Annotated in this window: 54 protein-coding genes (2 of these 54 running past the window's edge); 21 read left to right on the plus strand and 33 right to left on the minus strand. The window is 64.0% G+C overall.

Annotated elements, in window-relative coordinates; translation table 11 throughout:
- Positions 1–146, plus strand: partial view of an alpha/beta hydrolase gene (locus tag AAEO60_RS06040; protein ID WP_341672743.1) — the 3' portion only. 835 nt of this gene lie to the left of the window's left edge; 146 of the gene's 981 nt are visible here — the last part of the coding sequence; the start codon falls outside the window, past its left edge; its stop codon occupies positions 144–146.
- A 2-nt stretch (positions 147–148) separates the two neighbouring features.
- Here the strand turns inward: AAEO60_RS06040 and gyrA are convergent, their stop codons facing one another.
- Complete coding sequence (gene gyrA, locus AAEO60_RS06045; protein WP_341672745.1) at positions 149–2,968, minus strand: DNA gyrase subunit A; 2,820 nt, start codon at positions 2,966–2,968, stop codon at positions 149–151.
- A 283-nt stretch (positions 2,969–3,251) separates the two neighbouring features.
- Here gyrA and AAEO60_RS06050 point away from each other — a divergent pair, with 283 nt between their 5' ends.
- Positions 3,252–4,514: a tetratricopeptide repeat protein gene (locus AAEO60_RS06050; RefSeq protein WP_341672747.1), complete on the plus strand. Its 1,263-nt coding sequence runs from the start codon at positions 3,252–3,254 to the stop codon at positions 4,512–4,514.
- Positions 4,515–4,602: 88 nt separating this feature from the next.
- Here the strand turns inward: AAEO60_RS06050 and ychF are convergent, their stop codons facing one another.
- Positions 4,603–5,703: a redox-regulated ATPase YchF gene (gene ychF, locus AAEO60_RS06055; RefSeq protein ID WP_341672748.1), complete on the minus strand. Its 1,101-nt coding sequence runs from the start codon at positions 5,701–5,703 to the stop codon at positions 4,603–4,605.
- Between the two features lie 129 nt (positions 5,704–5,832).
- Between ychF and AAEO60_RS06060 the strand changes: the two genes are divergently transcribed.
- Positions 5,833–7,350, plus strand: coding sequence for a tetratricopeptide repeat protein (locus AAEO60_RS06060; protein WP_341672750.1), 1,518 nt, complete (start codon positions 5,833–5,835; stop codon positions 7,348–7,350).
- 63 nt (positions 7,351–7,413) lie between these two features.
- On the opposite strand, the gene AAEO60_RS06065 is transcribed toward AAEO60_RS06060, so the two are convergent.
- Complete coding sequence (locus AAEO60_RS06065; protein ID WP_341672751.1) at positions 7,414–8,151, minus strand: cistern family PEP-CTERM protein; 738 nt, start codon at positions 8,149–8,151, stop codon at positions 7,414–7,416.
- Between the two features lie 166 nt (positions 8,152–8,317).
- Between AAEO60_RS06065 and AAEO60_RS06070 the strand changes: the two genes are divergently transcribed.
- Positions 8,318–9,331, plus strand: a complete 1,014-nt coding sequence (locus AAEO60_RS06070) for a tetratricopeptide repeat protein (protein WP_341672753.1) — start codon at positions 8,318–8,320, stop codon at positions 9,329–9,331.
- Positions 9,332–9,388: 57 nt separating this feature from the next.
- Here AAEO60_RS06070 and AAEO60_RS06075 read toward each other — a convergent pair whose 3' ends face one another.
- From AAEO60_RS06075 to AAEO60_RS06115, 9 genes are all read right to left on the minus strand, one after another.
- Positions 9,389–9,697: a PEP-CTERM sorting domain-containing protein gene (locus AAEO60_RS06075; protein ID WP_341672755.1), complete on the minus strand. Its 309-nt coding sequence runs from the start codon at positions 9,695–9,697 to the stop codon at positions 9,389–9,391.
- Between the two features lie 155 nt (positions 9,698–9,852).
- Complete coding sequence (gene pth, locus AAEO60_RS06080; protein WP_341672756.1) at positions 9,853–10,434, minus strand: aminoacyl-tRNA hydrolase; 582 nt, start codon at positions 10,432–10,434, stop codon at positions 9,853–9,855.
- A gap of 13 nt (positions 10,435–10,447) precedes the next feature.
- The gene (locus AAEO60_RS06085; protein WP_341672757.1) at positions 10,448–10,906 is read right to left on the minus strand and encodes a hypothetical protein; all 459 of its coding nucleotides are present in this window, start codon (positions 10,904–10,906) and stop codon (positions 10,448–10,450) included.
- Complete coding sequence (locus AAEO60_RS06090) at positions 10,906–11,580, minus strand: 50S ribosomal protein L25/general stress protein Ctc (protein WP_341672758.1); 675 nt, start codon at positions 11,578–11,580, stop codon at positions 10,906–10,908. Before AAEO60_RS06090 ends, AAEO60_RS06085 begins: the two co-directional genes overlap by 1 nt.
- A gap of 100 nt (positions 11,581–11,680) precedes the next feature.
- Positions 11,681–12,448, minus strand: a complete 768-nt coding sequence (locus AAEO60_RS06095) for a TraB/GumN family protein (RefSeq protein WP_341672760.1) — start codon at positions 12,446–12,448, stop codon at positions 11,681–11,683.
- Between the two features lie 110 nt (positions 12,449–12,558).
- Positions 12,559–13,449, minus strand: a complete 891-nt coding sequence (locus AAEO60_RS06100) for a TraB/GumN family protein (protein WP_341672761.1) — start codon at positions 13,447–13,449, stop codon at positions 12,559–12,561.
- 48 nt (positions 13,450–13,497) lie between these two features.
- Complete coding sequence (locus AAEO60_RS06105) at positions 13,498–13,695, minus strand: helix-turn-helix transcriptional regulator (protein ID WP_341672762.1); 198 nt, start codon at positions 13,693–13,695, stop codon at positions 13,498–13,500.
- Positions 13,692–14,111 carry a hypothetical protein gene (locus AAEO60_RS06110; RefSeq protein WP_341672763.1) on the minus strand — a complete coding sequence of 140 codons (420 nt, stop codon included), beginning with the start codon at positions 14,109–14,111 and terminating at the stop codon, positions 13,692–13,694. The genes AAEO60_RS06105 and AAEO60_RS06110 overlap by 4 nt, the downstream gene beginning before the upstream one ends.
- A gap of 141 nt (positions 14,112–14,252) precedes the next feature.
- Positions 14,253–15,218, minus strand: coding sequence for a TraB/GumN family protein (locus tag AAEO60_RS06115; protein WP_341672764.1), 966 nt, complete (start codon positions 15,216–15,218; stop codon positions 14,253–14,255).
- Between the two features lie 94 nt (positions 15,219–15,312).
- Here AAEO60_RS06115 and AAEO60_RS06120 point away from each other — a divergent pair, with 94 nt between their 5' ends.
- From AAEO60_RS06120 to ppdK, 3 genes are read left to right on the plus strand one after another with little or no spacing between them, the layout of a single operon-like run.
- On the plus strand, positions 15,313–16,212 hold the full coding sequence (locus AAEO60_RS06120; RefSeq protein WP_341672765.1) for a glycine--tRNA ligase subunit alpha: 900 nt from the start codon (positions 15,313–15,315) through the stop codon (positions 16,210–16,212).
- Positions 16,209–18,299, plus strand: coding sequence for a glycine--tRNA ligase subunit beta (gene glyS, locus AAEO60_RS06125; RefSeq protein WP_341672766.1), 2,091 nt, complete (start codon positions 16,209–16,211; stop codon positions 18,297–18,299). Before AAEO60_RS06120 ends, glyS begins: the two co-directional genes overlap by 4 nt.
- A gap of 58 nt (positions 18,300–18,357) precedes the next feature.
- The gene (gene ppdK / locus AAEO60_RS06130; protein ID WP_341672767.1) at positions 18,358–21,030 is read left to right on the plus strand and encodes a pyruvate, phosphate dikinase; all 2,673 of its coding nucleotides are present in this window, start codon (positions 18,358–18,360) and stop codon (positions 21,028–21,030) included.
- Between the two features lie 9 nt (positions 21,031–21,039).
- On the opposite strand, the gene AAEO60_RS06135 is transcribed toward ppdK, so the two are convergent.
- Positions 21,040–21,792, minus strand: a complete 753-nt coding sequence (locus tag AAEO60_RS06135) for a methyltransferase domain-containing protein (RefSeq protein WP_341672768.1) — start codon at positions 21,790–21,792, stop codon at positions 21,040–21,042.
- 42 nt (positions 21,793–21,834) lie between these two features.
- Between AAEO60_RS06135 and AAEO60_RS06140 the strand changes: the two genes are divergently transcribed.
- The 3 genes from AAEO60_RS06140 (at position 21,835) to AAEO60_RS06150 (ending at position 24,914) form a co-directional block, all read left to right on the plus strand.
- The gene (locus tag AAEO60_RS06140) at positions 21,835–22,479 is read left to right on the plus strand and encodes a ComF family protein (RefSeq protein WP_341672769.1); all 645 of its coding nucleotides are present in this window, start codon (positions 21,835–21,837) and stop codon (positions 22,477–22,479) included.
- Positions 22,480–22,794: 315 nt separating this feature from the next.
- On the plus strand, positions 22,795–23,178 hold the full coding sequence (gene hisI / locus AAEO60_RS06145; protein ID WP_423970138.1) for a phosphoribosyl-AMP cyclohydrolase: 384 nt from the start codon (positions 22,795–22,797) through the stop codon (positions 23,176–23,178).
- Positions 23,175–24,914 (plus strand): acyl-CoA dehydrogenase C-terminal domain-containing protein, encoded by a 1,740-nt coding sequence (locus tag AAEO60_RS06150; protein WP_341672771.1) that lies wholly within the window; start codon positions 23,175–23,177, stop codon positions 24,912–24,914. Before hisI ends, AAEO60_RS06150 begins: the two co-directional genes overlap by 4 nt.
- Here AAEO60_RS06150 and AAEO60_RS06155 read toward each other — a convergent pair.
- From AAEO60_RS06155 to tyrS, 6 genes are all read right to left on the minus strand, one after another.
- Entirely contained in the window at positions 24,911–25,558 is a 648-nt protein-coding gene (locus AAEO60_RS06155) for an aspartyl/asparaginyl beta-hydroxylase domain-containing protein (protein ID WP_341672772.1), read from the minus strand. The genes AAEO60_RS06150 and AAEO60_RS06155 overlap by 4 nt on opposite strands.
- A gap of 204 nt (positions 25,559–25,762) precedes the next feature.
- Positions 25,763–26,467 carry a dienelactone hydrolase family protein gene (locus AAEO60_RS06160; protein WP_341672773.1) on the minus strand — a complete coding sequence of 235 codons (705 nt, stop codon included), beginning with the start codon at positions 26,465–26,467 and terminating at the stop codon, positions 25,763–25,765.
- Complete coding sequence (gene cysK, locus AAEO60_RS06165; RefSeq protein ID WP_341672774.1) at positions 26,464–27,384, minus strand: cysteine synthase A; 921 nt, start codon at positions 27,382–27,384, stop codon at positions 26,464–26,466. The genes AAEO60_RS06160 and cysK overlap by 4 nt, the downstream gene beginning before the upstream one ends.
- 3 nt (positions 27,385–27,387) lie before the next feature.
- Positions 27,388–28,686: an MFS transporter gene (locus AAEO60_RS06170; RefSeq protein WP_423970096.1), complete on the minus strand. Its 1,299-nt coding sequence runs from the start codon at positions 28,684–28,686 to the stop codon at positions 27,388–27,390.
- 62 nt (positions 28,687–28,748) lie between these two features.
- The gene (locus AAEO60_RS06175; RefSeq protein ID WP_341672775.1) at positions 28,749–29,087 is read right to left on the minus strand and encodes a PilZ domain-containing protein; all 339 of its coding nucleotides are present in this window, start codon (positions 29,085–29,087) and stop codon (positions 28,749–28,751) included.
- Positions 29,088–29,159: 72 nt separating this feature from the next.
- Positions 29,160–30,392 carry a tyrosine--tRNA ligase gene (gene tyrS / locus AAEO60_RS06180; RefSeq protein WP_341672776.1) on the minus strand — a complete coding sequence of 411 codons (1,233 nt, stop codon included), beginning with the start codon at positions 30,390–30,392 and terminating at the stop codon, positions 29,160–29,162.
- 60 nt (positions 30,393–30,452) lie between these two features.
- Between tyrS and AAEO60_RS06185 the strand changes: the two genes are divergently transcribed.
- The 4 genes from AAEO60_RS06185 (at position 30,453) to AAEO60_RS06200 (ending at position 34,443) form a co-directional block, all read left to right on the plus strand.
- Positions 30,453–30,998, plus strand: a complete 546-nt coding sequence (locus AAEO60_RS06185) for a DOMON-like domain-containing protein (protein ID WP_341672777.1) — start codon at positions 30,453–30,455, stop codon at positions 30,996–30,998.
- Positions 30,995–32,197 (plus strand): exo-beta-N-acetylmuramidase NamZ family protein, encoded by a 1,203-nt coding sequence (locus tag AAEO60_RS06190; protein WP_341672778.1) that lies wholly within the window; start codon positions 30,995–30,997, stop codon positions 32,195–32,197. Before AAEO60_RS06185 ends, AAEO60_RS06190 begins: the two co-directional genes overlap by 4 nt.
- 27 nt (positions 32,198–32,224) lie before the next feature.
- On the plus strand, positions 32,225–32,950 hold the full coding sequence (locus tag AAEO60_RS06195) for a glutathione S-transferase family protein (protein ID WP_341672779.1): 726 nt from the start codon (positions 32,225–32,227) through the stop codon (positions 32,948–32,950).
- A gap of 92 nt (positions 32,951–33,042) precedes the next feature.
- Entirely contained in the window at positions 33,043–34,443 is a 1,401-nt protein-coding gene (locus AAEO60_RS06200) for a methyl-accepting chemotaxis protein (protein ID WP_341672780.1), read from the plus strand.
- Here AAEO60_RS06200 and AAEO60_RS06205 read toward each other — a convergent pair.
- The 3 genes from AAEO60_RS06205 to AAEO60_RS06215 all read right to left on the minus strand — a co-directional run bounded on the left by AAEO60_RS06205 (position 34,440) and on the right by AAEO60_RS06215 (position 39,023).
- The gene (locus tag AAEO60_RS06205) at positions 34,440–35,741 is read right to left on the minus strand and encodes a serine hydrolase (RefSeq protein WP_341672781.1); all 1,302 of its coding nucleotides are present in this window, start codon (positions 35,739–35,741) and stop codon (positions 34,440–34,442) included. The two genes, AAEO60_RS06200 and AAEO60_RS06205, sit on opposite strands and share 4 nt — an antisense overlap.
- Positions 35,742–35,808: 67 nt before the next feature.
- Positions 35,809–37,797: a DNA topoisomerase IV subunit B gene (parE, locus tag AAEO60_RS06210; RefSeq protein ID WP_341672782.1), complete on the minus strand. Its 1,989-nt coding sequence runs from the start codon at positions 37,795–37,797 to the stop codon at positions 35,809–35,811.
- 62 nt (positions 37,798–37,859) lie between these two features.
- Complete coding sequence (locus AAEO60_RS06215; protein WP_341672783.1) at positions 37,860–39,023, minus strand: penicillin-binding protein activator; 1,164 nt, start codon at positions 39,021–39,023, stop codon at positions 37,860–37,862.
- A 20-nt stretch (positions 39,024–39,043) separates the two neighbouring features.
- On the opposite strand from AAEO60_RS06215, the gene rsmI reads away from it, so the two are divergent.
- From rsmI to gshB, 3 genes are read left to right on the plus strand one after another with little or no spacing between them, the layout of a single operon-like run.
- Positions 39,044–39,919: a 16S rRNA (cytidine(1402)-2'-O)-methyltransferase gene (gene rsmI, locus AAEO60_RS06220; RefSeq protein ID WP_423970098.1), complete on the plus strand. Its 876-nt coding sequence runs from the start codon at positions 39,044–39,046 to the stop codon at positions 39,917–39,919.
- On the plus strand, positions 39,916–40,266 hold the full coding sequence (locus AAEO60_RS06225; protein WP_341672785.1) for a YraN family protein: 351 nt from the start codon (positions 39,916–39,918) through the stop codon (positions 40,264–40,266). The genes rsmI and AAEO60_RS06225 overlap by 4 nt, the downstream gene beginning before the upstream one ends.
- Before the next feature lie 12 nt (positions 40,267–40,278).
- Positions 40,279–41,232: a glutathione synthase gene (gshB, locus tag AAEO60_RS06230; protein WP_341672786.1), complete on the plus strand. Its 954-nt coding sequence runs from the start codon at positions 40,279–40,281 to the stop codon at positions 41,230–41,232.
- Between the two features lie 38 nt (positions 41,233–41,270).
- Here the strand turns inward: gshB and AAEO60_RS06235 are convergent, their stop codons facing one another.
- Genes AAEO60_RS06235 through rph form a run of 4 tightly spaced genes read right to left on the minus strand, consistent with a single transcriptional unit; the run spans position 41,271 to position 44,662 of the window.
- On the minus strand, positions 41,271–42,164 hold the full coding sequence (locus AAEO60_RS06235) for a tyrosine recombinase XerC (RefSeq protein WP_341672787.1): 894 nt from the start codon (positions 42,162–42,164) through the stop codon (positions 41,271–41,273).
- Positions 42,161–43,312: a radical SAM family heme chaperone HemW gene (gene hemW, locus AAEO60_RS06240; protein ID WP_341672788.1), complete on the minus strand. Its 1,152-nt coding sequence runs from the start codon at positions 43,310–43,312 to the stop codon at positions 42,161–42,163. The genes AAEO60_RS06235 and hemW overlap by 4 nt, the downstream gene beginning before the upstream one ends.
- Before the next feature lie 10 nt (positions 43,313–43,322).
- A complete protein-coding gene (gene rdgB, locus AAEO60_RS06245) occupies positions 43,323–43,952 on the minus strand; it encodes an RdgB/HAM1 family non-canonical purine NTP pyrophosphatase (protein WP_341672789.1) in 630 nt (209 codons plus the stop codon).
- Complete coding sequence (gene rph / locus AAEO60_RS06250; protein WP_341672790.1) at positions 43,949–44,662, minus strand: ribonuclease PH; 714 nt, start codon at positions 44,660–44,662, stop codon at positions 43,949–43,951. The genes rdgB and rph overlap by 4 nt, the downstream gene beginning before the upstream one ends.
- A 59-nt stretch (positions 44,663–44,721) precedes the next feature.
- Between rph and hrcA the strand changes: the two genes are divergently transcribed.
- Positions 44,722–45,765: a heat-inducible transcriptional repressor HrcA gene (hrcA, locus tag AAEO60_RS06255; RefSeq protein ID WP_341672791.1), complete on the plus strand. Its 1,044-nt coding sequence runs from the start codon at positions 44,722–44,724 to the stop codon at positions 45,763–45,765.
- Between the two features lie 8 nt (positions 45,766–45,773).
- A complete protein-coding gene (gene grpE, locus AAEO60_RS06260; protein ID WP_341672792.1) occupies positions 45,774–46,352 on the plus strand; it encodes a nucleotide exchange factor GrpE in 579 nt (192 codons plus the stop codon).
- 13 nt (positions 46,353–46,365) lie between these two features.
- Here grpE and AAEO60_RS06265 read toward each other — a convergent pair whose 3' ends face one another.
- The 6 genes from AAEO60_RS06265 to AAEO60_RS06290 all read right to left on the minus strand — a co-directional run bounded on the left by AAEO60_RS06265 (position 46,366) and on the right by AAEO60_RS06290 (position 50,438).
- Positions 46,366–46,839, minus strand: coding sequence for an SseB family protein (locus AAEO60_RS06265; RefSeq protein ID WP_341672793.1), 474 nt, complete (start codon positions 46,837–46,839; stop codon positions 46,366–46,368).
- Positions 46,840–46,998: 159 nt separating this feature from the next.
- Complete coding sequence (locus AAEO60_RS06270; protein ID WP_341672794.1) at positions 46,999–47,463, minus strand: hypothetical protein; 465 nt, start codon at positions 47,461–47,463, stop codon at positions 46,999–47,001.
- Positions 47,464–47,620: 157 nt separating this feature from the next.
- Positions 47,621–48,787, minus strand: a complete 1,167-nt coding sequence (locus AAEO60_RS06275; protein WP_341672795.1) for a PrnB family protein — start codon at positions 48,785–48,787, stop codon at positions 47,621–47,623.
- Between the two features lie 89 nt (positions 48,788–48,876).
- Entirely contained in the window at positions 48,877–49,401 is a 525-nt protein-coding gene (locus AAEO60_RS06280) for a PH domain-containing protein (RefSeq protein WP_341672796.1), read from the minus strand.
- A 25-nt stretch (positions 49,402–49,426) separates the two neighbouring features.
- A complete protein-coding gene (locus tag AAEO60_RS06285; RefSeq protein WP_341672797.1) occupies positions 49,427–49,927 on the minus strand; it encodes a vgr related protein in 501 nt (166 codons plus the stop codon).
- 13 nt (positions 49,928–49,940) lie between these two features.
- Complete coding sequence (locus AAEO60_RS06290; RefSeq protein ID WP_341672798.1) at positions 49,941–50,438, minus strand: copper chaperone PCu(A)C; 498 nt, start codon at positions 50,436–50,438, stop codon at positions 49,941–49,943.
- 174 nt (positions 50,439–50,612) lie between these two features.
- Between AAEO60_RS06290 and dnaK the strand changes: the two genes are divergently transcribed.
- Both dnaK and dnaJ read left to right on the plus strand, forming a co-directional pair.
- Complete coding sequence (dnaK, locus tag AAEO60_RS06295; protein ID WP_341672799.1) at positions 50,613–52,550, plus strand: molecular chaperone DnaK; 1,938 nt, start codon at positions 50,613–50,615, stop codon at positions 52,548–52,550.
- 71 nt (positions 52,551–52,621) lie between these two features.
- Positions 52,622–53,755 (plus strand): molecular chaperone DnaJ, encoded by a 1,134-nt coding sequence (dnaJ, locus tag AAEO60_RS06300; RefSeq protein WP_341672800.1) that lies wholly within the window; start codon positions 52,622–52,624, stop codon positions 53,753–53,755.
- Here dnaJ and AAEO60_RS06305 read toward each other — a convergent pair.
- Positions 53,752–55,462 carry the 3' portion of a patatin-like protein gene (locus AAEO60_RS06305; RefSeq protein ID WP_341672801.1) on the minus strand. 614 nt of this gene lie beyond the right edge of the window, so the window shows 1,711 of its 2,325 coding nt (coding positions 615–2,325); its start codon lies beyond the right edge, outside the window; its stop codon occupies positions 53,752–53,754. The two genes, dnaJ and AAEO60_RS06305, sit on opposite strands and share 4 nt — an antisense overlap.

The raw sequence follows: 55,462 nt of genomic DNA on the forward strand, positions 1-55,462 counted from the left end.
AGGCGCGGCTGGATACCGAGTGTACCCTCGAAAACAGCCGCCCGACCACGCCCGAAGCAGCGTCAGAAGGGCGCGAGCGGCTGTACTACGAATGCCTGCTGTTCGACCTCGGCCCGCGTCCCCGCGAAGGGACGCTGGGTCAGTAGGCCTACTCCTCAGCGTCACCTTCTTCGGTAGGCGTTTCGCTGACGTCCCCGCCGCCGCGGCGATCGAGCATTTCCTCGACCACCAGTTCCTCGGCTTCGTTCTCGGGGCCTTCTTCCTCGTCGATCAGCGCTGCGCCGACGATGGTTTCGCCCTTTGCAACGTCGAAGATGCGTACGCCCGAAGAGCCGCGACCGTAGACCGAGAAGCCCTTGTGCTCCTCGAACCCGCCTTCCAGCAAGTGACGGAATTCGATCGGCAGGCGGATCAGCTTGGCCTTGTCGGTCACCAGCATCAGCTGCGAGCCGTGCTTGACCGGGAAGCTGCCCACCACCGGGCCGTTGCGTTCGGGGTTGCTGTCAGGCGTGCCGATGTTGGTCAGGCCCTGGCCGCCGCGACCGATGGTGCGGTATTCATAAGCCGAGCTGATCTTGCCGTAGCCATTGGCGGTCAGCGTCAGGATGAACTCCTCCGCCTCTTCCATCGCCGCAGCCTTCTCTGCCGGCAGGGTGTGCTCGGCGTCGTTGTTCTTCCACACGGCGGCGCGCAGGTAGGCCTCGCGCGTTTCCATGTCGGTATCGAGTGCGTCGAGCACGGCGAGCGAGACGACCTTGGCATCGTTCTTCAAGGCCATACCGCGCACACCGATGCCGGTGCGGCTCTTGGTCTCGCGCGCGTCGGTGGCGGAGAAACGGATCGCCTTGCCCGCATCGGAAGCGAGGAAGATTTCCTGCTCTTCTGTCAGCAACTTGACGCCGATCAGCCGGTCGCCACTGCCTTCGACGAAGCCCATGGCGTACTTGCCCGCCGTCGGCACGTTGGTGAAGGCGTCCATCGAATTGCGGCGGACCATGCCCTGTTCGGTTGCGAAGACGATATTGAGCGCGGCCCAGTCGTTCTCGTCCTCGGGCAGGGGCAGCACGTTGGTGACGCGTTCCTCGTTGCCCAGCGGCAGCAGGTTCACCATCGGACGGCCCTTGGTCTGCGGTCCACCTTCGGGCAGCTTCCACACCTTCAGGCGATAGACCCGGCCAGTATTGGTGAAGAAAAGCACAGGGTTGTGCGTCGAAGTTACGAACATTTCGACGACGGCATCCTCGTCCTTCGTCGCCATGCCGCTGCGGCCCTTGCCGCCGCGCGCCTGGGCCCGGAAGGTCGCCAGCGGGGTGCGCTTGATATAGCCCGAGTGGGTGACGGTAACGACCATCTCCTCACGCTCGATCAGGTCTTCGTCCTCGATGCCGTCCCATGCAGGCGCGATTTCGGAGACGCGCGGGGTGGCGAACTGGTCGCGCACTTCCTGCAGTTCCTCGCGCATGACGCCGTACAGCTGTGCGCGGTCGGCCAGCAGCGAAAGGTAATACTCGATCCGGTCGGCCAGTTCCTTCAGCTCGTCGCCGATCTCGTCGCGACCCAGCGCGGTGAGGCGGTGCAAGCGCAGTTCGAGGATGGCTTTCACCTGCCGCTCGGAAAGCTGGTAGGTGCCCTCGCTCTCGTCGGCCGTGGGCTCGATCGCTTCGACAAGCCGGATATACTGGGCGATCGCGCCAATCGGCCATTCCCTTGCCAGCAGCTTTGCGCGCGCAATCTGCGGGTTTGAAGACCCGCGGATCATCGCCACCACTTCATCGAGGTTGGAAACGGCGACCACCAGGCCGAGCAAGATGTGCGCCCGGTCCCGCGCCTTGTTCAGCTCATACTTGGTGCGACGGGTAATGACCTGTTCGCGGAAGGCGATGAAGCTGGAAATGAACTCGCGCAGCTCCAGCGTCTCCGGCCTGCCGCCGCGGATCGCCAGCATGTTGGCGGGGAAGCTGGATTGCGCCGGGGTATGCCGCCACAACTGGTTCAGCACCACGTCGGGCGTGGCATCGCGCTTCAGCTCGATCACCACGCGTACGCCGGCGCGAGAACTCTCGTCGCGAATGTCGGAAATGCCCTCGATCCGCTTTTCCTTGGCGGCATCGGCGATCTTCTCGACCAGGCCCGCCTTGCCGACCTGGAAGGGGATGGAGGTGAGGACAATGCTTTGGCGGTCGCCCTTGCCGGTCTCGATCTCGTGCCGGCTGCGCATCAACACGCTGCCGCGCCCGGTGGTGTAGGCCGACCGCGCACCGGCCTTGCCAAGGATCAGCGGGCCGGTGGGGAAATCGGGGCCGGGAATGATCTCGTGCAATTGCTCCGAAGTGATGCCCGGATCGTCCATGTAGGCAAAGCAGCCGTCGATCACTTCGCCCAGGTTGTGCGGCGGGATATTGGTGGCCATGCCCACCGCGATGCCGCCCGCGCCGTTGACCAGCAGGTTGGGGAAGCGTGCCGGCAGGACCGAAGGTTCTTTTTCCGACCCGTCGTAGTTGTCGACGAAATCGACCGTATCCTTGTCCAGATCGCTCAGCAGCGGGTCGGCTGCCTTGGCCAGGCGGCTTTCGGTGTAACGCATGGCCGCCGGGGGATCCGGGTCCATGGAGCCGAAGTTGCCCTGGCCGTCGATCAGCGGCAGCCGCATCGACCACGGCTGCACCATGCGTGCCAGTGCATCGTAGATCGCGCTGTCGCCGTGCGGGTGGTAGGAACCCATCACTTCACCGACGATCTTGGCCGATTTGCGATAGGGCTTGGTGGACGTGTAGCCGCCAACCTGGGCGGCATAGAGGATACGCCGGTGCACCGGCTTCAGGCCGTCGCGCACGTCAGGCAGCGCGCGGCTGACGATCACGCTCATGGCGTAATCGAGGTAGCTGGTCTTCATCTCCTCGACGATGTCGATCCGGGAGTATTCGCCGGGGACGTCCTCAGGGGGCTGGTTGTCGGATTCTTCGCTCACGAAAAATGTGATCCAATGTCGTTATCGCAGGCTTGAAATGTAGGGATTGGGGGGCTGTTTCACCATAGAAGCCCCCCTAAAACGCCCATAAATCTGCGCTTTTTCCACACTTGCGCGGCAGTTTTCTGAATTTGCGGTCCAGCTGGCGTTAAATCGCCATTCAGCGCGCTTTGGCTAGGACATATTTGCAATTCCGGACGCCTCTGTGCAAGGAGCCGTCCACCGGAAAAGACGGGCAGCCACAAGGCCGCCTGACCAGGGTCTACCAGGAGAGAATACCACAATGTTCCGTTCCACTCGCCGCAAGACCGTGCGCAGCGCGGTTGCCAGTTTCGCCCTTGCCGTCGCCCTCGCGGGCGGTGCTGCCGTGGGCTCGGCCGCTTTCACCTCGGAAGCAGCCTATGCGCAGAACTCCCGCGGATTTGCCGAAGTCTACCAGCCGCTGGCTGAAATGGTGAACGCCACGCCGCCGAACTTCGAAGGCGCGCGTACCGCCATCCCCACGCTGATCGCGGCGATCGAGAACCCGAACGACCGCCAGTTGGCGGGCAACCTGATTCTCAACATTGGCAACAACACCTCGGACCCGGCACTGCAGCGCCAGGGCCTGGAAATGATGCTGGAAAGCGGCCTCGTGCCGGTCGAGCAGCAGGGCCAGTTCAACTGGTTCGTCGGTAGCCTGGCATTCCAGGCCGACGACTATGCCGCCGCGCGTGAATCCTTCGAGGTGACCAAGTCGCTAGGCTACGCGCCCGAAGGCACCGATCTCGACGTGTTGATTGCGGAAACCCATTTCCAGCAAGACAATGTCAATGCCGGCGTGCAGCACCTGGTTGGAGCCATCACCGCAGCCGAAGCTGCCGGAACCGCGGTCAACCAGAGCTGGATTACCAACGCCCTGCAGGCGGCCTATGACTACGACCTGACCGACCAGGCTCTGGTGCTGTCGGAAAAGCTGATCCAGCACCATCCGTCGCAGCGTAACTGGGAGAACGCCCTGCGTATCCTCAACCAGCTGTACGAGCTGCCCGAGGACGCCCGTGTCGACCTGTCTCGCCTGATGCGCCTCAACAATGCCATCATCGATCGCCAGGAATACATCCGGTACATCGAGGATCTCGATCCGCGCGTGATGTCGAACGAAGTGCAGTTGGTCCTGGCCATGGGCCTCGACAATGGCGTGTTCGAAGCTGACGATCCCTATTACGTCGAAGTGAAGGGCATTGCTGACCAGCGCGCTCCGCAGGATCGCAACGGCATCGACGACATCATTTCGGAAGGCCAGAATGGCGACGCGCTTGACGCACTGAGTGCCGGCGACGTGCTCTACTCGCTGAGCGACTTTGCCCAGGCAGAAACCATGTACAAGCTGGCGCTGGAGCGCGGCTACGATGCCGGCACGGCGAACACCCGCATCGGCATTACCCAGGCAGAGCAGGGCAACTACGCCGCCGCGATCGAGACCTTCGGGCTCGTCACCGGCCAGCGTGCCCCGGTTGCCCGCATGTGGGTTGCCTACGCACAGCAGCAGATGGCCGGCAACTAGGAGCCAGCCTTACAACCTGACGCAAGAGGCGGCGCGGGAACTCCGGTTTCCGCGCCGCTTTGCTGTGTAACTCAGATATCGAAGTGCGTCAGACGTTGAACTTGAACAGCAGGACGTCGCCGTCCTGGACGACGTACTGCTTGCCCTCCTGGCGCAGCTTGCCCGCCTCGCGCGCACCGCTTTCACCACCCAGCGTGACGTAGTCGTCAAAGGCGATCGTCTCGGCGCGGATAAAGCCTTTCTCGAAATCGGTATGGATTTCGCCTGCGGCTTGCGGCGCCTTGGCGGCTGCTGGCGTCGTCCAGGCACGCGCTTCCTTGGGGCCGCAGGTGAAGAAGGTCTTCAGCCCCAGCAGCTTGTAACCGGCGCGGATCACCCGGCTCAGGCCGCTTTCTTCCAAGCCGAGCTCGTTGAGGAACTCGACCCGATCCTCTGGGGGCATGGCCACCAGCTCGCTCTCGATAGCGGCAGAGACGACGACGGCCTCCGCACCTTCTGCTGCGGCCTTGGCGAAAACCTTTTCCGACAGGGCATTGCCGGTGGCAGCCTCGTCCTCACCCACGTTGCAGACGTAGAGCACCGGCTTGGCCGTCAGCAGCTGCGCCTGCTCGAGGACACGAGCTTCCTCGTCATCCTTGGGTTCGGTGAGACGCGCAGGCTTGCCTTCGCGCAGCAGGTCCAGCGCCTGGCCCAGCACACTGGCCATCACCTTGGCTTCCTTGTCGTTCGCCGTGGCGCGGCGCTTGGCATTCTCGACCCGCTTTTCGAGGCTTTCGAGGTCCGACAGCATCAGCTCGGTTTCCACCACTTCGGCGTCCGCGATGGGATCGACCTTGTTGGCCACGTGCTGGATATCGTCGTCCTCGAAGCAGCGCAGCACGTGGACGATGGCGTCGACTTCGCGGATGTTGCCGAGGAACTGGTTACCCAGGCCTTCGCCCGCACTGGCGCCCTTCACCAGGCCGGCGATGTCCACGAAGCTGAGCTGGGTGTGGACGATCTTGGCGCTGCCGGCGATCTTGGCGATCTGGTCGAGCCGTGGATCGGGCACGGAGACCTGCCCGACATTGGGTTCGATCGTGCAGAACGGATAGTTCGCGGCCTCGGCGGCCTGCGTTTCGGTGAGAGCGTTGAACAAGGTCGACTTGCCGACATTGGGCAGGCCGACGATCCCGCAGCGGAATCCCATGGGTTAAGTGCCTTCGCGTGAGTGGACAGATGTTGCGCGCGCCTTAGCCGCCGTCTGCGCGAAATGCCAGCTTGGCAGCGTATGGTTCGGTAAACGGCTTCTCAACCTTGAGGTGCTAGCTCCGCGCGCATGAAGAAACACATCGCTCTTGTCACCATTGGCGCCATGGCGCTGGCCCTCAGTGCATGCGGCGTCTCGCCCGAAGAACAGTTCGACCGTGCCGAGCAGGCCTTCGCGGAACATCGCTTCAACGATGCCCGGCTCGACCTTGGCACGCTGTTGCAGGCCGACAGCGACAATCCCGAACTGCTGGAGCTGATGGCCCGCACACAATTGCAGCTGGGCGACGGGGAGGGCGCACGCTCCATGCTCGAGCGGCTGGCGGCGCAGAATGTCCGCCCGGACGATTACGACACGCTGCTGGCCGAAGCCATGTTGCTGCAAGGCGAGTTCGAAAGCGCGCTGGCGGCGGGAACGGCGCTTGGCACGGCCGAAGGCTATCGCATTGCTGCGCTCTCGCACGTGGCACTTGGCGGCGCTGACGCGGCCCTGGAGAGTTTCCAGCAGGGGATGCAGGCGGCGGGTGACCGCTCGCGCCTCTACGCCGATTTCGCCCGCTTCGCGCATATGGCCGGTGAGACCGGACGCGCCGTCGAACTGGCGCGCATGGCGCGCGAGGCCGATCCGCAAGGGCTCGATCCGCTGCTCGCCAGTGCGCTGATCGCGCAGGACAGTGGCCGCTACGAACAGGCGCTGGAATACTACGAACAGGCGCAAGCGGCATGGCCCGAATCGCGCGTTGCCTTGCTGGGCCGTATCGGCGTGCTTGGCGACAGTGGCCGGCTCGACGACGCGCGGACGCTGATCGAGGAGGCCGCCCGCCAGCAGCCGGATGATCCCGATGTCATCTACCTCCAGGCCCGTTTGGCTGCCGAGGAGGGCGACTGGAGCGACGTTCGCACTATCCTGCAACCGATCGAGGACAACAGTGATCCGCGCCAGCAGCTGCTCTATGCCCGCGCGCTGGTGGAACTGGACCTGGTCGAACAGGCCCTGCCACGCCTGACCACGCTGGTGCGCCGCAATCCCGCGGTTGCCGAACCGCGTCGGGTACTGGCCCGGGCACAGCTGGCTGCGGGCAATGCGGCTGCTGCCTTCGATACGATCCAGCCGCTGGCCGTCAGCCCGGAAAGTTCTCCCAGCGATCTGGCGCTCTATGCCGAAGCTGCACGGGCATCGGGACGCACCGGCCAGATCGACCGGGCGCTGGCCGAAGCCCCGCCGGAAGAGCGGGTCGCGACCCTGATGGCCGAAGCCGACAGCCACATGCGCAACGAACGCTGGCGCGCGGCTATCGATACCTACGAGGACCTGCGCGGCTGGACGGGCGATTCCAACGCCATGGTCCTCAACAACCTCGCCTTCGCCAAGAGCCGCATCGGTGCCGAAGACGAAGCGCTGGACCTCGCCGTGCGCGCGCTTGCTCTGGCCCCCGAACAGCCCAACGTGATGGACACGGCAGGCTGGCTGATGGTGCAGACCGGGCGTGACCGGGCGCGCGGCATCGAGCTGCTCGAACGGGCTGCCGAACTCGCTCCCGGCAACGAAGCCATTGCCGAACACCTCGCCGCCGCACGCCGCGGTTGATCCATAAAAGAAGGGCGCCGCCTCCTGCGAGGCGACGCCCTTTCTTGTTTCAGGCTGACGCGATCAGGCGAAGGCCGGCTGCATTCCGTAGTCTTCTGCAGGCGCCTTGCGACGACGGCGACCGCGCATTGCGGCGAGGCCGAAGAGTGCCAGTCCCAGCAAGCCGAGCATGCCCGGGGCAGGAACCTGCGTGCCGCTGGTGCTGCCGCTGGTTGTGGTGCCCTGGCCGCTGGCCGAGGTAACATTGCCGGCACCGGTGATGCCCTGGTAGCGCACGAAGAAGTCGCTCAGCGTGATCTCGCTGGCATCCGGGCTGAAGTACAGGTCCAGCGTGCCGCTGCCCGACTGGCCTTCGGAAACACCGCCGCTGTTCGAGCAGGAGCCGCTGTTGGCAGCCTTGAAGCAGACGTCCACGGCGCCGATCTGGTTCGGATAGCTCGGGTCACTCGCCTGTCCGTCGGTCACGAAGGCGAAGCTGTAGGCTCCGTCCACGTTGGCACCGGAAATGTCCGGGTCGACGTTGAAGGCAAAGCTGGACAGGTTCGAGGTGAGCCCGCCGCTGGTGGTGTTGTCCACCTGGTAGCTGAACGAATAGGTGTCGCCGGTCACTTCCTCGAGCGTGAAGGTGATCGAGCTGCTCAGGTTTTCCACCGTGTTGCCGGCGTCATCGGCGAAGCCGTCGAAGTCGATGGTGAAGCTCGTACCAATATCGCTGCTGTCCAGCGTGATCGGATCGGCCAGTGCTGGCGTTGCCACCGCCGAAGCGGCAAGGGCTGCGACCCCGAGTACAGTCTTCTTCATCGTCCAACCTTCCGAATAAGTGTGGTTGCCGATCTAAACGCAATTCCCGTGCCAAGCCTGCATTTCTGCGGCTGACGAAGGTTAACAGCCGTCCGGAAAGTGTTAACATGTCAATTAATCCGACGTTTCACGGATTCTTGGTGGTTTGCCGTTACGTCGCTGCGTGATGAGAATGCGTGCCGCCCTGCTTGCCGTTTCGATGCTCGCCAGCCTTGGCGCTTGCTCGCTGCTGGGCGACGACGCGCTGGAGGCCGCACAGCAAGCCTTCGAGGCCGAGGACTATATCGTCGCGCGCGACCTTGCACTGGCAGCACTGGAAGACGACGCCGAGAACGTCGCTGCGCTGGAATTGCTGGCGCGCGCGCAACTGGCCATGGGGCAGGGCGGCGAAGTTGCTGCCGTACTCGAACGGATCGAACGCGCTGGCGGCGAGGCGGAGGACGAGGCCCTGCTCGCCGCCGAGGGGCAATTGCAGGCCGGCAATCCGGCCGCCGCACGTGAACTCGTGGGCGACCAGCAGACGGCCGAGGCCTGGCGGCTGCTGGCGCTGGCTGCCGTGCAGGAAGACGACGAGGCCGCAGCGCTGGAGGCCTTTAATAACGGCCGGTCGGCCGAAGGCGACAAGACCAAGCTCTATGCCGCCGAAGCGAGCTTCCACCTCTCGCGCGGCGATCTCGCGGCGGCTGCGGCGGCTGCGTCACTGGCGCGGGCCCTGGCGCCGGACCGGGTGGAGACACTCTATGTCAGCGCCCGCGTGGCGGAAGCGAGCGGCAATCACCTGCAGGCGCTGTCGAACTACCTGCGGATCATCGAAAAGGTGCCGATGGATCGTCCGGCACTATTGGCGGCGATCACGGCTTCGGAACGGGCCGGGCAGGGCGCCATCACGCGCCACCTGATCGCCTACGGGGCGCAAACGCGACCGCTGGATCCCGAATTCGTCTACCAGCAAGCGCGGGTCGAGGCCTGGGATGGCCGCTGGGCCGCCGTTCGCGAACGCTTGCAGGCGCACGAGCCGGAACTGGTCGATCATCCCGCCGCGCGCGTGCTCTATGCGGAAGCGCTGTTGCAGCTGGGGCAGGTGGAAACCGCCCGGGCCATCGTGGCACCGATCGTGGCGCGTTACCCCGGCGATGGCGAAGCCCAACGCGTAAAGGCCGCCATCGAGGCGGCCAGCTAGATGGCAAACGACCTGCGGAGCGCGAGGCCCCGCAGGTGTATCAGCTTGATGGGAAGGTCAGTCTTCGCCGCGACGACGGCGACGGGCAATACCAAGGCCAAGCGCGGCAGCTGCCAGCAGGCCGAGTGCACCGGGTTCCGGAACTTCAGTGCCACTGCTGCTGCCGCCGCTGGTCGTGCCACCCGTGGTGGTGCCGCCAGACGAGCTGCCGGTGCAGGTGGTGTGGCCACAGCCGCAGTAGTGCGAGTGGCTCCAGCCACCCCAGCCACCCGACGAGCCGCCCCAGAAACCCCAGGTCGCCTGCGCCGGCGTGGTCATTGCGAGTGCCGCCAGTCCGATGACGACCGTTGTAATCTTGCGCTTCATGTGCGTTGCTCCCCTGTTGAACGGTTAAGCCCGACCTAGGCAAGGCGCGTGCCAATCGCAGTTTCTCGGGGGAGACTATGGTTAACGGCATTCATTGCCGCGCTGTTATGTAAAAAATCTCGACTCTTCAGAGGCTTGCATCGCCCCGACCGGGATCAGGATTGCATCGACAGGGCGTATTCGCTCATGAACCGCGGATCGTCGCCTGCCGCCAGCCATTCGGCCGCGCTGCCGATGGCGCCCAGCATCTGCACCAGGTCGTCCATTTCCGCCTTGGCGAAGTTGCCGAGCACATGGCCGTGGACGCGGTCCTTGTGGCCGGGATGGCCGATACCGATGCGAACGCGGCGGAAATCGGGGCCGAGGTGCTGGTCGATAGAACGCAGGCCGTTGTGGCCTGCCGTACCGCCACCGGTCTTCACCTTCACCTTGAACGGGGCGAGATCGAGCTCGTCGTGGAAGACAGTCAGCGCCTCGATCGGCAGCTTGTAGAAGCGCAGGGCCTCTGCGACACTCCGGCCGCTTTCGTTCATGTAGGTGGCGGGCTTCAGCAGCAGGATCTTCTCGCTGCCCCCGGGAGTCGGGATGCGGCCTTCCTGCAACCAGCCCTGGAACTTCTTCTGTACCGGGCCGAACTCGTACATGTCAGCCAACAGGTCGCAGGCCATGAAGCCGACATTATGCCGGTGCAAGGCGTATTTCGGGCCGGGATTACCCAGGCCTACCCAGAGCTGCATGGGGCTGCCCCCTTTAACGCGGTGACGGGCCTTGCTGCGGAATGCCGGTCTGCGGCGTCTGCTGGACCGTGTTGGCCTGCGCATCGGTGTTGGCAAGGATCTGCATCACCGAGAGGTAGAAGTTCGCGCAGGTGTTGGCGAAGTTGTCCAGCTGGGCAGGTGAAGCGCCGCGCAGTGCAGCGTTGGCCGCCTGGAACTGGGATACGGCTTCAGCCGAGCTGTAGTGGCTGATCCGGCCAGCGTAGAATGCGGCGATAATCGTCAGGTTGTTGAGGATATCGACGCGCTGCGCGGCAGGCAGCGAAGTATCGGCCGTCAACAGGGTGCGACGTTGCTGCATCAGCACGAAGCACTGGAAGTCCTGCGGGTTGGACGGCAGTACGCCCTGGCCCTGCTGGGCGAGGGTTGGGGCTGGCGCGACGGCCAGCCCCATGCTCATTGCAGCGATGGCAGCAAGAGAGCGGCGAAGCATTATTCGCCGCCTTCTTCCTGCTCCTCGGAAGCAGCTTCTTCTGCACCTTCCTCGGTTTCGCCTTCTTCACCTTCTTCTTCGCCGGCAGCACCTTCGGCACGCTTCAGCGCCGACGGAGCCACGACGGTGGCAATGGTGAAGTCGCGATCGGTGATCTGGCTTTCCGAACCTTCGGGCAGCGTCACGGCGCTGAAGTGAATCGAATCGCCCACTTCAAGGCCGGTAACGTCGATTTCGATTTCGCTCGGGATCTTCTCGCCGTCGCAAACCAGTTCCAGTTCGTGACGCACGACGTTGAGCACGCCGCCCTTCTTCAGGCCCGGGCTGGCTTCTTCGTTGATGAAGACAACCGGGACGTTGACTTCGATCTTCGAACCCTTGGCCAGGCGCAGGAAGTCGACGTGGACGGGACGATCGGAAACGGGGTGCAGGGCCACATCCTTCGGCAGGGTGCGGATCTTCTTGCCGTCAGCTTCGATCATCACGATGGAATTCATGAAGTGACCCGTGCCAAGCTGCTGCACAAGCAGCTTTTCTTCCACGTGAATGGGAGTGGGTTCTTCCTTGCCGCCATAAATGACGGCGGGTACGCGGCCTTCGCGTCGCAACGCACGGGAGGCTCCCTTGCCAGCCCGTTCGCGCAACTCGGCCGGCAGGTTCAGAGCGTCGCTCATCAGTATTGCCTTTCGATTGCGGTTTTTTCTCTCCGCCGCGCCTCCAGGGATGACATCGGCAAAGGAGGCGCGCGTTTAGCAGGAATGCCTGCTTTTGCAACTACTGGATGCGGCGCGTCTCGTACCCGCGCGCCTGCAGCATCTGTACCACGCTTTCCTCGCCCGAGAGGTGGCCTGCCCCGACGGCCACGAAGGGCGCACGGCCGGCGTCGACCAGGCGCATGATCTGGAGGGTCCAGTCGCGGTTGCGATCGACCAGCAAGACCCGGCGCAGTTCGGGTGACCCGGCGAGCGAGGCGTTGACCTGTTCGCCCATCTCATCGGCATCACCCGTTACCCATGCCACCAGCATTCCGCCTTCCGACTGGCGGGCATGGGCCTCTGCCACGCCATTGAGCAGGTCGCTCTGCGCCGCTTCGGACAGGGTATCGAACAGCGACAGCTGGGCGCCGTAGGTTTCCAGCCCGATCACCTCGAGGCCTGCGCTGCCCGCTACCGAAATCAGCGTGCGGTCCACACCGTTTCGCGGGTCGCCCACGCGGGTGGCGCCGGAGAGGGTGAGCGCAGCAGCCCAGGTCTCCACATCGGCAAAGTCGTCGCTGTCCATCCCGGCGTCGTCCATCAGGGCCAGCAGGGCGGGGCGTTCATCGTCGTCAACGCGGTCGGGCAAGGGCGGTTGGCCGGGCGTAGTGGAAAGGTCCGCGATCAGGCGCCGGCCGTAGCTCGCATCGAGATCGGCAATTTCCACCACGAGCACCCCGGCCTGGTCGAAGGTCTCATCGAGCAGCGGCGTGCCCCAGTCCATGTCGGACGGCAGGGCGTGCACCGTTCCGAACAGCCAGCCCATCTCGCCGGAAGGGCTCGTCACTTCCCAGACTGCTGGAGAAGGATCCGGCCACGGGTCGTCAGACTCGTTGGGAGCGCAACTGGCTAACCAGAGCGCTCCCAGAAGTGTGGCGTGCCGGAACAGGTTTCTGATCAATGGCCAACACGCTCCACTTCGAGCCCGCGTTCGGCCAGCAGGTCCTGCACGCTGCCTTCACCGGCAAGGTGGCCTGCACCCACGGCGATGAAGACGGTGCCGGGTTCTTCGAGGCGGTTCTGGATCCAGCCGACCCAGTTGCGGTTGCGGTTCACCAGCAGGCGCTCGTGGACCTCGGGGTTTTCCATGCCCTCGTTCATCAGTTCACCCAGGGCAACGTCGTCACCTTCAAGCCACTCGGCCTTCAGGTCCTCCAGGCTGGAGACGACCTCGGGCATGTTCTCGACGGTGGAGTCGAGGTATTCGAGCTGGGCTTCCATCGGCAGCGTATCGAACAGGGCGATCTGTTCCTCGACGGTCTCCAGCGCGCCGCGTTCCTTGTCCTCGCCCATGGCGCGAAGCTGCATTTCGACGCCCTGTTCCGGGGACCAGCCAGCCAGTTGCAAGGGGAGCAGCGACAGGGTCATGGCGGCGGCCCAGGGCTCGATCGGGTCCAGTGCGGCAGCGGGAATGCCGAAGCCCTCCAGAGCGGCTTCGTATTCGGAGAGGTTTTCCTCGGTCATCAGGCTGCGCAGGGTCTGGCCCTCGGGCAGCATGGCCATGCCGGCCACCTCCGCCTGCATCCCGGCGACATCGTCCATGGCGATCTCGAACACCAGCTGGTCAGCCGAACTGAAGGCGGTGGAGATGCGGTCATCGAACCAGGTCTCGCCTTCCGGGAGGACATGGATCGTGCCGAACAGGTAGATCGTCGTGTCCTCGTCGCTCACCTGCCACAGTGCGGGGCCGCTGGCGGCTTCGCCGTGATGGTCGGCCAGGGCGGTGCCGGGGAAGGCGACTGCCGACAGGGCGAGGGCGGAGGCGGAGAGGGCAATCTTGCGGAACATACTGGTTTCCTTTCGGGAGAGAGGGGGGATTTGCAACGGAAACCTGAACTAGGCGTTGCGGTCGTCGAATATTGCTTCGATCGGCATGTCGAACAGCCGCGCGATGCGGAAGGCGAGGGGCAGCGAAGGGTCGTGCTTGCCGGTCTCGATGGCGTTGACGGCCTGGCGCGAAACCTCGAGCCGCTTGGCCAATTCGGCTTGGCTCCAGTCACGCTCGGCGCGCAGGACCTTGAGGCGGTTGTTCATGCCGTCGTTCCGCGCAGGCGGGTGTAGAGGTATCCGAGCGACCACGACGCCATGGTGCAGGCGAGCATGGACACGGCGCCGAGGTCGCCGAATGTGTCAGCGAACCACGCGATCCAGAGCAGACCGATGCACAGCATGGCGAGCACGGCAATGAAAGCTGACTTGGTAAGGGTCGCGAACATGTAGTCGTCTGCCCGCTTCTGGTCGATGCGGCTGGACAGGCTCGCGACGACGGCGGCGACCAGGACGAGGCCGGCGAGGCTTGCGGCCTTGACTAGGGGATCGGCGGCAGTCTCGGGCACTGTGGAAACCTGTCCGGTCCGCAGCGCAATCATGGCGAAACCGATTGCCCCCTGGATGGTGAACAACAGGTCGAATGTGCGCGGTGCAAAGGCGAGATAGCGAAACTTTGACATGCATTGCTCCATCAGGAGAGCCTGACATTATGTCAGGTATGTATTACATATGGAGATCGGCGGACGCCATGTCAAGATAACCTGACACAAAGTCACATATACGCGACATGAGACTGCCGCACATCCATTTAAATCAGGGAGTTAGTTGATCCGTTCCGCTTCGAGGCCGTGGGTGCGCAGCTTCTCAAGCACCGAATCGGGGCCCTCGAAATGCCCCGCGCCCACCGCCAGCAACACCGTGCCGGGCTGGTCGAGTCGGGTGTCCAGCCATTCGGCCCATGCCGAATTGCGCCGGTTGAGCAGGACTTCGCTGAAAGCCTCGCCGATCGCGCCTTCGCCGAAGCCGAGGTCGAAATCCTCTGCCACCTCGCCGCGCGCCCAAGCGTGTTCCATCGCCCAGTAGGCATCGCCGGTCAGCTCGTCGGCTTGCTCGTCGTAGAGGCCATCAACGCTCTTGCCGCCCCAGCCACGCAGCTGCATGTCCAGCTCGCGCACGGCCTCGGCATCGTTGACGCGGAACAGGCCGTACATCACCTGGCCGAAGTCCTCGATCGACTCGATCGGGCGGCCGGTCTCGCTGAACTCCGCCTCCAGCACGGTTTCCACGCCGTAGTCATAGCTCGACGGATCGCCCTCGATGCTCGCCTGACCGAAGCCGAGCAGGGCCACCATCAGCGGCATGGAATCGACCACTTCGAAAGGCATGCCCGACATGGCCACCAGCTCCCGCCAGAGCGGGCGGGACTGGGCGGAGAGCTGGCGCGAGGTCGGTGTGCGGTTGGCCAGCAGGTGCTGGAACTTGGGACTCATCGCCTCCAGCGCGCCTTCGCTGTCCGCGTCGCTGGTTTCCACCACCAGCACCTCTGCCTCGTCGATGATCGCGTCCAGCTGCGGGTTACGCCAGCGGAACCCCTCGGGCAGCAGGTGGATCGTGCCCAGCATGTAGATCGTGGTGTCCTCGTCCGCGAGACGCCAGATCGCCGGGGCCGGGTCGTAATCCTGCGTGAAGGCGTAACGATCCTCCTCCTGCGCGGCAGCGGGGAGGGCAAGGGCAGCGGCCAGCAGGGCTACCGCAGGTGGCAAGGCCTTCAACAAGCGCGAAATCATGGGTGCAGATGACACCGGCGAGGGGCGCGATGTCAAGCGTTCTGCGCGCGTGCAGCATTGACGCGAAAGGGGCCTTGGGTCATGGGCCGCGCCCATGGACCGCAATCCGCAAAAAAGCTTCCAGGACATGATCCTTGCCCTCCACGATTTCTGGAGCGCGCAGGGCTGCCTGATCCTGCAACCATATGACATGCGCATGGGAGCCGGCACCTTCCACACGGCGACCACCCTGCGCGCGCTTGGCCCGGAGCCGTGGAACGCCGCCTTCGTGCAGCCGTGCCGCCGCCCGACCGATGGTCGCTATGGCGAAAACCCCAACCGGTTGCAGCACTATTACCAGTACCAGGTGATCCTGAAGCCGAGCCCGGCGGACATCCAGGACCTCTACCTCGAAAGCCTGCGCGTGATCGGGATCGACCCGCTCAAGCACGATATCCGCTTTGTCGAGGACGACTGGGAAAGCCCGACGCTGGGCGCCTGGGGCCTTGGCTGGGAAGTCTGGTGCGACGGCATGGAAGTCACCCAGTTCACCTATTTCCAGCAGATGGGCGGCTTCGACTGCAAGCCCGTCAGCGGCGAGCTGACCTACGGCCTCGAACGCCTTGCCATGTACATCCAAGGGGTCGACAACGTCTATGACCTCGATTTCAACGGGCAGGGCGTCTCCTACGGCGAAGTCTTCCTCGAAAACGAGAAGCAGATGTCGAAGTGGAACTTCGAGGTCGCCGACACCGATGCCCTGTTCGACCTGTTCAACAAGGCCGAGGCCGAGTGCCGCAACTCGCTGGACGCCGATGTTCCCATCGCCGCCTACGAACAGGCGGTGGAAGCCAGCCACGTGTTCAACCTGCTGCAGGCCCGCGGCGTGATTTCCGTGCAGGAGCGCGCCAGCTACATGGGCCGCGTGCGCGACCTGGCGCGCGGGTCCTGCGAGAAATACGCTGAGAAACTCGCCCCCGCGTGGCAGGCCAAGTATCCGGAGTGGAGCCTGTGAGCGACTTCCTCCTCGAACTGCGCTGCGAAGAAATCCCCGCGCGCATGCAGGCCGGCGCCCGCGTTGAACTGGAAAAGCTGTTCCGCCGCGAGATGGACGCTGCCGGTGTCGCTGCGGGCGCGATCACCGTCTGGTCGACCCCGCGCCGCCTTGCGCTGATCGCACGTGACCTGCCGCAAGCGACCGAAGCCGTCAGCACCGAAGAGAAGGGTCCGCCCGTCGGAGCTCCCGATCAGGCCGTCGATGGCTTCTGCCGCAAGAACGGCGTCGAGCGCGGCGACCTCGAAGTGCGCGACGTGAAGGGCCGCGAGACGTACTTCGCGGTGAAGAACGTACCGGGTCGCGCGACCAAGGACCTGCTGGCTGAAGCCATCCCCGCTATCGTGCGCGATTTCTCCTGGCCGAAGTCGATGCGCTGGGGCGCTGCCTCGCTGTCGACCGAAAGCCAGCGCTGGGTGCGTCCACTGTCGGGCATTGTCGCGATCCTGGGTGAAGACCTGGTCGAATGTGACGTTGCGGGGCTTGCCTCGGGCTATGCCACCAGGGGCCACCGCTTCCACTGCCCCGGCGAAATCACCATCGGTTCGGCAGACGACTACGCCGAGAAGCTGCGCGCCTGCCATGTCATCGTAAACCACGAGGAACGGCAGGACCTGATCCGTGAAGCTGCCGCCAAGGCCGCTGCCGACGCAGGGCTGACGCTGGTGGAAGACGAAGGGCTGGTGATCGAGAACGCCGGCCTCACCGAATGGCCCGTGCCGCTGCTCGGCCGTTTCGACGAGGCGTTCCTCGACGTGCCGCCCGAAGTCATCCAGCTGACCGCGCGGGTGAACCAGAAGTATTTCGTCTGCGAGAGCGCCGACGGAAAGCTCGCCAATGCCTTCGTCTGCACCGCCAACATCGCTGCCGAAGACGGCGGCGCGGCGATTGTCGACGGCAACCGCAAGGTGTTGGCCGCGCGCCTGAGCGATGCGCGCTTCTTCTGGGAGCTGGACCAGAAGACGCCGTTGGCCGAGCAGGCGAAGAAGCTGGAGCGCATCACCTTCCACGAGAAGCTGGGCACGGTAGCCGACAAGGTCGAGCGCGTGGCCAAGCTGGCCCGCTGGCTGGCCGAAGAAGGCATTGTCCCGAACGCCGATCCGGACCTGACCGAACAGGCCGCGCGTCTCGCCAAGGCTGACCTCGTCACGGAGATGGTCGGCGAATTCCCCGAACTGCAGGGCCTGATGGGTGGTTACTACGCCGAGAAGGAAGGGCTGCCGCAGGCGGTCTCCATCGCGGTGCGCGATCACTATAAGCCGGTGGGGCAGGGCGATGACGTCCCGACTGCGCCGGTGACGGTGGCCGTGTCGCTGGCGGACAAGCTGGATACCTTGCGGAGCTTCTTCTCCATCGACGAAAAGCCGACTGGCTCCAAGGACCCGTTTGCTCTGCGCCGCGCGGCGCTAGGTGTGATCCGCTTACTTACCGACAATGGTCTGCGAATGAGCGCAGGCGAGGGCGACCTCCTCGACTTCTTCGCCGACCGGCTCAAGGTCCAGCAGCGCGAAGCTGGCGTCCGTCACGACCTGATCGACGCGGTCTTTGCACTCGGCGGGGAGGACGACCTCGTCCGCCTGCTCGCCCGCGTCCACGCTTTGCAGGCCTTCGTGCAGACCGAAGACGGCACCAACCTGCTGGCCGGGTACAAGCGCGCTGCGAACATCCTCAAGAAGGAAGACTGGGGCAGCGGCGAACCCGTCCACACCGGCGATGAAGACCCGATGGAGAACGTCGACGATCCCGAAATGCGCGAAGTCTACGCGGCGCAGGTCAAGGAACTTTCCTACACGCCCGACCCGGCCGAAAAGGCGCTGATCGACGCGCTCGACGCAGCCGAACCGTTGGCGGCCAAGGCCATCGCGGAAGAGGACTTCGCCAAGGCCATGTCCGCTCTCGCCAGCCTCCGCGCGCCGATCGATGCCTTCTTTGAAGAGGTCACGGTCAATGACGAAAATCCAGACAAGCGCGCGGCGCGCCTTGACCTGCTTGCACGGTTCCGTGTTGCGGTGCACAATGTCGCCGATTTCTCAAAAATCGAGGGGTGACGGTTTCTCTTCCAGGACACTGTCACACCTGTAACACCTTGCAGGAAACGCAACAGCGATGACCCAGACGGTCTACACCTTCGGCGGTGCCGCCGACCACTCCGATCCCCGCCAGCGGGACAAGACCGTCACCGGCGGCAAGGGCGCAAACCTCGCCGAAATGGCCGAGATCGGCCTGCCGGTGCCTCCGGGCTTCACCATCACCACCGAAGAGTGCGTGCGCTACCTGCAGGAAGGGGCCGCCTTCTCCGACAAGCTGCACGCCGACGTTGCCACCGCTTTGGCGCACATCGAACAGGCCGTGGGCAAGAGCTTCGGCGACGCGGGCGATCCGCTGCTGGTCTCGGTCCGCTCGGGCGCGCGCGTCTCCATGCCGGGCATGATGGACACCGTCCTCAACCTCGGCCTCAACGACGAGACGGTGCAGGGCCTTGCAAAGACGAGCGGCGATGACCGCTTCGCCTGGGACAGCTACCGCCGCTTCATCCAGATGTACTCTGACGTGGTGCTGGGCCTTGACCACGGCGCTTTCGAGGAAGCGCTGGAGATCGCCAAGGAAGACCGCGGCTACTTCACCGACACCGAGCTGAGCGCCGACGACCTGCGCGAGCTGGTCAGCGAGTACAAGTCCATCGCCGAAAGCGAGCTGGGGCAGCCGTTCCCGCAGGACGTCAACGAACAGCTCTGGGGCGCGATCAGGGCCGTATTCGACAGCTGGGACAGCGACCGCGCCAAGGTCTACCGCCGTCTCAACTCGATCCCCGGCGACTGGGGCACTGCCGTCAACGTGCAGGCCATGGTCTTCGGCAACATGGGTGAAACCAGCGCCACCGGCGTGGCCTTCACTCGCGATCCCTCTACCGGCGAACGCGCCTACTACGGCGAATGGCTGGTCAACGCACAGGGCGAGGACGTGGTGGCGGGCATCCGCACGCCGCAGTACCTCACCAAGGCCCGCCGCGAGGCCGCCGGTGCCGAACTGCCGAGCATGGAAGAAGCCATGCCCGCAGCCTACGCCGAGCTCGCCCGCGTGTTCGACCTGCTCGAAGCGCACTACCGCGACATGCAGGACATCGAGTTCACCGTGCAGCAGGGCAAGCTGTGGATGCTGCAGACCCGTTCGGGCAAGCGCACCGCCAAGGCCGCGCTGAAGATGGCGGTGGACATGGTTGGCGAAGGCCTGATCTCCGAGGAAGAAGCCATCCTGCGCGTCGATCCCATGGCACTCGACCAGTTGCTCCACCCGACGCTCGATCCCGATGCGCCGCGTGACGAACTGGGCAAGGGCCTGCCGGCATCGCCGGGCGCGGCATCGGGCAAGATCGTGCTCGACGCCGACACGGCAGAGCTGTGGTCGAACCGCGAGGAGGACGTGATCCTCGTGCGCGTGGAGACCAGCCCCGAGGACATCCACGGCATGCACGCGGCCCGCGGCATCCTGACGGCGCGCGGTGGGATGACGTCACACGCGGCCGTGGTGGCGCGCGGCATGGGCCGCCCCTGCGTTTCGGGTGCCAGCGCCGTGTCGATCAACATGACCGACCGCACGCTGCAGATCGGCTCGCGCTCGCTGAAAGAGGGCGATGTCATCACCCTCGACGGCGCGACCGGGCAGATCATGGGCGGCCGCGTGCCGACCATCGAACCCGAGCTTGCCGGCGACTTCGGCGTGCTGATGGAATGGGCCGACAGGCACCGCCGCATGGGCGTGCGCACCAATGCCGAAACGCCCGAAGACTGCCGCACCGCGCGCGGCTTCGGGGCCGAGGGCATCGGCCTGTGCCGTACGGAGCACATGTTCTTCGATGCAGCGCGTATCAGCGCCGTGCGCGCCATGATCCTCGCCGAAAACGAAGAGGGCCGCCGCGCCGCGCTGGCCCGCCTGCTGCCCGAACAGCGCAGCGACTTTGTCGAAATCTTCCACACGATGGCGGGCCTGCCGTGCACGATCCGCCTGCTCGACCCGCCGCTGCACGAATTCCTGCCGACGCGCGACGAGGAGTTCGAGGAGCTGTCGGAAACGCTCGGGCTGGGCGTCGACCACCTCAAGCGCCGCGCGGGCGAACTGCACGAGTTCAACCCCATGCTCGGCCACCGCGGCTGCCGCCTGGGCATCACCTTCCCCGAGATCTACGAGATGCAGGCACGCGCCATCTTCGAGGCGGCTTGCGAGGTTACTGCCGAAGGCGGCGATCCGGTCGTGCCCGAAGTGATGATCCCGCTGGTCGCCACCCGCAAGGAACTGGAAATCCTGCGCGCACTGGTGGACCGCGTGGCCGCAGAGGTCTTCGCCGAGAAGGGCGCCAGCGTCGATTACCTGGTCGGCACCATGATCGAACTACCGCGCGCCGCGCTGATGGCGGGCGAGATCGCCAAGGAAGCCAAGTTCTTCTCCTTCGGTACCAACGACCTGACGCAGACCGCGCTCGGCGTAAGCCGCGACGATGCCGGCCGCTTCCTCGGACCCTATGTCGACAAGGGCATCTACGAGCGCGATCCCTTCGTCAGCCTCGACGTCGACGGCGTCGGCCAGCTGGTCGAGATCGCGGCAGAGCGGGGCAGGGCGACCCGCCCCGAGATCAAGCTCGGCATCTGCGGCGAGCATGGCGGCGATCCCGAATCGATCATGTTCTGCGAGAAGGTCGGCCTCGATTACGTCAGCGCCTCCCCGTACCGCGTGCCGATTGCGCGGCTGGCGGCAGCACAGGCGGCGTTGAAGGCGCCCAAGTAAGCGCCGGGCCTAGCGCCGGCCGGTCAGGGTAATGATCTCGAAGGTCTCGCTGACCTTCCCGTCCTCGTCCGCCTGCGCCACGAACGCGGCCCTTGCCCGCTCGCGGCCGGCCCGGGTGAGCGGCGGAGCAGGCTCTGCCAGTACGCTGCCCATGGCGTGCACGCGCAGGTCCTGCACGAGCCGGTCGAGCGAACCGTAACGGACGGTCAGGACATGGCTGTCGACCACCGGGTCTTTCCATCCCGCCCTGCCGAGCAGTTGCGGGCAGGACCGCGGGTCTACCAGCGGATGCATGCGGGCGGCCGGGCGATCGGGTTCGGCCTCGAACATGGCGCGACGGAGCTTGGGTAGGCTGGCCCCGCCGACGAAGCTGGCAATCGCCACGCCGTCCGGTGCCAGCAGTTCGCGCATCTGGATGAGCGCGCCGGGCAGGTCATTCAGCTTGTCGAGCATGCCGACGCTCACGACGAGATCGAACGAGCCGGCGACATGCCTTGCTGGCTGATCGAGGTCCTGCTCCTCGAGATAGTGGAAACTGGCCGGATGATTCCAGGGCAGTTCGGCCACCAGGTGATCCCCGAACCCGTCAATCAGCACATTGTGTCCCTCGTGCCGCATGAAACTGAGCCGCTCGAAGATATCGTCCGCCATGTGCTCGATCAGGAAGATTTCCGAATCGTAGCGATTGTAGATCGCTTCGGCACGGCGACGACGAGCCAGCTTGCGGGCAGGCGAGAATATGGTGGGCGGTGCTGTGGCCATGCACGCTTGCCTACAAGCCTGCCCGCAGGCAGCATAGGCCAAATGCTGCTCAAACAGGCCTTTGCCCCGCTGGTGGACCTGATCTACCCGCCGCGCTGCCCGCTGTGCGGCGATGCCATTGCCGCGCAGGACGGGCTTTGTACCGAATGCTGGTCGACGCTGGAGATTCCGGCCGACCTACCCGGCAAGTCACCGGTCACAGCGGTCACTATCTACAACGATTCGGCGCGCCAGCTGGTGCTGAACTTCAAGCATGGCGGCAAGATCGCGCTCGCCCGGATGATGGCGCGGCAGATCAACGCGCGACTGGGCGTGCTGCAGGGCAATTGGCTGGCCGTACCCGTGCCGCTCCACCGCCTGCGCCTCTGGCATCGCGGGTTCAACCAGTCGGCCCTGATCGCACGTGAACTCGCCCAGCTTTCGGGCGCCAGACTGTTGGTTGACGGTCTGCTCAGGCCCAAGCGGACGCCGAGCCTTGGAGGCTTGGGTCGCAAGGAGCGCGCGGCGGTCTTGAAAGGAGCGATCACCGCGAACCCAAGGCGAGACAACCAGATCAGGGGTGCCCAGGTCCTGCTGGTCGACGATGTGTTGACGAGCGGTGCCACCACCAATGCCTGCATCGCGGCACTCGACAAGGCGGGGGTGGCAAGGGTCCACGTTGCCTGTTTTGCGCGGGTGCCGGCCTAGAAACGCAAAACGCCCGGGGTGTTTAGCCCCGGGCGTTCGCGTGACGATTTCGCTGGAACTTTCGCGCAGCCCCCCAGCTCGCGCGTCCGTTCCAAACCCTCATGACCCATTGCCTCTTCGGACTCCGGGACCCTCCCACTCCCTGGCCGGAATGGCAGACGGCTCGTCAAAGCCGAGGTGCATTCATTCCACCGAAAGGTTCAACTGCAAAGCGGCTTTGTTGCAATCGATAGTATTTGCATGTGGATTGTGTTTATCGTGCAACAAACAGGTACGCAGAGTGCAACTTGATTTCCATTTGCAATAAGGAACAGCATCATTTCCAGTGACACGGCCGATCGCGAAGCGGGCCGCAATTTCATGCCGAAGTTTGACGCTGCGGGCCTGTTGTCCGCCGTCGTGCAGCACGCCGAAACCGGCGAAGTGCTGATGGTGGCCTTCATGGACGAAGAGGCGCTGCAAGCCACTCTCGACAGCGGCGAGGCGCACTTCCACTCGCGTAGCCGCGGCAAGCTGTGGAAGAAGGGCGAAAGCTCCGGCCACGTGCTCGCGGTGCAGGAGATTCTCGTCGACTGCGACCAGGATGCTCTGGTGCTGAAAGCCCTTCCCGCAGGTCCCACCTGCCACACGGGCGCACGCAGTTGCTTTTACCGGCGTGTCGATGGCAAGGGGCTGGCCTTGCTTGGAGACTCGGAATGACCGGTTGGACCGCGCCCACGCGCGACACTCTCTTCGTCCTCAACGACCTGCTGAAAGTGCAGGATTGCACGCTCCCCGGCTATGACATGCTGGACGAGGAAACGGTGCAGGCCCTGATCGAAGGCATGGGCGCATTCTGCACTGACGTGCTCGCCCCGCTGAACCCGGTGGCCGACGCGCAAGGCTGCACCCGCCATGCCGATGGCAGCGTCACCACGCCCGAAGGCTTCAAGCAGGCCTACAAGCAGTTGCAGGAAGCAGGCTGGAACACGCTCGCCATGCCCGAGGAATACGGCGGGCAGGGCTTGCCGCACGTGCTGGGCACGGTGTTCGAGGAATACATGAATTCGGCCTGCCCAGGTTTCATGATGTATCCCGGCATTGTCGGCGGCGCGACTTCGACCATCCTTGCGGCGGGATCGGATCACCTGAAGGACACCTACGTCCCGCCGATCATCAGCGGCGAATGGCTCGCCACCATGGCGCTGACCGAAGGCCATGCGGGTACCGACCTTGGCCTGATGCGTACCAAGGCGGAGCCTGCCGGGAACGGCACTTACTCCATCAGCGGCGAGAAGATCTTCATCTCGGGCGGCGAACACGACCTGACCGAGAACATCATCCACCTGGTGCTGGCCCGCGTGCCTGACGCGCCTGCCGGTTCGCGCGGCATTTCGTTGTTCCTGGTGCCCAAGGTGCTGCCGGACGGTGAGAAGAATGCGCTCGGCTGCTCGGCGATCGAGCACAAGATGGGGCTCAATGGCTCGGCGACCTGCGTGATGAATTTCGACGGGGCGACTGGCTGGCTGCTGGGCGAAGAGAATGCCGGCCTCGCCGCCATGTTCATCATGATGAACGCCGCGCGCCTTGGCGTGGGCGTGCAGGGCCTCGCCCACGCCGAACACGCATACCAGCGCGCTGCCACCTACGCGACCGAGCGCAAGCAGGGCCGCGCGATGGGCAAGCGGGCCGATCCCTCGGCTCCCGCCGACTCGCTGCTGGTCCATCCCGATGTGCGCCGCCTGCTGCTGGACGCCCGCGCCTTTGCCGAAGGTTTCCGCGCGCTGGTGCTTTGGACCGCGATGCAGATCGATGCCGCGCACCATGGCGACAAGGATGCCGACGCACTGGTTTCCTTCCTGACGCCGGTCATCAAGGCCTTCGGTACCGACAGCGGCTTCCAGACCGCGGTCGACATGCAGCAAGTCTTTGGCGGGCACGGTTACGTCAAGGAATGGGGCATGGAGCAGATCGTGCGCGATGCCCGTATCGGCATGATCTACGAAGGTGCCAACGGCGTACAGGCGCTGGACCTTGCCGGACGCAAGCTGGCCAAGGACGGCGGGCAGGTGGCGCAGAAATTTGCTGCCATGGTCGCTGCCGATCTGGACGGCGCGCCGGACTGGCTTGTGGCACCGATGCAGACTGCCCTCGGCGATGCCGCCAAGGCTGCGCAGTCCATGCTGGAGCAAGCCGCGAAAGATCCCAACGCGCTGGGCGCCGGATCCTATGCCTTCATGGAACTGATCGGACATGTCGCCATCGGCTGGATGTGGGTGCGCATGGTGAAGGCTGTCGAAGGACGCGACGACGAATTCTCTGCCGCCAAACGCATCACCGCGCGTCACTTTGCCGAACGCAGCTTGCCCGCAACCGCGATGCTGCGGCGGAAGGTCGAAGCCGGGGCGGAGAACCTTATGGCCTTGCCGGAGGACGCTTTCGTCCGCGCGATCTAGACGCGCTCGTTATCCTCGGCGACGCGGAAGGCATCGTCCCAACTGCGTAATTCGTGCCTCGCCTCGCGCACGAAAGGGCTGTGCTTGATGTAGAGCATGAAAGCGGTTGCGACCCAGCTGGCGGGCCACCGCAGCGGCCTGCCGACCTGGCACAGCAGGATGATGCGCGGCTGGTCGGTATTATTCCACACCTCGTGTTCGCAGGTGTCGTCGAACATGGTCCACTCACCGGCTTTCCAATGCAGGTCCTGGTCGTTCACCTGTATCGTGCAGTTCTCGCTGTCTTCAGGGACGACAAGCCCAAGGTGGGCGGTGAAGAACCCCTTGGTGACACCGCGATGTCGGACGATGTGCGCACCCGGGGCGAGGATGGAGAAGAAGGCCGAGTTGAGCTTCGGGATGCGCTTCACCAGTTCGTATGTCCGCCGTGCGCGCGCTATATTGGCCGGGACTTCGTGGCCGTAGCCAAGCAGGAAAAAGCTGCGCCACCTGTCATCCGAAGCGATGCGGCGATGGTCAGGGGAAATGCGGCGAAGCGGCGGGATGGCTTCGACGTCGCGGTAGATCGCCAGGGCTTCTTCGCGAATGTCCGACCAGTGCCGCGAAATTTCCGGAGCCCAGTCGAACAAGGCAGGATCGAGCACAGGCTGATCCGGGATCCTGGAATACTTTGCCCCCCAGGCGTTCAGCGCATGGCGCCGCGCCTTCAGCCAACGGTAAAGAAGCGGTCGATTTCGCCCTGCAGTTGCAGGAGTCGCGGATTCCACCTGTGCTTCCCCCAAAGCAAACTGTTCGATCCCATTCCAGCGAAGACTATGCCGCGTCGCAGCCAGGATCAAGGTGCGGTGTCAGCCTGCCATAACCTCGTCGAACAGGGCGTGCATGGCCGACCAGCTTTGGCGATCGGCACTGGCATCATAGCCGGTCGCGGGATTCTCGCTGGGGGCAGGGTTGGTGAAACCGTGCTTCACGCCCGAATAGGAATGGAAATGCCAGTTGGCCTCGGCACGATCCATTTCCTGCCAGAATTTCAACACCTGCTCACGCGGAACCATCGGGTCGGCATCGCCATGACACACCAGGATACGAGCACCGACTGATCCCGGCTGCGCGGGCATCTGGGTGTCGAGCAAGCCGTGGAAACTCACCGCCGCTTCGACCGGAGCCCCTTCGCGGGCAAGCTCCAGCGCGGCCTGCCCGCCCATGCAGAAACCGATGACGAAGAACGGCAGGTCCTTGGTCTCATCGAGCCGCGCCAGTGCCCGCAAACTTGCACGCAGGCGCTGGCGATAGAGTTCGTGGGCCTGCCGGATCTCGCTGGCGAACAGTCGCGCCTCGTCGAAGTCCTTGGGCGTCTTGCCGTAAAAGTCGGCCACCAGCGTCAGGTAGCCGTCACCAGCCAGCGACAGGGCCTTGTCCCTGACCGAGCCCGTGGGGTTCATGATCGTCGGAAACACCAGCACCGCGCCCTTGGGCACGCCTTCGGGCCGCGCGAGCAGACCGGTCAGCCGGGCGCCAGCGTCGTCGTAAGCGAGGTCTTCGAAGGTGCTCATTCGGTCGGCAGGAACTCGGGGACAGAGAGGTATCGCTCGCCCGTGTCGTAGTTGAAGCCGAGCACCCGCGTACCCGGCTCCAGCTCTTCCAGCTTGGCGGCAATGGCAGCCAGCGTCGCGCCAGAGCTAATACCGACAAGCAGGCCTTCCTCACGTGCGCAGCGGCGGGCCATTTCCTTGGCGTCTTCGCCATCCACCTGGATCGCGCCGTCGATGGCATTGGTGTGCAGGTTATCCGGGATGAAGCCGGCGCCGATGCCCTGGATCGGGTGCGGGGCAGGCTGGCCGCCAGAGATGACCGGCGACAGGGCAGGCTCGACGGCAAAGGCCTTCATTTCGGGCCAGACCTCTTTCAGCGCCTCGGCGCAGCCGGTCAGGTGGCCGCCGGTGCCGACACCGGTGATGAGGTAGGCCGGGGGCGCGTCGCTGAAGTCGGCGATGATTTCCTGTGCGGTTGTGCGGGCATGGACGGCCACGTTGGAGGGGTTGTCGAACTGCTGCGGCATCCACGAGTTCGGGGTCTGCGAAACCAGCTCCTCGGCGCGGGCGATGGCACCTTTCACGCCCAGCTCGCGCGGGGTCAGGTCGAATTGGGCACCATAGGCCAGCATCAGGCGGCGGCGCTCGATGCTCATGCTGTCAGGCATGACAAGGATCACCTTGTAGCCTTTCACCGCGCCGACCATGGCAAGGCCCACACCGGTGTTGCCACTGGTAGGTTCGATAATCGTGCCACCCGGCTTAAGCGTACCCGAAGCCTCGGCATCCTCGATCATGGCCAGCGCGATGCGATCCTTGATCGAGCCGCCCGGATTGGCACGCTCGCTCTTGATCCACACTTCGTGGTTCGGGAACAGCCGCGACAGGCGGATATGCGGCGTGCTGCCGATTGATTGCAGGACATTGTCGAACTTCATGGCTCAGGCTCCCTCGCTGGCTTTCTCGTTTGTTACCTCTTCAGGCTTGTCTAACACATCTTCGGGCGGATCGAAGGTCTTGGTTGTTCGCAGCACCGGAAACAGGCCCGTGTAGGCGAGAACGGTGACGATGGCCCCGGCGCCACCTACTACTACCGCCGCGACCGGGCCGATGATGAAGGCAAGGCTGCCGGAGAAGAAGTCGCCGAACTCGTTGGAGGCACTGATGGTCATCTGCGACACGGCAGATACCCGCCCGCGCTTGTCGTCTGGCGTGTGCAGCTGGATCAGCGACTGCCGGATATAGACGCTGAACATGTCTGCCGCACCGACGATCACCAGCATGGCGAGGCTCAGCGGCATCCAGGTCGACAGGCCGAAGACGATAGTGGCCAGCCCGAACACGCCTACGGAAGCGAGCATCTTGGGTCCGACATTGTTCTTAAGCGGGCTGAAGGAGAACCACAGCGCGGTCAGCGCCGCACCGATGGCAGGAGCCATTGCCAGCTGGCTAAGACCGCGCGAGCCGACCTCCAGGATGTCGCGCGCGAAGACCGGGAACAGTGCTGTCGCACCGGCCAGAAATACGGCGAACAGGTCCAGCGTGATCGAGCCGAGTACCATCTTGTTCTGGTAGACGTAGGCCAGCCCCTCGCGGATCTGGTGGATCGGCCTGCCAGTGCTGCGCGGTGCGCCGCGCGGAACATGGCCAATGAAGGTCAGTGCCACCAGCGACAGCAGGAACAGCACGACAGCGGCGACATAGGGCAGGGCGGGTGCGAAGACGTAGAGGTAACCGCCCACCGCCGGCCCGACGATCATGCCAACTTGCCAGGCGATGGAAGACAGCGCGATGGCGTTGGGAAGGATCGCTGCCGGAACGAGGTTGGGGGCGAGAGCCGAGAATGCCGGTCCGGAGAAAGCGCGGGCGACGCCAAGGAACACGGCCACCGAATAGAGCACCGGCAGCGAGATTGCGTCCTGCCAGGTAAAGAATGCCAGGGTGCCGGCGCACAGAGTCTGCAGCAGGACAGTGAGTCGACCAAGGTTGCGCCGGTCGAAGCGGTCGGCAGCCAGCCCGGTAAACGGTGTCAGTAAGAACAGCGGGACGAATTGCAGCAAGCCGATCAGGGCCAGCTGGCCCGATGCCTCGCCCACGCTCATCCCGCCATCGCGGGCAAGGTTGTAGGTCTGCCACCCGATGATCAGCAGCATGGCGTACTGCGCCAGCGTCAGCGACAGGCGGGCGAGCCAGTAGGCCCGGAAATTGGCGACTTTGAAGGGGTGCGAAGGGATACTCACGCAGGCGCAATGGCAGCGCCCGGGGCGCTTGCCAAGTCAATCGAATTTGGCCGGGGTAAAGTTCAGCCGCGCCGACGTAGCGCCGGATTGGGCTGCATTTCCGTGATCATGGTCTGGAAGTCGTCGATGCGCACGATGCGTTCGAACTGGAAGCCTGCGCGATCATCCGTGATCCAGATACAATAGGCCTCGATCCGGCCAACGCCGGGCAGGCGGATGATCATGCGATCACCACGGCTGATATCCTTGATCCCGTCGACCATGAACCCATGGGCGGAGATGTTCGAGATATGCATGGTCACGTCGCCGTGACTCAAGTGTTCGGCAATTACCGAGTAGTCCACCGGGTGACGCGTCGAGCGTCGCAAATCGGTGACGGATAGCTGTGCGCCCCCTGCCATGACCTGCCGTTGCCTCCCAAAAAAACCTAAGTGAAGGCTGTGGTGACAGGAAATGGTGCACTTTTGGTAAAGTTAGCTCCCGCGAAGGATACCATGCCGCTTCTTGCCAAGGCTCAGTCGCACCTCTGCGCCGCTAGCCAGCTGCACCAGGTGCCCCGGATCGCCTATGGTTTCGTCGCCCAGCTTGACCGCGCCCTCGGCCACCTTGCGCTTGGCTTCCCCGTTGGACTGGGTGAAGCCCAGTTCGGTTAATGCCGCGCCGATGCGAATGCCCTCTACGGGCACTTCCAGCGTCGGCAAATCCTCACCGCGTCCGCCACCGGCAAAGGTCTGTTCGGCAGTGGCGCGCGCCGAAGCAGCGGCTTCTTCACCGCGCACGAGCTTTGTCACTTCATTGGCCAGCACGACCTTGGCGGCGTTGATTTCGCTGCCTTCGAGAGCTTCGAGGCGCGCGATCTCGTCCAGCGGCAGGTCAGTGAACAGCTTCAGGAAGCGGCCCACGTCGCGGTCGTCGGTGTTGCGCCAGTACTGCCAGAAATCATAGCTCGGCAGCTGCGCCTCGTTGAGCCAGACGGCACCCGATGCGGTCTTGCCCATCTTGCCGCCGTCGGCAGTGGTCAGCAGCGGGGTCGTCAGCCCGAACAGCTCCGTGCCGTCCATGCGGCGCCCCAGTTCGATACCGTTGATGATATTGCCCCACTGGTCGCTGCCGCCCATCTGCAGGCGCGCACCCATTTCCTGCGCCAGGTGACGGAAGTCGTACCCTTGCAGGATCATGTAATTGAATTCGAGGAATGTCATCGGCTGCTCGCGATCGAGGCGCAGTTTGACCGAATCGAATGTCAGCATCCGGTTGATCGTGAAGTGCGTGCCGACCTCGCGCAGCATCTCGATATAACCGATTCCGCCCAGCCAGTCGTAGTTGTCGACCATCACGGCGTCGGTCCGCCCGTCGCCGAAGGTCAGCAGCCGCTCGAACACCGTGCGGATCGAGGCAATGTTTTCCGCAATCGTCTCTTCCGACAGCATCTTGCGGCTTTCGTCGCGCCCGGTCGGGTCACCGATGCGCGTTGTGGCGCCGCCCATCAGCACGATAGGCTTGTGGCCGCTCTGCTGCAGACGGCGCAGCATCATGATCTGCACCAGCGATCCGACGTGCAGGGATGGCGCCGTTGCGTCGAAACCGATATATCCCGGCACGGTTTGTCGCGCAGCTAGGGCATCCAGTCTCACAGCGTCCGTCACCTGATGGACATAGCCGCGCTCTGTCAGCAATTGCAGCAATTCAGATTCGTAAGTCGTCATCTCGGGGGATTTGGCGCCTTGGTTCATGGGAATGGGGGCGCGTAGCACGGGGAATCTCACTTGCAAACGCATGATCTGGTCGCACATGCATCACATCCACCACTTGCCGTCCGACGGGTTGAAGCAAGGGTTCTTTCACTCACAGACAACTGGATGCGCGTCCGCTGGCGCATCGACGGGCCGTCCAAGCTGGTCGTGCCCTCGTTCGCAGGGAAGGGCCGGGGGGATGAGTTATGGAAGAGCACCTGTTTCGAACTCTTCATGATGGAGAAGGATGGCACGCCTTCCTATTCAGAATTCAACCTGTCGCCATCGGAACGCTGGGCTGCTTACGATTTCGATGACTACCGTGAAGGCATGCGCAATCGCACGTTCCAGCGCGAACCTGATTGCACCTTCCGCGTCGGCCAGGCGATAGCAATCTTCGATGCCAGCCTGCCCCGCGTGCAGATGCCTGAGCCGCCCGCAGCCATCGGCCTTTCCGCCGTGATCGAGGAAGAAGGCGGAGTGAAGAGCTATTGGGCGATTTCGCACCACAAGGAACAGCCCGATTTCCACGATCCTGCTTGCTTCGGAGGCGCACTTGCGCGAACCCGCGCTGCATGAAATTCGGAATTGACCGGCTCCTTGCCGAACCAGACCTGCTGAAGTCGTTGGGCGGCAAGCGCGTGGCGCTTGTCGCCCATCCGGCATCCGTGACAGCGGACCTGACACACAGCCTCGATGCGCTGGTCGCAGCTGGCGTGAATGTCACCAGCGCGTTCGGGCCGCAGCACGGGCTGAAGGGCGACAAGCAGGACAACATGGTGGAGACCGCCGACGAGACCGATCCGGTCTACGGCATCCCTGTTTTCAGCCTTTATGGCGAGGTGCGCCGACCCACTGCCGCGATGATGGACAGTGCCGACGTCTTCCTGTTCGACCTGCAGGACCTCGGCTGCCGGATCTACACCTTCGTCACCACGCTGCTCTACTTGCTCGAAGAGGCGAGCAAGCACGGCAAGAGCGTGTGGGTGCTCGACCGGCCCAATCCGGCAGGCCGCCCCGTCGAAGGCACGCTTCTGCAAACCGGCATGGAGAGCTTCGTCGGTGCCGCCCCGATGCCGATGCGACACGGCCTGACCATGGGCGAGATGGGCCAGTGGTTCATCCGTCACTTTGGCATCGACGTCGATTACCGTGTCGTCACCATGCATTACTGGTTGCCCGAAGGTCCCGGCTACGGCTGGCCGGAAGACCGCATCTGGATCAATCCGTCGCCCAATGCCGCCAATATCAACATGGCCCGCGCCTATGCCGGTACGGTGATGATTGAAGGCGCGACGCTGAGCGAGGGCAGGGGAACCACCCGCCCGCTGGAAGTGCTGTTCGGTGCACCTGACGTGGACGCCAAGGCCGTGCTTACAGAAATGCACCGCCTCGCTCCCGACTGGCTGGCAGGGTGCGCTCTGCGCGATTGCTGGTTCGAACCGACATTCCACAAGCACCAGGGCAAGCTCTGCAACGCCCTGATGATCCATGCAGAGGGCCCGTTCTACGATCACGAGTCCTTCCGCCCATGGCGCCTGCAGGCGCTCGCCTTCAAGGCCATCCGGAACCTCTATTCCGACTACCCAATCTGGCGCGGCACGGACTTCAAATACGAATATACCAACGACGTGCTGGCGATCGACGTGATCAACGGCGGCAGCGGCCTTCGTGAATGGGTCGACGACAGTGCCGCCACACCGGCTGATCTCGATCAAATGACAGCGCCCAACGAGGCGATATGGCGGGATCAGGTGGCTGACCTGCTGCTGTACTGATAGGGTGAGCCCAAAAGAGGAGAGGGCATGCTCAAGCTTTACAGTTTTGGTCCGGGTGCGAATTCACTGAAGCCCACGCTGGCGCTTTATGAGAAGGGACTGGAGTTCGAGCACAAGCTGCTCAACCCGGCCAAGTTCGAACACCATTCGGACTGGTACAAGGCGATCAACCCACGCGGGCAGGTTCCGGCGCTGGAAGACGACGGCAAGATCATCACCGAAAGCACGGTGATCTGCGAATACCTGGAAGATGCCCATCCGACCGAAGTGAAGCTGCGTCCCGCCAGCCATTATGACGTCGCGCAGATGCGCATCTGGACCAAGTGGGTCGACGAATATTTCTGCTGGTGCGTCTCCACCATCGGCTGGCACCGACATGTCAGCAAGATGGTGAAGGACCTGTCAGACGCCGAGTTCGAGGAAGTGGTAAACAACATTCCCATCCCCGAACAGCAGGTGAAATGGCGGCGTGCGCGTGAAGGCTTCCCGCAGGACCTGCTCGACGAGGAAATGCGCAAGATCGGCGTGTCGGTGAAGCGCCTCGACGATCACCTGCGCGACAACGAATGGCTGGCCGGCGGCGTCTATTCGCTGGCCGACATCTGCAACTTCGCCATCGCGGGGGGCATGGACAAGGGTTTCCCCGAGCTGGTGAACGAGAACGATACGCCTGGATTGGTGCGCTGGTTGCAGCAGATCCATGATCGACCGGCAGTAAAAGCGATGTTTGCCAACGTCCCGCGCGAGTTCTGATCCGGTCAGGCGGAAAAACGTCTGAACATTAAATCGCAGGTAACCATGGTGGGTTAGGGAAGTCCGCAAGGCTTCAAAGGACCGATCCACTCATGGAACACGTTGCAATCCCGGAATCGCAGTTCAAGGATATCGACAATATCTCGCGCCAGTGCGGAGATGTTACCGTTGGCTGCTCGGATGTTGCCGGCGTGGTCCAGCAGGTCATCGAAAGTTTCCGCGCCCTGCACAGCGAACACGAAGCGCTCAAGACCACGGTCAACACGCTGGATACGGACCAGAAGCTGGTCAGCGACGCCTGCGATGAATCGCGCCTGCTTTCGCAACGCGCGCTGGAGCAGCTGGAAACGGGCCGGACCCACATCCATTCCTCGCTGCAACAGATCAGCCACCTGCTCGAAGCCGTGCAGGAACTGTCCCTGCACATCACCGGCTTTGCGGCAGCAATGGAGCAGGTGAAGCGTACCTCGCAGGAAATCGAGGAAATCGCCGACAACACCAATATCCTGGCCCTCAACGCCACGATCGAGGCGCACCGTGCCGGTGAAGCCGGTCGCACCTTCTCGGTCGTCGCCAACGAGGTGAAGAACCTTGCTGGCAACGCCCACCGTGCCAGCAAGGAAATCACCCGCACCATCGAAACGCTGGAGAGCGAAGCCGAACTGGTGATCGGCAAGATCAGCACGGGGGCGGAAGACAGCAGCGAAGCGCGCAAGTCCGTCAGCCAGATCGAGCAGACCATCACCGAGGTGTGCGAACTGATCAGCGAAGTCGACGGCCAGAACGACCAGATCGTCCGCAACAGCTCGAAGATCGGCGTCCACGTGCTCAACGTGCAGGACGTGCTCGGCGAATTCGGCAAAGTCGTTGTTTCGAACGAACAGCACCTCAACAAGGCCCACGATCGCATCGAAACGCTGGAACTTACCGCCAGCGGCATGTTCGATGCGCTGGTGAAGGCGGGCCTGTCACCCGCTGACAGCCAGATGGTGGAAGTGGGGCAACAGCGCGCCCGCGAGGTTGCCGAAATCACCGAAGCGGCACTCGCCAACGGCGAAATCAGCCAGCATGACCTGTTCGACACCAATTATCGCGAGATCGAAGGCAGCAATCCGCCACGCTATCGCACGGGCCTGAATGCCTGGGCGGACAGGGTCTGGCGGCCGATGATCGACCGCTTCACCGCGGCAGACAGCCGGGTCGCAGCCTTCGCCTGCACCGACATGAACGGCTTCCTGCCCACGCACCTGACGCGCAATTCGCAGGCCCCCACCGGCAATGTTGCCCATGACACGCAGTTCTGCCGCAACGGTCGCATCCTGTTCGGGGCAATCGACGCGCGGGCCAAGGCCAGCAACGACGACTACATGATGGCGGTCTATCGCCGCGAAAGTGGCGGCAACGACTACCAGGTCGTGCGCAACGTCTACATCCCGCTAATCATCAACGGCCGCCGCTGGGGTGACCTCGAGATGGCCTACATCCTCGACTAGTCAGCCGCAGGGGCGCTCGCCAGCGCGATGGCGCGCATGCCGAGCATCTCGAGTCGGGCATTGTCCAGCACCTCTTCGGGATTGTTCCAGCTCAGCGTGACGACCTGCCAGCCGCTGGCATCGTCCCGCAGCAGCCAGGTGAGGTTGAGCACGCCGGGTTCGGAGCCGCCCTTGTAACCGGCATAGTCCCACGCGCCCTGCATGCTGTCGGACATGGAGGGATTGACGGCGAGCACGCCCAGTGCGGTGTCGTCTTCCAGCGCCGCAAGCCGCTGCAACAGACGGGCAATATCGGTCGGCGAGGCGAACCACTCTATATCGATCAGGTTCGGGCCCCCGGTGAAGGCTGCCATGACATCGGCCATTTCCGGTTCGACGTCGCCCAGGGAATCCAGCGCGTCGCGTCGCCAGTCGAGATCGGCGGCCAGATACTCGCCTGGATCGACGCTGGTGGTGGACTTCAGCACGAACATTTCGCGTGTCGTGAGGAAGGGCAGGGTGGCCGACGGATCCGAATGGCTCGCCGCCACCAGCTCTGCCTCGACTGCCTCGCGCCCGAGGACAGCGATCAGCTGGTCAGTCGCCGTATTGTCGCTGTTGGATATCATCAGGGTTGCAAGTGTGTGCAGGGTCACCGGTGAACCGAGCGGCCAGTTCTGCAACTGCCCGCCGGGATAGCTGCGCTCGCTCAGGTGCACGACATCATCCCAGTTGCGCTCGCCCGCAGCGATTGAATGGGCGAGGGCCGACAACACGTAGAGCTTGAAGGTGGAGCCGATGGCAAATTGCTGATCGGCATTGCTGGCCGCGACTGGCTCGATTCCAGAGACAAGCGAAGTGACAAGGACACCGGTTTCGCCGGGAAGGGTGGCAATGTCTGCCAGCAATTGCTCAACACTGTCCCCGATCGGACGAACGTCGGTGAGCAGGAAGCCAGTCACCTCGTAGGGTTCGCCGTTCTCCAGCGTGAACTGGCCGCTGGCGAGGCCGCGCTCGAACCGGATGGCGATATTGGCGCCGTTCGGTGTGACCGCCTCCACGCTGTCCACGCCGATCAACGGGCCGAACTGGCTCTCGATCTGCCCCTGGATGGCGGTGAACTGGGTAGCCGGCACGGCCTCGACAAACTGGTCCGTAAAGACCTCGCCATAGACCGCCTCGCCGCCCATGGCCGCGACAATATCCTCGGCGCGATGCTCAAGCCGTTCGACATCCTCGGCGGATTGCGCGCGCAGAGGGCTGCCCTGCAAGCCCAAGGCCAGGACCGGCGCCAGGCATATGATCAGGAACCGTTTCATCGCGCTATCTCCATGTCGCAGCAGCCTTTTCCAGCCACGTGTATTGCGACATTAAGACAGCTAGGCGTCAGGCGTCAATCAGGTCGCGATCGATTTCGCCGGCGCGGTTCTGGATGAAGTTGAAGCGGTGTTCGGGGTTGCGGCCCATCAGCTGGTCGACCAGTTCCTTCACCGCATAACGCTGCTCGTGATGCTCGGGCAGGGTGATGCGGACAAGGCTGCGGCTTTCCGGCGCCATTGTCGTTTCCCGCAGCTGCTGCGGGTTCATCTCGCCAAGGCCCTTGAAGCGGCTGACCTCGACCTTCTTGCCCTTGAACACCGTCGCTTCCAGCTCGGCGCGATGCTCGTCATCGCGGGCGTAGCGGCTCTCCTTGCCTGCGGTGAGCCGGTAGAGCGGCGGCTGGGCGAGGTAGAGGTGTCCCTTGCGCACGAGATCGGGCATTTCCTGGAAGAAGAAGGTCATCAGCAGGGTGGCGATATGTGCGCCGTCGACGTCGGCGTCGGTCATGATGACAACGCGGTCGTAGCGCAGCTGTTCGGCGTCGCATTCCTTGCGGGTGCCGCAGCCGAGCGCCAGTGACAGGTCGGCGATCTCGCTGTTGGCGCGGATCTTGTCCGCCGTGGCGCTGGCGACGTTGAGGATCTTGCCGCGGATCGGCAGGATCGCCTGGGTCTTGCGGTTGCGCGCCTGCTTGGCGCTGCCACCGGCGCTGTCGCCTTCGACGATGAACAGCTCGGTCTCGCCTTCGCCGTCGCCCGAACAGTCGGTCAGCTTGCCGGGCAGGCGCAGCTTCTTGGCATTCGTCGCCGTCTTGCGCTTGATCTCGCGTTCCTGCTTACGCTTGAGGCGTTCCTCCATGCGCTCCATCACCGCGCCCAGCAGCGCGCGGCCACGCTCCATGTTGTCGGAGAGGAAATGATCGAAGTGGTCGCGCACCGCATTCTCGACGAGGCGTGCGGCCTCGGGCGAAGTCAGGCGGTCCTTGGTCTGCGACTGGAACTGCGGATCGCGGACGAAAACGCTGAGCATGATCTCAGAGCCAGTCATCACGTCGTCGGCGGTGATGTCCTTGGCCTTCTTGGTCGAAGTCAGCTCACCGAAGGCACGCAGGCCCTTGGTCAATGCCGCGCGAAGGCCTTGCTCGTGTGTACCGCCATCGGGCGTGGGCACCGTGTTGCAGTACCAGCTGGTCGATCCGTCGGACCACAGTGGCCAGGCCACGGCCCATTCGACACGACCTTGCTGCACACCGTCGATTTCGGGGAAGTCCTGCGACCCGGTAAAGAAGTCCGCCGTCACGCATTCGCGCTCTCCGACTTCCTCGCGCAGGTGATCGGCGAGACCGCCCGGGAACTGGAAGGTCGCCTCTTGCGGCACTTCTTCCGATGCAAGTGAAGGTGCGCACTTCCAGCGGATTTCGACGCCCGCGAACAGGTAGGCTTTCGAACGCGCCAGCTTGAACAGCCGCTTGGGGTTGAAATTGCGGTCCCCGAAAATCTCGGTGTCGGGCACAAAGGTGACACTGGTGCCGCGCCGGTTGGGCGTATCCCCCACCTTGGTGAGGCCACCCTGCGGTACGCCGCGCGAGAATTCCTGCGCGAAAACCTGCTTGTTGCGCGCCACTTCCACCCGGGTATGGCTCGACAGCGCGTTCACCACGCTGACGCCGACGCCGTGCAGACCGCCGCTGGTGGCATAGGCCTTGCCCGAGAACTTGCCGCCCGAGTGCAGCGTGGTCATGATCACTTCGAGCGTGGACTTGCCGGGAAACTTGGGATGTTCGTCCACCGGCATGCCGCGACCGTTGTCGGTGATGGTCAGGCGGTTGCCTTCTTCCAGCACCATCTCGATGCGGTTGGCGTGGCCTGCCACAGCCTCGTCCATGGAGTTATCGAGCACTTCGGCGGCAAGGTGGTGCAGCGCGCGGTCATCGGTACCGCCGATGTACATGCCCGGGCGGCGCCGCACGGGCTCCAGCCCTTCCAGCACCTCGATGGAGGAAGAATCGTAGTCGCCGCCGCCTTGCGGCAGGTCTTCGAACAGGTCGTTGCTCATGACCCAGCTATAGGCCCGGGGAATCCCCGGCTTCAAGTTGGCCAGGCAAACTTATCCGGTGATCAGAAGCTGGTGGGTGCAGGGCTGACAACGGTAAAGACGCCGTTGCCGATCTGGCGCACTTCCATGGTCCGTTCACCCACGCCATTGCTCTGGAAGCGGATCACCCCGTCGAGGCCGAGGAAACCGCCGTCATCGGTCAACAGGCCAGCGGGCAGGTCCGTGCCCGGACGCCAGTCGCGCGTCAGGCGCAGTGTCAGCAGCACGGCGTCATAGCCGAGCGTGGCAATCCGGAACGGCTGCTCGCCAAAACGCGATTCATAGCTGGAGGCGAACTGGCGGAAGCGGTCGTCAGGCACGGCAGCGAACCAGCCATTGCGCATGGACGGCACGGTCAGCAGCGAGTCCTGGCGGCTCCACAGTTCGGTGCCGATGATCGAGGGCAGGTCATCACCAGCATCCTTGAGGCGCGGTGCAGCCAAGGCAGCAAGCCGCGCGCTGTCGGCGATCAAGACGGTGTCATAGCCACCCTGCGCGGCGAGGCGTTCCGCCGCGCTGATGATCGAGGTGTTGTTCCGGTCATAGCGCTGTACGTCCACGATGGAGCCGCCGCGCGCCAGCACGGCTGCTTCGGCAGCGGAGGTGGTGCGGTTTCCATAGTCACCGCGCGGGGCGAGGATGGCAAAGTGCCGCGCCCCCTCGTCGATGGCAAAATTCACCGTGCGCACGACGGACTGCTCGGGCACGTGGCCCATCACGAACACGTCGTTGCGAGCGACCGTCGTGTCGTTCGAAAAAGTGATCAGCGGGACGTCTGCCGCGCGGGCCTGCGCCAAAACGGCGCCCACGTTGTCGCGCTGCAGGGGACCAAGGATCAAGCGGTTGCCGTCGGCAATCGCGCGGCTGGCCGCAGCACCGGCACCCCCGCCCGTGTCGTAGGTGGTGATGCGCAGGTTCTCGGCACCCGTATCGAGCAAGGCCATCGTGGTGGCATTGGCGATCGACTGCCCGACATCGGCATTGGAGCCGCTCATCGGCACGAGCAAGGCTACGCGGTGACGACCCTCGTCCTCGGGCAGCACGGCATCGCTCGGTCCGGTCGGCTGGGTGATGACCGGGCCACCGCCATCGGGGCGTGAGCCGTCGCCGTCCGGGATTACGGTACAGCCGGCCATCAGGAGGGTGACTGCACCCGCGACCAGAATCCGCTTCAAATTGCCGAACATGCTTGCTGTCTCCACTGCACATGGTCCATGCCACGCTCGTGAGCGAGCAAAGCGGACCCTTATCTCCCGGCCTCTATATAGTCGCGACCCCGATTGGCAATCTCGGCGATATCACCATGCGGGCAGCCGACACGCTGGCGCGATGTGATGCAATCGCCTGCGAAGACACCCGAGTTACGCAGAAACTGATTCGTCACCTCGACATATCGAAGCCGTTATGGCGCCACGATGACCATGCATCGGCCAAGGACCGCGAGCATATGGTCGAGGCCATGCGCGGCAAGGCCATAGCCTTGGTGAGCGATGCGGGAATGCCGCTGGTCTCCGATCCCGGATACCGGCTGGTGAAGGATGCCCGCGCAGCTGACATTCCAGTTACGGTGCTGCCAGGTGCCAATGCCCCGCTGGCGGCACTGGCACTGTCGGGCCTGCCCAACGACCGCTTCCTGTTCGCGGGTTTCCTGCCGCCCAAGGACAAGGCCCGGCGCGACGTGCTGGAGGAACTGGCGGGCCTGCGCTCCACGCTGATCTTCTTCGAAACCGCACCGCGCCTGACCAAGAGCCTCGCGGCCATTGCCGAGGTCTTGCCGGGCCGCGAAGTGGCTGTCGCGCGCGAGATCACGAAGCTTTACGAAGAATGCCGCAGCGGCTCTGCCGAAGAGGTGCTGGCCCATTACGAAGCCCATCCTCCCCGGGGCGAGATCGTGCTGCTGGTCGGCCCGCCAGCGGAGGCCGAATCCAGTGAGGCCGATGCCGAGGCCATGCTGGTAGAATTGCTCAAGACCGAGAAAGCCTCCAAGGCCGTGGCGCAGGTGGCCAAGGCAACGGGGATGGACCGCAAGGCGCTCTATGCCCGCGCAATGGAACTGAAGGGCCAGGGACCCGAGAATCCGTGAAACGCCAGCAGGCAGAGGCGCAGGGCCGCAAGGCCGAGGATGCAGCTGCCGACTGGCTCATGGCACGGGGCTGGGAAATCGCCGCCCGTCGCCGCAAGACGAAGGTCGGCGAGATCGACCTCGTCGCGCGCCGCAAAGGGCTGGTGGCCTTTGTCGAAGTGAAATGGCGACGCAAGGCGGCCGACCTCGACCTTGCTATCGACGAATACCGGCTGTCGCGGGTCGCGGCGGCGGCGGAATCGGTCGCGCATGAATATGCCACACAGGGCGAAGACCTGCGGATCGACGTGATCCTGCTTGCACCTGACGCCGAGCCTCGCCACATCGCAAACGCCTGGATGCCATAGGAAGAAGACAACATGAGCCTGCGCGTAGCCGTCCAGATGGACCCGATGGAGACCATCAAGATCGCTGGCGATTCCAGCTTTGCCCTGATGCTGGAAGCACAGGCACGCGGACATTCCGTGTGGCACTATGATGTCGCCACACTGGCTTACCGCGACGGCAAGATCACCGCCTGGGCCAAGCCGGTCACCGTCCAGCGGGTCGAGGGCGATCACTTCACTGCTGGCGAATTGCGCCGCATCGACCTCGCCGAGGATATCGACGTGGTGCTGATGCGGCAGGACCCGCCATTCCACCTAGGCTATATCAGCTCCGCGCTGCTGCTTGACCGGTTGAAGGGCGCGACGCTGGTCAGCAATGACCCGCGCGAGGTGATCAACGCGCCCGAGAAGATGTTCGTGCTCGACTACGCGCAGTTCATGCCGCCGACGCTCATCGCGCGAACCCTGCAGGACGTGATCGATTTCCAGAAGGAACACGGCGCTGTCGTGGTGAAGCCGCTGCACGGCAATGGCGGCAAGGCGATCTTCAAGATCGACGCCGACGGCACCAACACCTCGGCCTTGTTCGAAGTGTTCAACCAGACCTGGCCCGAACCGCACATGGTGCAACCTTTCCTGCCCAGCGTGGCGGAAGGCGACAAGCGCATCGTGCTGGTAGATGGCGTGGTGGCCGGCGCGATCAACCGCAAGCCGGGCGAGGGCGAATTCCGTTCCAACCTCGCGCAGGGCGGTTCAGCCGAGGCCAGCCAGCTGACCACGCGCGAGCAGGAGATCTGCGATGCCATGGCTCCGGAACTGGAACGGCGCGGGCTGACTTTTGTGGGTATCGACGTGATCGGCGGCGAATGGCTGACCGAAATCAACGTCACTTCGCCCACCGGGATCGTCGCGATCGACAAGTACAACGGCACCAACACACCAGGAATGATCTGGGATGCGCTGGAACGCCGTCACGCGGCGATGTAACCAAACGCTATCCAAACCTCAGGTCTTGTGGAAAACGCCTACTTCTCGCGAGGGTGGGCGTTTCGGTAGGCGTCGAGCATCTTGGCCGCATCGACCTTGGTGTAGATCTGCGTCGACCCAAGCGAAGCATGGCCAAGCAGCTCCTGCAGGCTGCGCAAGTCGGCTCCGGAGCCAAGCAAGTGGGTGGCGAATGAGTGCCGCAGCGCGTGCGGCGTCGCCGTGGCCGGCAGGCCCAGCGCCTTGCGCGCCCGTGCCATGGCTTTCTGCACCATGCCTTGCGACAGCGGGCCACCCTTGGCTCCGCGAAACAGTGGCTCACCTCTTTCGAGCTGGTGGGGGCAGGCAGCGGCATATGATGCCACCGCATCACAAACCACTGGGATCAAGGGGACCACGCGTTGCTTGTTGCCCTTGCCGGTGACGACCAGCGTTTCGCCCAGCGGCAACTGGTCTGCTGTCAGCGACAGCGCTTCGGCGATGCGCAGGCCCGCGCCGTACATCAGCAGCAGTACGGCGGCGTCGCGGCGGCCGGTCCAGCCTTCGTCCGCCATGTCCGCTACCATCTGCACAAGACCGGTCACCTCGTCAGGAGTGATCGGGCGGGGCAGGCCTTTCTTGATGCGCGGGCCGCGCAGGCGAGGGCCAGTGCCCGGTTCCGCGTCCACCTGCGCGCGCGCGAAAGCAATGAAGCCCTTGAGTGCCGAAAGCTCGCGCGCTGCCGAGACATTGCCGAGGCCCTCGGCCCGGCGCGCCGCAAGATGGCCGCGCAAGTCTCGCGTGGTGACGGCAGAGACAGATTGCCATTCGTCGAGGCCGAGCGCTTCGACCAGTCGTTCAGCCGTCCGCAGATAGGCTCGCACCGTATGCGGACTGCGCCGCCGCCCGATCGCGAGGTGTTCCTCCCACTGGTCGAGAAGCGCAGAGGCAGTCATGCGAACAGCAGATCGTCTTCGATAACCCCCGCCAGCACGGCATCGAGCAGCGGCATGCCCTTGGGCGTGACGCCCACGCGATTACCCTTGCGCCAGATCAGGTCCATGCCGCCGAACTGCTGCATCATCGAGGGACGTAGCAAGGCCTCTTCGGGCATGTCGACCCGCGCCGAAAGCGCGGCGATATCAATCCCCTCGCCAAGGCGCAGCCCCATCAGCAGGGCTTCGCTCGCCTGGTCGGAGCGTGACAATGCCTCTTCCTGCTTCAGCCCGTGCCCGTTGCGCTCAACGGCACCCAGCCAGTTCTCCGGTTTCTTGTGGCGGAACGTCGCCATGCCCCCGCGCCGTCCATGGGCACCGGGGCCGATCCCGGCATAGTCCTGGTAACGCCAGTAGGTCAGGTTGTGACGGCTCTCCTCGCCCGGGCGAGCGTAGTTGCTCACCTCATAGGCCGGCATCCCCGCAGCCGAGGTCATCTCCGCTGTCACTTGGTAGAGGTGGGCAGCGAGATCATCGTCGAGCGGCGTGAAGCCGCCGCGGCGAACGTCGGTTTCAAAGCGCGTACCCGGCTCGATGGTCAGTTGGTACAGCGACAGGTGCGACGTGCCGAAACCCAGGGCGTGCTCCAATTGCTCGCGCCAATGCTCGGGCGACTGGTCGGGCAGGGCATAGATGAGGTCGAATGAAACCCGCTCGAACGCCTTCTGGGCCACTTCAAGGGCGCTGAGTCCTTCTGCGGCGTTGTGGAGGCGGCCAAGAAAACGCAGCGCCTCGTCGTCGAGCGACTGCAGGCCCAGCGAGACGCGATTGACGCCCGCAGTGGCAAGATCGGCGAAGTTCGCCGCCTCGACCGAGGACGGATTGGCCTCCAGCGTGATCTCGATATCGAGCGCAAAACCCCAGAGTTTCGCCGCCTCGGCCAGCAGCGCCTCGACCAAGCGCGGCGGCATCAGCGAAGGCGTCCCACCGCCAAAGAAGATCGAGGTCAGCGGTTCACCGCCCGCCAGTTCCGCCTCGTGCCGCATGTCGGCGAGCAGCGCGTCCTGCCACGCCGCAACGTCAACGCTATCGCGGACGTGCGAGTTGAAGTCGCAGTACGGACACTTTGCGAGGCAGAAGGGCCAGTGGATGTAGAGCGCGCGCGCCATGCGCTACAGCCTAGACTCCGAACTGGTCCGCGACCAGCTTGGCGAAGGCATCGGCGCGGTGGCTGATGGCCTTCTTCTCGTCCGGTTCCAGCTCGGCGAAGGTCACGTCGCGGCCCACCGGCACGAAGACGGGATCGTAGCCGAACCCCATGGTGCCGCGCGGCGGCCATGTCAGGGTGCCGTTGGCGCGGCCTTCGTAGACTAGGTACTCGCCATCCGGCCAGGCAAGGGCGAGAACACAGCAGAACCAGCAATCGCGCGGTGTATCCGGCCCAAGCGCCTGCAACATGCCTTCGACCTTCCCCATGGCCATGTACCAGTCGCGCCCCGGATCGCCTTCGAACCATTGGCGCTCGGCCCAGTCCGCCGTGTAGACGCCCGGACGCCCGTCGAGCGCCGAAACCGACAGGCCGCTATCGTCGGCCAGCGCGACGAGGCCCGAAGCTTCAGCCGCAGCCCGCGCCTTGATAACGGCGTTCTCGACGAAGGTCTTCCCGGTCTCGGGCGGCTCGGGCAGGCCCAGCGAGCCTGCCGAGATGCAATCCGTGCCGTAAGGCGCCAGCAGGGCAGAGATTTCCTTCAGCTTGCCCGCATTGTGCGTGGCAATAACCAGTTTCCCGCCGCCGAGCTTGCGCGTCACTTTACCGCGGCCTCCTGCGCCTTGAAGATTTCACCGCAGCCCATCTGGGCGAGTCGGAGAAGGCGCAGCAGGCCTTCCTCGTCGTAGGTCGCGCCTTCGGCCGTGGCCTGTGCCTCGGCGATTTGGCCGCCTTCGATCAGCACGAAGTTGGCATCGGCATCGGCGTTCGAGTCCTCGTCGTAGTCGAGATCGAGCACCGGCGTGCCATTGTAGATGCCGCAGGAAATCGCGGCGATCTTGGCGGTCAGCGGATCGTCCTTGATCGCGCCGGATTCCATCAGCTTGTTAACCGCCATGCGCAGGGCAACCCAAGCGCCGGAGATGGAGGCCGTGCGAGTGCCGCCATCGGCCTGGATCACGTCGCAGTCGAGCGTGATCTGGCGCTCGCCGAGCTTCTCCATGTCGCAAACGGCGCGTAAACTACGACCGATAAGGCGCTGGATTTCCTGTGTTCTTCCACTTTGCTTGCCCTTGGCCGCTTCGCGCGAGCCGCGCGTGTGCGTGGCGCGGGGCAGCATCGAGTATTCGCCCGTGACCCAGCCCTGGCCCTTGCCGCGCAGCCACGGCGGAATGCGTTCTTCGACAGAGGCCGTGCACAGCACGCGCGTGTCGCCAAAGCTGATAAGGCAGGAGCCTTCAGCATGCTTGGTGAAGCCGGTTTCGATAGTGATGGCGCGCATTTCGTCGGGCGCGCGGCCTGAAGGTCGCATTAATTTCTCCGCTTGAGCAGTTTGCGCCTGCCGCCCTAGCGACTAGATAGGCGCCTGTCATGGCTTCTCCACCGATCTCCGAACTGACCAACCGCGCGCGCGATATCTTCCGCCTGGTGGTGGAGGACTATCTCGAAAGCGGTCAGCCCGTCGGCTCGAAGACGCTGGCAACGCGCAGCGAGGTGAACCTCTCGCCTGCGTCAATTCGCTCGGTTCTGAGTGAACTCGAAAGTTTCGGCCTGCTCGCTGCCCCGCATACCAGCGCCGGGCGCATGCCGACCGACCTTGGCCTGCGGCTGTTTGTCGATGGAATCATGCAGGTTGCCGAGCCCACCGCTGCCGAGCGCGCCGCGATCGAAGCGCAGCTGGGCGCGCCCGGACCGATAGAGGCGGCGCTGGAGAACACCAGCGCGCTGCTGTCCAACCTGTCGGGTGCAGCGGGCATGGTCATGGTGCCCCAGCGCGAGGCGCGGCTCGCGCAGATCAACCTCGTGCCCCTCGACCAGACCCGCGCGCTCGCCGTGTTGGTGGGTGAGGATGGCCATGTCGAGAACCGCGTGCTGGAGCTTGATACACCAGCATCCGCCAGCGCCATGCAGGAAGCCAGCAACTACATTTCCGCGCGCCTTGCCGGACGAACCCTGTCCGAAGCCGCCAAGGCCATCCAGGCAGAGATCTCCAGCGGTCGCACGGCGCTCGATGACGCGAGCAAGCGCTTGATCGAGAATGGGATTGCCACCTGGAGCGAAGACGCCGCAAAGCGCCCGGTGCTGATCGTGCGCGGTGCTTCCAACCTGATCGACGACAGCGCACTAAACGATCTCGACCGCGTGCGGCAGCTGCTCGACGACCTTGAAAACAAGCAGTCGGTGGCCGAACTGCTCGACTCGGCGCGCGAGGCAGAATCGACACGCATCTTTATCGGCGCGGAGAATCGGCTATTCGCGCTTTCCGGTTCATCGGTGATCGCCGCGCCCTATCGGGATCGCGAGGGCAGGGTGGTCGGCGTACTCGGGGTGATCGGTCCCACGCGGTTGAATTACGCGCGGGTCGTTCCCATGGTTGATTTCACAGCCCATTCCCTGGGCAAGCGAATTGGTTAGCAGGACAAATGATCGATAACGATAAGGACCGCGACGAAGCGGTCGAAAAGGAACTCGAAGGCGTGCCCGAGGAGTTTCTCGATGACAGCGAAGAAGGCGACGAGGGCGGCAGCCTGGAAGAGGCGCTCGAAGCGCTGCGCGGCGACCTGGAAGCTGCCAAGCAGGAAGTGCTCTACGCCAAGGCCGACGCGCAGAACCAGCGCCGCCGCCTGGAAAAGGAAGCGCAGGACGCGCGCAACTATGCCGCGACCGGCTTTGCCCGCGACGTCCTGAGCGTGGCGGACAACCTTGCCCGTGCCATCGATGCCATCCCCGAGGACTTGCGCGAAGACAGCAAGTTCAAGGGGCTTGTCGCCGGCATCCAGGCGACACAACGCGAACTGGACAAGGTGTTCACACAGCACGGCATCAGCCGCATCGCCGCCATGGGCCTGCCACTGGACCCGAACCAGCACCAGGCGATGATGGAAGTTCCCACCGATGATGCCGAACCTGGCACCGTGGTGCAGGAAATGCAGTCCGGCTACATGATCAAGGACCGCCTGCTGCGACCCGCCATGGTGGGCGTGGCGAAGAAGCCGGATTGATCGCTAACGCCGGTTACAGTGCCAGGATGCGGGCGATCGTTTCGGGTCCGTACTTGAGGTAGAGCCCGACCGGGCCGGGATTGATCACCACGCCGATATCCGCAACCGCGGTAAGTGCGGCGCGGCCATCCATGGCGATGTAACGCGTCCCTTCGCCGAAAGCTTCGGCCACACGGCGTTCGGATGTGAACATGGCGGCGGTCGCGCCGCCGCCACCGTCGTCGATCAGGAAGATGTCGAACTTTTCGGCCTGCGGGAGCTCGCGTTCGCCTTCCGGCCTGTCGTGTGGCGGCACTGCCAGCATGACGGTAGAATCGAGCAGGAGCCGGGCGAAATCGGCCGCCGCATCGGCGGACTGCGGCACATTTCCCATTGCCTCTTCCAGCGGGTTTTCAGGCTGCCAGTCTGCCATGGGATCGCCCTGATCAGGCTGCGCAGGCGGCCCTGCGGGCTTTGACTGGTTTCCAAACAGGCGTTTCCAGATCATCCGCGACTCCTTCCTTGGCCGCTAAGGCATTGAAAGCGCAATCTGACATATCGGCGGCGAACATGCGAATTTTCGCGCAGCCCAATAGAGAAGGCGAGGCCCAGCCGGACCCCGCCTCCTTCCGCCCCCCTGTTGGCGGACATGCCGAATTCTGGCCGGTTACTGGCTGTAAAGCTCCGAGATGTTGAGCTCGGCATCGTTGAGTTCGCTGTCGCCGTAGGTGCCGACCCAGATCTCATAACGGCCGTACATCGGATCGCTGAACGCCACCGAGGGGTTCAGGCCTTCGCCGCCATCGTCGTCGCAGTACCACTGGCCGTCCGGGGCGTTGATCACCAGCGTGGTGTCAGCGCGCGAGGCGACCGAGATGATCAGCGGCAGGGTGCCGGGATCGAAAAAGAGGCGCACGTCAGGCGCATTGGCGATGTAGCCGCGGCAGCCACTGCCCAGACGGCTGGCGTCGTTGGTGCCGCCCGAGGACAGGTAGACGACGTAGGGATCGTCCGGAAAGCCGCCTTCAAGGTCGACCGTTTCGTAGATGGGATCCGCGTTGATATCCTGCGCGACGGCGGGGGCGGAAAGGGTGGCGAGGGTTGCTGCGGCAACCGCAAATTTCTTGAACATCACAATGGTCTCCCCGTTTCGAAGTTGAAAACAACCGATAGGTGCGACCCTTGTTGAATCGGCTTTTGGGGAAGGCCGTTTGAACGATCTGTGTATTCGCCGTTCCGGATTCAGAAAGGTTCGACCGGCCGTGCCAGACGACCGGTCGAACGGTATATCAGGTGACAACCTGGGCGCGGTTTTCGTCGCGGTGCTTCTTCAGGTATTTCATGAAAGGCGTGCCGCCGGTGCCGACATCGGGATCGTTGCCGGGGATGGAACCTGCCTGCTTGTTGATGTAGCTCGCCGCATATTCGAGGTGGCGCGTGCGGAAACGGGCGCCCTGTTCGAGGCAGGCGTTGAAGGCGTCCTTCAGGCTCTGGCTGCCCGAGCCGGCGACGAATTCGCGCAAGGTCGATTTCACCGCCAGGTCCTCGATGAAGCGGCGATGTTGCACCGGGCGGTACTGGTGCAATTCGGTGAGGAAGTGCTTCAGCGGATCGTCGCTGTGGCCGACGCCCAGCAGGGCGTCCATGGCCGGAACGATGGACGACTGCGAACCTGTCTGGCCGCGCAGCGCCTGCGGCTGGTTACCCAGCTTTTCGACGCCTTCGTAGACAAGTCCGCCAGCGGGCAGGGCGGGGTTGTTGGCCCAGCCGTGGATGTACGGCCGCACGCGGTGGAAGTAGCAGTAGGGATCGCACTGCTCGGGCATGCGGGCGAAATGACCGTAGATCCGCTCCCAGGCCGCGTCCATTTCGACCAGCAGACGTTCGGCCTCGGCCGCGTCGTCCTGCCTGGCCACGGTGACCAGCTTTGCCGCATTGTCGAGCAGCACTCCCGCTTCCGCCTCGATGGCAACGTGGACGAGCACGAACCAGTTCTCGTCGACGCCGCCGAGGAAGTTCTGCTGCATGGCGATGTTGTCGAGCCTGATCCCGTCCGACTTGTCGAGCCGGTACCAGTTGTCGAGCACATAGCCGGAGTAGGGCAGCAAGGGCGCCTGGTCGAGGCGGTCCGAGATCGCGACCATCGGGCGGGCGAGGTTGGCCGGCAAGTGGGCCGGCGGCTCCGATTCGCCCCAGACGTAGGCCTGCACAAGGAAGGAGTAATGCACCATGGCTGTGCGCACTTCTTCCTCGGCTGCCTCTTGCGCCCAATCCTCCAGCACGGGATCTGCCAGCTGGTCGAGGAAGTGGCGCACCCGCCCGGTCGTCAGCAAGGCGGACAGGTTCCCCGCCGCCTGCAGGACACCGGCAAAGCGGCTTGGCAGGGTGATCGCGTCGATCTCAAAATGCGAAAGGTAGCCCCGCTCGCGCGTCAGGCCGTAGTCGGATAGCTGCATGTCATGAACCATCGCGCCGGGCGCGGGTTGGGCCGCCCGGACAATGGTACAGATGGTATCAATTGAAACTGGTTAGGGCAAGCGCTGCACTAGTCCCCTGTGGAAGCCCCGCCAAAGTGGTCATGCGCCATGTCCAGCTCGCGCACCCCGCGCCGTTCGCGGGCAGCATCGACAAGGCGGCGGATTTCCTCGCGGCGATGCTCGGCGTGCGGGACGTAGGGCATAACCAGATGACCGTTGCGCGTGGTCTCGTCGCTGGAGGTGATGGTGATCGAACCTATCCCTGCGATCTGGTTGAGCAGGCTGAAATTCATGCGCACGTCCTTGACGCGGTACAGTTCGATCTCGTCGATCGACTTCATGATGATGCCGCGACGCACCTTCAATCGGTTGGCGTCGAGCTCGTAGCGAACGCTGGCAACCTGAAGCCACTTGGCCAGCACGATCAGCACGGCGAGCAGGGTCAACAGCAGCGGCCAGGGACCCCAGTTGCCCGCCGCTCCCACCAGGATGGCGATACCAGCCACGCCGAGCGCAAGTGTGCCGAGGCCCGCCAGCGTTCCCCACAGCCAGCGGCCAAGCGACGGGCGGAAAACATCGCGTTCATTGTCCATGCAACGTGCCTCCTCGCATTCGTACCTACTGCCCCTGAGCGAAATTCACTAGCACATCATATGCCGCTGGATCGCTCACCCCTGCCAGCCTTGCGCCGTTGCGCAACAGGAAGGCGTGTTCGACAATTCGCGCCTGCTGCTCGATCCCGTACTTTTCCAGCGGCCAGCCCGGCTTCAGGGCATAGTCGTAGGTAGCCCAGGGCATGCGGTTGAAGATCAGGTACCAGTCGCCACGGGTCTGGGTTTGCCAGACGTGCGTCATCTCGTGAATGAACAGGGCTTGCCGCTTCAACGGAGCAAAAGCGAAGTCGTCGCAGTAGGCGTTGCCCAGCGGGTGGAAATGGATGTGTCCGCGCGGCGCCATGGTCACCTTCTTCGGTTGGAAGAAGGCCCATTTGCGCCGCCTGATGGTCACCTTTGAATAGTCGATCGCGTCCCCGAAGATGGATCGGGCGAGTGTTACCTCACCTGCCGTCAGCGAACGGGTGCCGCCAATCGGGCAGGATGACGCGACCGGATCATTCATCCTTCAGCGCTGATTATTCCGCATCGGCTTCAGCTTCCGGCGTGTCCCCGGGAGCGCGGATGGCCACCGGGAAGCTGCACTTGTCGCCGCGCACGAAGGTCAGCGTGACCTCAGTCTCGCCGCCGACAGCCAGTTCTTCGCCCGGCTGCATGGCCATGACGTGCAGGCCGCCCGGCTCGAAGGCAATGCTTTCACCTGCGGGCACGTCTAGCTGCAGCACCTCGTCCATCGACGGCTGCAGGTTCCAGGTCCCCATTTCGTGCAGGGCAGCGCTGCCTGCACCGGCCACGTCTGCAGCTGCGATCATCTTCGCTTCTTCGCCGTTGTTGGTGATGGTGAAATAGACCGCAGCCGGATCACCCGCCACAGCCGCCATGGACATCCACCCGCCGTCTACCTCAATTCCGGGAGGGCAGTCGGGAACCTCGGCAACCACTTCTTCCGCGGGTTCATCGCCGCAGGCCGCCAGTGCCAGGATCGCCATGCTGGCCAAAATGCTCTTGCTGTTCATTGCATTCCTCTCCGTCAATCTCGGGGAATTTCTAGGCGCGGACCGCCCTTGTGCCAAGCAAAACCGCACCTATATCCCGGCTCAAGACATAGCTTTTCTCGAGCTGCCGAATGGCTTCGCCGCTTACGTGGGGAGCCCACCGCGCAGCGTCCAACACGAAAGAGACGGGGTAATATGAGTAAGATTATCGGTATCGACCTGGGCACCACCAACAGCTGCGTATCCGTAATGGAAGGCGGCAAACCCAAGGTTATCGAAAACTCCGAAGGCGCGCGTACCACGCCTTCGATCGTGGCCTTCACCAAGGACGGTGAACGCCTGATCGGCCAGCCTGCAAAGCGCCAGGCCGTGACCAATCCGGACAACACGCTGTTCGCGATCAAGCGCCTTATCGGCCGCCGGTTCGACGATCCCACCACCAAGAAGGACATGGACATCGTCCCCTATGACATCGTCAAGGGCAAGAACGGCGATGCCTGGGTCGAAGCGGGCGGCGAGGAATATTCGCCCAGCCAGATTTCCGCCTTCATCCTGCAGAAGATGAAAGAAACCGCCGAGAGCTATCTTGGCGAAACCGTGACCAAGGCCGTGATCACCGTTCCGGCCTACTTCAACGACGCGCAGCGCCAGGCGACCAAGGACGCCGGCCAGATCGCCGGTCTTGAAGTCGAACGCATCATCAACGAACCGACTGCCGCGGCGCTCGCCTATGGCATGGACAAGGAAGACGGCAAGACCATCGCCGTTTACGACCTTGGCGGCGGTACCTTCGACGTTTCCATCCTCGAAATCGGTGATGGCGTGTTCGAAGTGAAGTCGACCAACGGCGATACCTTCCTCGGCGGTGAAGACTTCGACAACGTGATCGTCGAATACCTGGCCGACCAGTTCAAGTCGAAGGAGAACATGGATCTCCGCACCGACAAGCTGGCCCTGCAGCGCCTAAAGGAAGCTGCCGAAAAGGCCAAGATCGAGCTGTCGAGCTCGCAGTCGACCGAAGTCAACCTGCCCTTCATCACCGCGCGCATGGAAGGTGGCTCGTCCACCCCGCTGCACCTCGTCGAGACGATTTCGCGCTCGAAGCTGGAGCAGCTGGTGGGTGACCTCATCAAGCGCACGCTGGAGCCGTGCAAGAAGGCCCTTGAGGACGCTGGCGTGTCCAAGGACCAGATCGACGAGGTTATCCTCGTTGGCGGCATGACCCGCATGCCCAAGGTGCGCGAAGTCGTTGAAGGCTTCTTCGGTTCCAAGCCGCATACCGGCGTGAACCCGGACGAAGTGGTGGCCATGGGTGCTGCCATCCAGGCTGGCGTGCTGCAGGGCGACGTCAAGGACGTGCTGCTGCTCGACGTGACCCCGCTGTCGCTGGGTATCGAAACGCTGGGCGGCATCATGACCCGCATGATCGACCGCAACACCACGATCCCGACCAAGAAGACGCAGGTCTACTCCACCGCCGAAGACAACCAGGGCGCAGTGACGATCCGCGTGTTCCAGGGCGAGCGCGAAATGGCCGCAGACAACAAGCTGCTCGGCCAGTTCGACCTCGTCGGCATCCCGCCGGCTCCGCGCGGCGTACCGCAGATCGAGGTGACCTTCGACATCGACGCCAACGGCATCGTCAACGTGTCCGCCAAGGACAAGGGCACCGGCAAGGAACAGCAGATCCGCATCCAGGCCTCGGGTGGCCTGTCGGACGCCGACATCGATCAGATGGTGCAGGACGCCGAAAAGTTCGCCGACGAGGACAAGAAGCGCCGCGAGGCCGCCGAAGTCCGCAACAACCTCGACAGCCTGGTCCACGCGACCGAAAAGCAGCTGGAAGAGAACGGCGACAAGATCGACGCTGGCCTGAAGGGCGAGATCGAAACCGCCGTCAAGGATGCCAAGGAGGCGCTCGAAGGCGACGATCTTGATGCCATGAAGGCGAAGAGCGAAGCCCTGACGCAGGTGGCCATGAAGATGGGCCAGGCCATCTACGAAAAGGAACAGGCCGCTGGTGCCGAAGCATCTGCCGATGCAGCTGCCAGCGAAGACGCTTCCAAGCCTTCGGAAGAAGAGGAAGTTGTCGAAGCCGAGTTCACTGAAGTGGACGACGAGAACAAGTCGTAATCCGACGATGAAAAAGCTGTCCGCCACCGACGCGCCCTGCGCCGGTGGCGGTATGCTTCGAGGGATCACGAATGTCCGCTACTGAAATCGATTTCTACGAACTGCTGGGCGTGTCGCGCGATGCCGACGGCTCGAGCATCAAGTCTGCCTATCGCAAGATGGCGATGAAGTATCACCCGGACCGCAATCCGGGCGATGCCGAGGCGGAAGCCCAGTTCAAGGCCTGCAGCGCTGCCTACGAAGTGCTGAAAGACCCGCAGAAACGTGCTGCCTACGACCGTTACGGCCATGCGGCCTTCCAGCAGGGAGGTGGCGGTGCCGGCCCCGGCGGCATGGGCGGTGCCGATTTCAGCGACCTCGGCGATATTTTCGAGACCATTTTCGGCAGCGCCTTCGGAAGCGGTGGCGGCGGTCGCCAACGGCCCCGTCGCGGTGCCGACCTGCGTTACGACATGCAGGTGACGCTGGAAGAGGCATTCCACGGCAAGGATGCCGAGATCACCGTCGAAGTCGCGTCGCAGTGCGATCCGTGCGGCGGTTCGGGCGCAGAGCCCGGCACTGGCAAGCGGCGCTGTGAACTGTGCGGTGGCCACGGCAAGGTCCGTGCTCAGCAGGGCCTGTTCGTTATCGAGCGTCCGTGCCCGACCTGCAGTGGCCGCGGCGAAGTGCTCGAGCAGCCATGTTCCAGTTGCCGCGGCGAGGGCCGTGTCGACAAGGAACAGGTCTACGAAGTCGACATCCCACCGGGCGTCGACAACGGCACCCGCATCCGCCTTTCAGGAAAGGGTGAGGCAGGGCCGATGGGCGCTCCTCCGGGTGATCTCTACATCTTCGTCCACGTGAAGCCGCACACCGTTTTCGAACGCGAAGGCACGGCGCTGTTCACGCGCGTGCCCGTCAGCTTCACAACCGCTGCGCTCGGTCACACGATCGAGATTCCCGGCCTCGACGGCGAAACCCATGCGATCGACATTCCCGCCGGAATCCAGTCCGGCAAGCAGCTGCGCAAGCGCGGTGCCGGCATGCCGGTATTGCAGGGCCGTGGTCGCGGCGACCTGGTGGTGGAAGTTCAGGTGGAAACGCCCACCAGGCTCAGCAGTCGCCAGAAGGAGCTGCTGCGCGAGTTCCGCGAGACCGAGACGGGCGAGGAATGCCCCGAAAGCCGCGGCTTCCTCGACAAGCTGAAGGAAGCCTTCGGAGGTTAGTTCGCACCAAGCTTGGCGACGATCTCCGCGCGCAAGGCGGCGACCAGTTCGGGCTTGCAGTTGCCGCTTTTCTCTTCCTCGTCGCAAATGGCCAGGAAGGCGTCTCGCTTCACGGCGAGGCAGGCAGCATTGTCGTAACCGTGGGGCACGGTCGAGCAGACCAGGTCGATCATTCGTTCCGCCCCGTGGAAACGCCCCCAGAGGTAGTCGTTCTCGCGATAGGCGCGGCTGAAGAAGGCGCCGAAGTTGAAGAACTCCGTCCCGCGCAGGGTTGCCGCCGTGCCGCCTTCGCGGATGGCGGAACAATCTTCCGGGCTGATCCGGTCCACCTTCACCGGATCGAACTCTGTCAGGCCTTCGTTGCGCACCAGCGGCAGGGTGGAAACGTCGTAGAAGGGGAAGCCAAGGTAAGCGAGCAGCACGCGCCGCCGCAGGTCGCGCGGCATGGCTGCCAGCGCCTCTACCAGCACCTCTTCGGCGGCTTCGTCCGTAGCCCGCAGCGCGCGCCGGTCGGCCAGCGCGTCGAGGAAGGCGCCCGGATCTTCCAGCACCCGCGCAGCAATGTCCGGGAAGTCATCTCCCAGCCCCGCCACGTCCTCACGCGCAAAATAGAGCGCCAGCGCGCGGTAGACCGCGTCGCGGGCATCCTGCAGGCCTGCATCGGAAACCTCCGGATCAAGCTCCCAGTCACGCGACAGGCGCCGCGCCAGCAGCCGCAACCGGCGCACGCGGAAGACGAGGTCGTGATCGCGGAAGAAGTCTATAGCCGCCTCGCTGGCACCGCCACCACCTTTGCCAGCCCCCAGACCCCGCAGTCCTCGCTCGTCGATCTTGGCACGCAAGCGCAAGGCGATGGTGTCGACGGATGGCATGTCGAGGCTGGACGACGCGGAGCGGGCAAGCTCGGCAAGCCGGTCGATTATGCCGCTCAGCTTGGCCTGCGCGTAGGAATGGAAGGCATAACCTGCACGATGCGCCGCAGCCTCCTGCGCCTTTGCGCGCCAACCCGCGAGCCGTTTGCGCGTAGGCCGATCAAGGAACAGCGTGTGGCCGAACAGTTTCTCGACCGCCGCATCGACTTCCGGCCGCAAGGCATTGACCATCAGGCGCAGCTTTTCGGCTTCGCGCGTCTGGTGTTCCAGGACCTCCAGGTTGTCGCGGATGGGCTGTTCGCGGGGGATTCCGGAGAGCGAGCCGATAATGGCAGCGAAGAAACTGACCGGCTTCACCTCGTCCCCATGCTCTGGTCGCGCCTGGCGCGGGGAGGGGTCGATATAGACGAACCGCCGGTCCACCTCGCGCTGGGCCGGGCGCGTGCTCAGCCGCTCGATGGCTCCGGCGAAGGGCGCGTTGACCAGCACCGAACCATCTACCAGTGCCACATGCTCGGTCGTTCCGCGCTCGACGTGGACGGGCATGACCCGGCGGAGGAACTCCTCGCGCCCCGGCCAATCACCGTCGCACAAGTCGTCGATCTCGGCGATGCGGAGCGGGGGGAATGCGCCCGGGAAACTCGCCGTGGCGCGAGCCGCAAGGGTCAACTCGCACAAGGGCGCAAGGACATGCCCGCCATCCCCCGGCACCTTGCTGCGAAAGCCGATGGGCATGCGGTGCTCCGGCTCTTCCACCTGCGGCGGAGAGTTGAGGCGCAACGTCTCCAGACGTCCGCGAAAGTCGGTGGCGGTAACCAGCAGGTCCAGCGGGTGG

Source organism: Aurantiacibacter gilvus, assembly GCF_038289935.1.
Taxonomy (GTDB): Bacteria; Pseudomonadota; Alphaproteobacteria; order Sphingomonadales; family Sphingomonadaceae; genus Alteraurantiacibacter; species Alteraurantiacibacter gilvus.

What these genes read in the sequence shown, in the direction of transcription:
- AAEO60_RS06140 (WP_341672769.1), top strand. Translation starts at nt 21,835, where the DNA reads ATGCTGCTCAAACAGGCCTTTGCCCCGCTGGTGGACCTGATCTACCCG.
- rsmI (WP_423970098.1), top strand. Translation starts at nt 39,044, where the DNA reads ATGGTCCATGCCACGCTCGTGAGCGAGCAAAGCGGACCCTTATCTCCC.
- parE (WP_341672782.1), bottom strand. Translation starts at nt 37,797, where the DNA reads ATGAGCAACGACCTGTTCGAAGACCTGCCGCAAGGCGGCGGCGACTAC.
- AAEO60_RS06285 (WP_341672797.1), bottom strand. Translation starts at nt 49,927, where the DNA reads ATGAATGATCCGGTCGCGTCATCCTGCCCGATTGGCGGCACCCGTTCG.
- AAEO60_RS06215 (WP_341672783.1), bottom strand. Translation starts at nt 39,023, where the DNA reads ATGTTCGGCAATTTGAAGCGGATTCTGGTCGCGGGTGCAGTCACCCTC.
- hemW (WP_341672788.1), bottom strand. Translation starts at nt 43,312, where the DNA reads ATGGCGCGCGCGCTCTACATCCACTGGCCCTTCTGCCTCGCAAAGTGT.
- ychF (WP_341672748.1), bottom strand. Translation starts at nt 5,703, where the DNA reads ATGGGATTCCGCTGCGGGATCGTCGGCCTGCCCAATGTCGGCAAGTCG.
- AAEO60_RS06200 (WP_341672780.1), top strand. Translation starts at nt 33,043, where the DNA reads ATGGAACACGTTGCAATCCCGGAATCGCAGTTCAAGGATATCGACAAT.
- AAEO60_RS06195 (WP_341672779.1), top strand. Translation starts at nt 32,225, where the DNA reads ATGCTCAAGCTTTACAGTTTTGGTCCGGGTGCGAATTCACTGAAGCCC.
- pth (WP_341672756.1), bottom strand. Translation starts at nt 10,434, where the DNA reads ATGCAGCTCTGGGTAGGCCTGGGTAATCCCGGCCCGAAATACGCCTTG.
- dnaK (WP_341672799.1), top strand. Translation starts at nt 50,613, where the DNA reads ATGAGTAAGATTATCGGTATCGACCTGGGCACCACCAACAGCTGCGTA.
- AAEO60_RS06270 (WP_341672794.1), bottom strand. Translation starts at nt 47,463, where the DNA reads ATGTTCAAGAAATTTGCGGTTGCCGCAGCAACCCTCGCCACCCTTTCC.
- AAEO60_RS06090 (WP_341672758.1), bottom strand. Translation starts at nt 11,580, where the DNA reads ATGAGCGACGCTCTGAACCTGCCGGCCGAGTTGCGCGAACGGGCTGGC.
- AAEO60_RS06175 (WP_341672775.1), bottom strand. Translation starts at nt 29,087, where the DNA reads ATGGCAGGGGGCGCACAGCTATCCGTCACCGATTTGCGACGCTCGACG.
- tyrS (WP_341672776.1), bottom strand. Translation starts at nt 30,392, where the DNA reads ATGACGACTTACGAATCTGAATTGCTGCAATTGCTGACAGAGCGCGGC.
- AAEO60_RS06265 (WP_341672793.1), bottom strand. Translation starts at nt 46,839, where the DNA reads ATGATCTGGAAACGCCTGTTTGGAAACCAGTCAAAGCCCGCAGGGCCG.
- AAEO60_RS06105 (WP_341672762.1), bottom strand. Translation starts at nt 13,695, where the DNA reads ATGAACAACCGCCTCAAGGTCCTGCGCGCCGAGCGTGACTGGAGCCAA.
- AAEO60_RS06085 (WP_341672757.1), bottom strand. Translation starts at nt 10,906, where the DNA reads ATGCTTCGCCGCTCTCTTGCTGCCATCGCTGCAATGAGCATGGGGCTG.
- hrcA (WP_341672791.1), top strand. Translation starts at nt 44,722, where the DNA reads ATGGCTTCTCCACCGATCTCCGAACTGACCAACCGCGCGCGCGATATC.
- AAEO60_RS06100 (WP_341672761.1), bottom strand. Translation starts at nt 13,449, where the DNA reads ATGTTCCGCAAGATTGCCCTCTCCGCCTCCGCCCTCGCCCTGTCGGCA.
- cysK (WP_341672774.1), bottom strand. Translation starts at nt 27,384, where the DNA reads ATGAAGTTCGACAATGTCCTGCAATCAATCGGCAGCACGCCGCATATC.
- AAEO60_RS06150 (WP_341672771.1), top strand. Translation starts at nt 23,175, where the DNA reads ATGACCGGTTGGACCGCGCCCACGCGCGACACTCTCTTCGTCCTCAAC.
- rph (WP_341672790.1), bottom strand. Translation starts at nt 44,662, where the DNA reads ATGCGACCTTCAGGCCGCGCGCCCGACGAAATGCGCGCCATCACTATC.
- AAEO60_RS06075 (WP_341672755.1), bottom strand. Translation starts at nt 9,697, where the DNA reads ATGAAGCGCAAGATTACAACGGTCGTCATCGGACTGGCGGCACTCGCA.
- AAEO60_RS06065 (WP_341672751.1), bottom strand. Translation starts at nt 8,151, where the DNA reads ATGAAGAAGACTGTACTCGGGGTCGCAGCCCTTGCCGCTTCGGCGGTG.
- AAEO60_RS06115 (WP_341672764.1), bottom strand. Translation starts at nt 15,218, where the DNA reads ATGATTTCGCGCTTGTTGAAGGCCTTGCCACCTGCGGTAGCCCTGCTG.
- AAEO60_RS06205 (WP_341672781.1), bottom strand. Translation starts at nt 35,741, where the DNA reads ATGAAACGGTTCCTGATCATATGCCTGGCGCCGGTCCTGGCCTTGGGC.
- gshB (WP_341672786.1), top strand. Translation starts at nt 40,279, where the DNA reads ATGAGCCTGCGCGTAGCCGTCCAGATGGACCCGATGGAGACCATCAAG.
- AAEO60_RS06110 (WP_341672763.1), bottom strand. Translation starts at nt 14,111, where the DNA reads ATGTCAAAGTTTCGCTATCTCGCCTTTGCACCGCGCACATTCGACCTG.
- AAEO60_RS06160 (WP_341672773.1), bottom strand. Translation starts at nt 26,467, where the DNA reads ATGAGCACCTTCGAAGACCTCGCTTACGACGACGCTGGCGCCCGGCTG.
- AAEO60_RS06290 (WP_341672798.1), bottom strand. Translation starts at nt 50,438, where the DNA reads ATGAACAGCAAGAGCATTTTGGCCAGCATGGCGATCCTGGCACTGGCG.
- AAEO60_RS06235 (WP_341672787.1), bottom strand. Translation starts at nt 42,164, where the DNA reads ATGACTGCCTCTGCGCTTCTCGACCAGTGGGAGGAACACCTCGCGATC.
- AAEO60_RS06050 (WP_341672747.1), top strand. Translation starts at nt 3,252, where the DNA reads ATGTTCCGTTCCACTCGCCGCAAGACCGTGCGCAGCGCGGTTGCCAGT.
- AAEO60_RS06135 (WP_341672768.1), bottom strand. Translation starts at nt 21,792, where the DNA reads ATGGCCACAGCACCGCCCACCATATTCTCGCCTGCCCGCAAGCTGGCT.
- AAEO60_RS06275 (WP_341672795.1), bottom strand. Translation starts at nt 48,787, where the DNA reads ATGCAGCTATCCGACTACGGCCTGACGCGCGAGCGGGGCTACCTTTCG.
- AAEO60_RS06120 (WP_341672765.1), top strand. Translation starts at nt 15,313, where the DNA reads ATGGACCGCAATCCGCAAAAAAGCTTCCAGGACATGATCCTTGCCCTC.
- dnaJ (WP_341672800.1), top strand. Translation starts at nt 52,622, where the DNA reads ATGTCCGCTACTGAAATCGATTTCTACGAACTGCTGGGCGTGTCGCGC.
- AAEO60_RS06060 (WP_341672750.1), top strand. Translation starts at nt 5,833, where the DNA reads ATGAAGAAACACATCGCTCTTGTCACCATTGGCGCCATGGCGCTGGCC.
- ppdK (WP_341672767.1), top strand. Translation starts at nt 18,358, where the DNA reads ATGACCCAGACGGTCTACACCTTCGGCGGTGCCGCCGACCACTCCGAT.
- AAEO60_RS06190 (WP_341672778.1), top strand. Translation starts at nt 30,995, where the DNA reads ATGAAATTCGGAATTGACCGGCTCCTTGCCGAACCAGACCTGCTGAAG.
- AAEO60_RS06280 (WP_341672796.1), bottom strand. Translation starts at nt 49,401, where the DNA reads ATGGACAATGAACGCGATGTTTTCCGCCCGTCGCTTGGCCGCTGGCTG.
- AAEO60_RS06070 (WP_341672753.1), top strand. Translation starts at nt 8,318, where the DNA reads ATGAGAATGCGTGCCGCCCTGCTTGCCGTTTCGATGCTCGCCAGCCTT.
- grpE (WP_341672792.1), top strand. Translation starts at nt 45,774, where the DNA reads ATGATCGATAACGATAAGGACCGCGACGAAGCGGTCGAAAAGGAACTC.